Source organism: Alloyangia mangrovi, from assembly GCF_002300555.2.
GTDB lineage: Bacteria > Pseudomonadota > Alphaproteobacteria > Rhodobacterales > Rhodobacteraceae > Salipiger > Salipiger mangrovi.
The window spans coordinates 1-40,418 of record NZ_NTHN02000053.1 but is presented as its reverse complement, the minus strand read 5'-3'; the positions used below and the strand labels follow the sequence as shown (position 1 = coordinate 40,418).

General features: G+C 68.0%; 41 protein-coding genes and 4 pseudogenes. 16 read left to right on the top strand and 29 right to left on the bottom strand.

Features of this window, described 5'->3' with window-relative positions; genetic code table 11:
• Window positions 1–62: 62 nt before the first annotated feature.
• From CLG85_RS21785 to CLG85_RS21735, 11 genes and pseudogenes are all read right to left on the bottom strand, one after another.
• On the bottom strand, window positions 63–386 hold the full coding sequence (locus tag CLG85_RS21785) for a gene transfer agent family protein (RefSeq protein ID WP_260350001.1): 324 nt from the start codon (window positions 384–386) through the stop codon (window positions 63–65).
• On the bottom strand, window positions 387–809 hold the full coding sequence (locus CLG85_RS21780; protein ID WP_095884514.1) for a phage major tail protein, TP901-1 family: 423 nt from the start codon (window positions 807–809) through the stop codon (window positions 387–389).
• A gap of 25 nt (window positions 810–834) precedes the next feature.
• Entirely contained in the window at window positions 835–1,242 is a 408-nt protein-coding gene (locus tag CLG85_RS21775) for a DUF3168 domain-containing protein (protein WP_095884515.1), read from the bottom strand.
• The gene (locus CLG85_RS21770) at window positions 1,239–1,577 is read right to left on the bottom strand and encodes a head-tail adaptor protein (protein ID WP_095884516.1); all 339 of its coding nucleotides are present in this window, start codon (window positions 1,575–1,577) and stop codon (window positions 1,239–1,241) included. The genes CLG85_RS21775 and CLG85_RS21770 overlap by 4 nt, the downstream gene beginning before the upstream one ends.
• A complete protein-coding gene (locus CLG85_RS21765) occupies window positions 1,574–2,167 on the bottom strand; it encodes a head-tail connector protein (RefSeq protein WP_260350000.1) in 594 nt (197 codons plus the stop codon). Before CLG85_RS21765 ends, CLG85_RS21770 begins: the two co-directional genes overlap by 4 nt.
• Before the next feature lie 63 nt (window positions 2,168–2,230).
• Window positions 2,231–3,415, bottom strand: coding sequence for a phage major capsid protein (locus tag CLG85_RS21760; RefSeq protein WP_095883120.1), 1,185 nt, complete (start codon window positions 3,413–3,415; stop codon window positions 2,231–2,233).
• 27 nt (window positions 3,416–3,442) lie between these two features.
• Window positions 3,443–3,998, bottom strand: a pseudogene (locus CLG85_RS21755) (HK97 family phage prohead protease).
• A gap of 27 nt (window positions 3,999–4,025) precedes the next feature.
• Window positions 4,026–4,250: a GTA head formation protein, RCAP_rcc01685 family gene (locus tag CLG85_RS21750; protein WP_095883122.1), complete on the bottom strand. Its 225-nt coding sequence runs from the start codon at window positions 4,248–4,250 to the stop codon at window positions 4,026–4,028.
• Complete coding sequence (locus CLG85_RS21745; protein ID WP_095883123.1) at window positions 4,243–5,445, bottom strand: phage portal protein; 1,203 nt, start codon at window positions 5,443–5,445, stop codon at window positions 4,243–4,245. Before CLG85_RS21745 ends, CLG85_RS21750 begins: the two co-directional genes overlap by 8 nt.
• Before the next feature lie 252 nt (window positions 5,446–5,697).
• A complete protein-coding gene (locus CLG85_RS21740) occupies window positions 5,698–7,002 on the bottom strand; it encodes a DNA-packaging protein (protein WP_260349999.1) in 1,305 nt (434 codons plus the stop codon).
• On the bottom strand, window positions 6,980–7,321 hold the full coding sequence (locus CLG85_RS21735; RefSeq protein WP_260349998.1) for a hypothetical protein: 342 nt from the start codon (window positions 7,319–7,321) through the stop codon (window positions 6,980–6,982). The genes CLG85_RS21740 and CLG85_RS21735 overlap by 23 nt, the downstream gene beginning before the upstream one ends.
• 343 nt (window positions 7,322–7,664) lie before the next feature.
• On the opposite strand from CLG85_RS21735, the gene CLG85_RS21730 reads away from it, so the two are divergent.
• From CLG85_RS21730 to CLG85_RS21715, 4 genes are all read left to right on the top strand, one after another.
• Window positions 7,665–8,852, top strand: coding sequence for a pyridoxal phosphate-dependent aminotransferase (locus CLG85_RS21730; RefSeq protein ID WP_260349997.1), 1,188 nt, complete (start codon window positions 7,665–7,667; stop codon window positions 8,850–8,852).
• Window positions 8,853–8,856: 4 nt separating this feature from the next.
• A complete protein-coding gene (locus tag CLG85_RS21725) occupies window positions 8,857–9,204 on the top strand; it encodes a TfoX/Sxy family DNA transformation protein (RefSeq protein ID WP_095882506.1) in 348 nt (115 codons plus the stop codon).
• Between the two features lie 123 nt (window positions 9,205–9,327).
• The gene (locus tag CLG85_RS21720; protein ID WP_095882505.1) at window positions 9,328–9,507 is read left to right on the top strand and encodes a YqaE/Pmp3 family membrane protein; all 180 of its coding nucleotides are present in this window, start codon (window positions 9,328–9,330) and stop codon (window positions 9,505–9,507) included.
• A 5-nt stretch (window positions 9,508–9,512) separates the two neighbouring features.
• The gene (locus CLG85_RS21715) at window positions 9,513–9,923 is read left to right on the top strand and encodes a DUF4112 domain-containing protein (protein ID WP_260349996.1); all 411 of its coding nucleotides are present in this window, start codon (window positions 9,513–9,515) and stop codon (window positions 9,921–9,923) included.
• Window positions 9,924–9,995: 72 nt separating this feature from the next.
• Here CLG85_RS21715 and ndk read toward each other — a convergent pair whose 3' ends face one another.
• Complete coding sequence (gene ndk, locus CLG85_RS21710) at window positions 9,996–10,418, bottom strand: nucleoside-diphosphate kinase (RefSeq protein WP_224846456.1); 423 nt, start codon at window positions 10,416–10,418, stop codon at window positions 9,996–9,998.
• Window positions 10,419–10,752: 334 nt separating this feature from the next.
• On the opposite strand from ndk, the gene CLG85_RS21705 reads away from it, so the two are divergent.
• Genes CLG85_RS21705 through CLG85_RS21695 form a run of 3 tightly spaced genes read left to right on the top strand, consistent with a single transcriptional unit; the run spans window position 10,753 to window position 13,932 of the window.
• On the top strand, window positions 10,753–12,612 hold the full coding sequence (locus tag CLG85_RS21705; RefSeq protein ID WP_095882207.1) for an ABC-F family ATP-binding cassette domain-containing protein: 1,860 nt from the start codon (window positions 10,753–10,755) through the stop codon (window positions 12,610–12,612).
• Window positions 12,613–12,662: 50 nt separating this feature from the next.
• Window positions 12,663–13,289 (top strand): MarC family protein, encoded by a 627-nt coding sequence (locus tag CLG85_RS21700; RefSeq protein ID WP_095882208.1) that lies wholly within the window; start codon window positions 12,663–12,665, stop codon window positions 13,287–13,289.
• A 58-nt stretch (window positions 13,290–13,347) separates the two neighbouring features.
• Window positions 13,348–13,932: a retropepsin-like aspartic protease family protein gene (locus CLG85_RS21695; RefSeq protein ID WP_095882209.1), complete on the top strand. Its 585-nt coding sequence runs from the start codon at window positions 13,348–13,350 to the stop codon at window positions 13,930–13,932.
• A 3-nt stretch (window positions 13,933–13,935) separates the two neighbouring features.
• On the opposite strand, the gene CLG85_RS21690 is transcribed toward CLG85_RS21695, so the two are convergent.
• The 3 genes from CLG85_RS21690 to CLG85_RS21680 form a co-directional block, all read right to left on the bottom strand.
• Window positions 13,936–14,595 (bottom strand): Crp/Fnr family transcriptional regulator, encoded by a 660-nt coding sequence (locus CLG85_RS21690; RefSeq protein WP_095882210.1) that lies wholly within the window; start codon window positions 14,593–14,595, stop codon window positions 13,936–13,938.
• 549 nt (window positions 14,596–15,144) lie between these two features.
• Entirely contained in the window at window positions 15,145–15,603 is a 459-nt protein-coding gene (locus tag CLG85_RS21685) for a DNA polymerase III subunit chi (protein WP_095882211.1), read from the bottom strand.
• A 16-nt stretch (window positions 15,604–15,619) separates the two neighbouring features.
• On the bottom strand, window positions 15,620–17,152 hold the full coding sequence (locus tag CLG85_RS21680; protein ID WP_512699384.1) for a leucyl aminopeptidase: 1,533 nt from the start codon (window positions 17,150–17,152) through the stop codon (window positions 15,620–15,622).
• 164 nt (window positions 17,153–17,316) lie between these two features.
• Here CLG85_RS21680 and lptF point away from each other — a divergent pair, with 164 nt between their 5' ends.
• The 6 genes and pseudogenes from lptF (at window position 17,317) to rsmA (ending at window position 24,814) form a co-directional block, all read left to right on the top strand.
• Window positions 17,317–18,441: an LPS export ABC transporter permease LptF gene (gene lptF, locus CLG85_RS21675; RefSeq protein ID WP_095883911.1), complete on the top strand. Its 1,125-nt coding sequence runs from the start codon at window positions 17,317–17,319 to the stop codon at window positions 18,439–18,441.
• Window positions 18,438–19,532, top strand: coding sequence for an LPS export ABC transporter permease LptG (gene lptG, locus CLG85_RS21670; protein ID WP_095883910.1), 1,095 nt, complete (start codon window positions 18,438–18,440; stop codon window positions 19,530–19,532). The genes lptF and lptG overlap by 4 nt, the downstream gene beginning before the upstream one ends.
• Window positions 19,529–21,697, top strand: coding sequence for an LPS-assembly protein LptD (locus CLG85_RS21665; RefSeq protein WP_095883909.1), 2,169 nt, complete (start codon window positions 19,529–19,531; stop codon window positions 21,695–21,697). Before lptG ends, CLG85_RS21665 begins: the two co-directional genes overlap by 4 nt.
• Window positions 21,688–22,404: pseudogene (locus tag CLG85_RS27515) on the top strand (SurA N-terminal domain-containing protein); the annotation flags it as partial. The gene CLG85_RS21665 and the pseudogene CLG85_RS27515, both read left to right, overlap by 10 nt.
• Window positions 22,405–22,911: 507 nt before the next feature.
• A pseudogene (pdxA, locus tag CLG85_RS21655) lies at window positions 22,912–23,908 on the top strand (4-hydroxythreonine-4-phosphate dehydrogenase PdxA).
• A 66-nt stretch (window positions 23,909–23,974) separates the two neighbouring features.
• Window positions 23,975–24,814, top strand: coding sequence for a 16S rRNA (adenine(1518)-N(6)/adenine(1519)-N(6))-dimethyltransferase RsmA (rsmA, locus tag CLG85_RS21650; RefSeq protein ID WP_260349995.1), 840 nt, complete (start codon window positions 23,975–23,977; stop codon window positions 24,812–24,814).
• A 93-nt stretch (window positions 24,815–24,907) separates the two neighbouring features.
• Here rsmA and mltG read toward each other — a convergent pair whose 3' ends face one another.
• From mltG to CLG85_RS21625, 5 genes are all read right to left on the bottom strand, one after another.
• Complete coding sequence (gene mltG, locus CLG85_RS21645; RefSeq protein ID WP_095883926.1) at window positions 24,908–26,068, bottom strand: endolytic transglycosylase MltG; 1,161 nt, start codon at window positions 26,066–26,068, stop codon at window positions 24,908–24,910.
• 1 nt (window position 26,069) lies between these two features.
• Window positions 26,070–27,329 (bottom strand): beta-ketoacyl-ACP synthase II, encoded by a 1,260-nt coding sequence (gene fabF / locus CLG85_RS21640; protein ID WP_095883925.1) that lies wholly within the window; start codon window positions 27,327–27,329, stop codon window positions 26,070–26,072.
• Between the two features lie 111 nt (window positions 27,330–27,440).
• Window positions 27,441–28,235 (bottom strand): glycosyl transferase, encoded by a 795-nt coding sequence (locus tag CLG85_RS21635; protein WP_095883924.1) that lies wholly within the window; start codon window positions 28,233–28,235, stop codon window positions 27,441–27,443.
• 85 nt (window positions 28,236–28,320) lie between these two features.
• Window positions 28,321–29,604, bottom strand: coding sequence for a DUF3422 family protein (locus CLG85_RS21630; RefSeq protein WP_095883923.1), 1,284 nt, complete (start codon window positions 29,602–29,604; stop codon window positions 28,321–28,323).
• Between the two features lie 126 nt (window positions 29,605–29,730).
• On the bottom strand, window positions 29,731–30,429 hold the full coding sequence (locus CLG85_RS21625; RefSeq protein ID WP_095883922.1) for a YoaK family protein: 699 nt from the start codon (window positions 30,427–30,429) through the stop codon (window positions 29,731–29,733).
• A 411-nt stretch (window positions 30,430–30,840) separates the two neighbouring features.
• Between CLG85_RS21625 and CLG85_RS21620 the strand changes: the two genes are divergently transcribed.
• Window positions 30,841–31,269 carry a hypothetical protein gene (locus tag CLG85_RS21620; RefSeq protein WP_141244702.1) on the top strand — a complete coding sequence of 143 codons (429 nt, stop codon included), beginning with the start codon at window positions 30,841–30,843 and terminating at the stop codon, window positions 31,267–31,269.
• A gap of 177 nt (window positions 31,270–31,446) precedes the next feature.
• Here the strand turns inward: CLG85_RS21620 and lipA are convergent, their stop codons facing one another.
• Window positions 31,447–32,397 carry a lipoyl synthase gene (gene lipA / locus CLG85_RS21615; protein WP_095883920.1) on the bottom strand — a complete coding sequence of 317 codons (951 nt, stop codon included), beginning with the start codon at window positions 32,395–32,397 and terminating at the stop codon, window positions 31,447–31,449.
• Between the two features lie 281 nt (window positions 32,398–32,678).
• On the opposite strand from lipA, the gene CLG85_RS21610 reads away from it, so the two are divergent.
• Window positions 32,679–33,227: a peroxiredoxin gene (locus CLG85_RS21610; protein WP_095883919.1), complete on the top strand. Its 549-nt coding sequence runs from the start codon at window positions 32,679–32,681 to the stop codon at window positions 33,225–33,227.
• A 104-nt stretch (window positions 33,228–33,331) separates the two neighbouring features.
• On the opposite strand, the gene CLG85_RS21605 is transcribed toward CLG85_RS21610, so the two are convergent.
• From CLG85_RS21605 to CLG85_RS21570, 8 genes and pseudogenes are all read right to left on the bottom strand, one after another.
• Entirely contained in the window at window positions 33,332–34,408 is a 1,077-nt protein-coding gene (locus CLG85_RS21605) for a DUF1513 domain-containing protein (RefSeq protein WP_095883918.1), read from the bottom strand.
• A gap of 13 nt (window positions 34,409–34,421) precedes the next feature.
• Window positions 34,422–35,429, bottom strand: a complete 1,008-nt coding sequence (locus CLG85_RS21600; RefSeq protein ID WP_095883917.1) for an imelysin family protein — start codon at window positions 35,427–35,429, stop codon at window positions 34,422–34,424.
• A pseudogene (locus CLG85_RS21595) lies at window positions 35,430–36,993 on the bottom strand (di-heme oxidoreductase family protein).
• Complete coding sequence (gene bfr, locus CLG85_RS21590; protein WP_095883915.1) at window positions 36,965–37,450, bottom strand: bacterioferritin; 486 nt, start codon at window positions 37,448–37,450, stop codon at window positions 36,965–36,967. The pseudogene CLG85_RS21595 and the gene bfr overlap by 29 nt, the downstream one beginning before the upstream one ends.
• On the bottom strand, window positions 37,413–37,694 hold the full coding sequence (locus CLG85_RS21585; RefSeq protein ID WP_095883914.1) for a (2Fe-2S)-binding protein: 282 nt from the start codon (window positions 37,692–37,694) through the stop codon (window positions 37,413–37,415). The genes bfr and CLG85_RS21585 overlap by 38 nt, the downstream gene beginning before the upstream one ends.
• Before the next feature lie 14 nt (window positions 37,695–37,708).
• Window positions 37,709–38,971, bottom strand: a complete 1,263-nt coding sequence (locus tag CLG85_RS21580; RefSeq protein ID WP_095883913.1) for an imelysin family protein — start codon at window positions 38,969–38,971, stop codon at window positions 37,709–37,711.
• A 54-nt stretch (window positions 38,972–39,025) separates the two neighbouring features.
• Complete coding sequence (hemP, locus tag CLG85_RS21575; RefSeq protein WP_095883912.1) at window positions 39,026–39,187, bottom strand: hemin uptake protein HemP; 162 nt, start codon at window positions 39,185–39,187, stop codon at window positions 39,026–39,028.
• Window positions 39,187–39,363 (bottom strand): hypothetical protein, encoded by a 177-nt coding sequence (locus CLG85_RS21570; RefSeq protein ID WP_176476701.1) that lies wholly within the window; start codon window positions 39,361–39,363, stop codon window positions 39,187–39,189. Before CLG85_RS21570 ends, hemP begins: the two co-directional genes overlap by 1 nt.
• A 228-nt stretch (window positions 39,364–39,591) precedes the next feature.
• Between CLG85_RS21570 and CLG85_RS21565 the strand changes: the two genes are divergently transcribed.
• The coding region (locus CLG85_RS21565; protein ID WP_260349994.1) for a metallophosphoesterase family protein at window positions 39,592–40,418 on the top strand (827 nt) is incomplete at its 3' end.

Here is a 40,418-nt window from a genome sequence, read left to right as displayed (position 1 = left end):
CGCCGGGCGCAGCCCGAGGCCGCTCAGCCCGGCGCGCAGCAGCGCAGGCCAGTCGAAGCCGCTCACCCCGTCGTCTCCGGCGGCGTGAAAGCCCGCGCCAGCAGCTCTGCCGCCGCCCGCGCCGCCGCCATCGGCCCACCGGTGATCTCGGCACTCACGAGGTCTGCAGCCGTGCCCTGCCAGCCGCCGCCGCGCAGCCCCGCCACAATCAGCGCCAGCACGTCGCGGCTCGAGCAGGCGCCGCCCTCGAAGCGGCGCACCAGATCGATAAGCGCGCCCTCGTCCAGCGCCGCCTCCAGCTCGGCCAGCGCGCCCAGCGTGAGGCGCATCACCCGCCGCTCGCCGTCCAGCACCAGCTCCACCTCGCCGCGCCACGGGTTGGCCATTTACGCCCCCGCCGCCGGCACGAAGCTCAATGCCCCGGCCGAGGCGAGCGCGATCTCATAGGTCGCCTCGCCGTCATGACTGCCCGCGTAGTCGATCGAGGTCAGCTGGAACGGCCCCTCGACCGTGCCGAAATCGGGGATGATCACCTGGAAATCCGGCGTCTCGCCGTCGAAGAAGATCTGCCGCGCCCGCTCGTCCGTGCCCGCGTCGCGGAACACCCCCGAGCCCGAGAGGTTGGCCGATTTCACGCCGGCCCCCGCCAGCAGCTCACGCCAACCCCCGGCGCTTTCCAGCGAGGTGACGTCAACGCTCTCGGCGTTGAAACTGAGGCGCGTTGCCCGCAGCCCCGCGAGTGTCTCGAACTGCCCGTCGCCGGTGAGGTCGAGCTTGATCAGAAGATCCTTGCCGTTCTGCGCAGCCATGTTCCCAACTCCTTGCTGTGGCGCCTCATGCGTCCTCGACGCGGGCGCGGAATGTCATGTCGATACGGCGCAGCCCGCCGCGCTCGCGCTTCGCCTCGGCGCGGCGGAAGCGCAGGCTCACCAGCCGGCCGCGCGCCAGCGACAGGTCGGCCTCGTGCAAGAGGTCCGAGACCGCGCCCGCCACCGCCTTCGCCGCCGAGAAGCCCGCCGCCCCGGTCACCACGGCAACGGTGAGGTCATGCCAGGCTCCAGCGTTCGATCCGTCCGAGGCATCACGCACCCGCTCGGCCCCGAGTGTGACGTAAAGCCCCGGCAGCGTTCCCGAGGGCGGCGCGTCGTAGATCGCGCTGCCCACCAGCCCCGTGAGCGTGGCATCGCCTTGCAGCGCGCCGTAGATGGCGGCCTGAAGCGCACCCGACACCGCGTAGCTCATGACGCCACCTCCTCCTGCGCCTCGCAGGCGAGATAGCGTGCCGCCAGATCGCGTTCGTTCACCGAGAGGATGTCGAACACCCGCCCGCCGAGCCGGAATCGCTGCCCAGGGACCGGCCGGCTCGACGCCCCCACCGGCGCGCCGCGCACGGTAATGCGGTAGCGCCCGCGGGCCACCGGACCCGCCTCGCCCATCACCTCGCGCCCCGAGCGCGGCGTCAGCTCGGCCCAGAGCGTGCCCAGGACCTGCCAGCCCGCGGTGAAGCCTCCGGTGCCGTCCGGCACCTGCAGCGGCGCCTCGAGCACGAGGTTCTGTGTCAGCCGCACGCCCCTCATGCCGAGAACCCCAACCGCAACGGGCGATATCGCGCGATCAGTGCGGTCACGCCGAAGGGCATGCATCCCTGGCCCAGTACGGTCTCGTCGCGGTACTCGTAGTAATGCGCCGCGAGCAGCAGCACCGCCTGCCCGAGGTCGGGCGGCAGGTCGTCGAACCCCGCGCCGTAGCCGGCGGTGAAACGGACCTCGGCAGTGCCCCCGGAGGGCAAGTCGGGCAGCGTGCCGCGCTGCGGGCGCAGCATGGGGGTAAAGGCGTCGACCTCCAGACGGTAGCGCTCGGATGCCACATCCTGCGCCACGCCGTAGCGGTCGACCAGCGTCAGCCGCGAGACCGCGGTCACAGGCGCCAGTGGTAGTGCAGCGCCCTCGACGTCGCGCCAGCCATGGAGCGTCCAGAGAAAGCTGCGGAGCAGCAGCGCCTTGCCGGTACGCGCCTCGATGGCCGCCAGCGCCGCGCGCAAGAACGAATAAAGAACATCGTCCTGCAATCCTTCCTCGGCGAAGCCGCTGCCCATGCGCAACTGCCGCTTCAGCGCCGCGAGGGGCAGCACCGTGTCCGGCACCTGGGTTTCTTCGATCACCATCATCAGGTCTCTCCGCTTGTCCCCGCGGGAATGGAGGCGGCGGGATCTCCGCCGCCCTCACCCCGTTCAGCTCGTGGCGCAGCGCAGCAGCTTGATCGCCGCGAAGTCGCTGACGTCGCCGCCGACGCGCTTGGTGGCGTAGAACAGCACATGCGGCTTGGCGCTGTAGGGATCGCGCAGCACCCGCAGGTCCGGGCGCTCGGCGATGGTGTAGCCCGCGCCGAAGTCGCCGAAAGCGATGGGCGTGCTGTCCGCCGCGATGTCCGGCATGTCCTCGGCGATCAGCACCGGGTAGCCCATCAGCCGCGCCGGCTGGCCCGCCGCCAGCCCGTCCGACCACAGGTGCCGCCCGTCGGCATCCTTGAGCTTGCGCAGCGCCCCGGCGGTCTTGGAGTTCATCACGAAAGCGCCCTTGGCCCGATACTCGGCGCCCAGCGCGTAGACGAGGTCGATGATCGCATCGCCGTCGCCAATCGCGCCCGCAATACCGGAGGGCACATAGCCGAGGTTGCCCCATTCCCAGATCTCGTTGTCGACCATGTCGTGGGAAAGGATACCCATCGGCTTGTCGATCCCATCGCCGGTGATGAAGGCCGCCGCCTCGGCCCGGGCGAAGCGGTCGGCGATGCGTCCCGCCAGCCAGGCCTCGAGATCGAAGGCCACGTCATCGAGCAGCCGCTGCGAGGCCTTGGGCATGGCCGAGAGCTCGTGCAGCTTGATCTGGATGCGATCGATGGTCGGCGTCTCGCTCTCGCCGGGGTCGTTGACCTCGTCGGACCAGCCCGCCCCCGTGTCGCCCTGATCGACCAGCACGTCGAAGGACGAGGCCTCGACCGTCACCACGGCGGCAATCGCACGGATCGAGGCGGCGCTCTCGAGCACCGATTTCACCGTCTCCGAGGTCACCGGATCGACGAGGTAGCCGCCATCGGCGGCAACAGCGGTCGAGAGCGCCTTGCCCTCCAGCACCAGCCCGCGGAGCCCGTCGTCATCGCCAGAGCGCAGGTAGGCGCCAAAAGCCTTGCGGTGCGGCAGCCCGGTGTCCGCCATGGTGCCCAGCGCCGGGCGCGCCGCGGCAAGCGAAGTCTTTGTGTCCAGCATGGTCAGTCGCTCTTCATGGTTGTCGAGTTTCGCGTGAAGGTCGGCCCGCATGGCCTTGATGTCCGCGGTCAGCCCCGCCATGGCGGCGCTCACCTGGGCGACCGGGGACAGATCTTCCCCGGTCCGAGAAAAGTTCTCGGGTCTGCTCATCAGCTCGGTCCCCTGTTGTGGCGCGCGTCAGTCGCCCGCCAGGTCACGGCGCGCGGCGTCAAGCGCCAGCGCCAGTTCGCGCAGCGCATCGGGATCCGGGCTCTCGCCCTTGGCCGCCACCCGCGCATTGGGCAGCATCGGGAAGGTGACAAGCGACACCTCCCAGAGCTCCACTTCCTTGAGGAGCCTGCGCCCCTCGCGGTCCTTCACCGCCGTGACGGTGCGATAGCCGATGGACAGCCCGTCGATGGCCCCGGCGGCAAGAAGCGCCGCCGCCTCGCGGCCTTTCTCGACCGCTTCCAGCAGCCGTCCCCTCACATAGAGTCCCTTGCCATCCTCGCGCAGTTCCTCCCAGACGCCGATCGGCTGGGCCGGGTCGTGCTGCCAGAGCAACCGCACCGCGCGCCCCTCTGAAGCCAGCCGCTGCAGCGAGGCGGCATAGGCGCCGGGTTCAACGATATCGCCCCCCCTGGTCGGCCTTGCCGAAGAGCGAGGCATAACCCTCGATCCGCAACCCCTCCGAGAGGGTGATCCCCAAGGCGCTCTCCCCACCGGGCTGGCAGAACTTGTGCTCCAGTTCCATGCGACGCTCCCTCTCAAGCTCCACCCCTCAGGGTGCCATGATGCTCAGCCCCTGCAGCGCCTGCGCCAGCAGCCCCGCCGCCACGCCATAGACCGCCAGCCAGAGCCGTTTCTCCAGCCGCTCCAGCACCAGCTCGAGCCGCGCCAACCGGTCCTCGAGCGCGGCGATCTGCAGTGCACTCAGCCGCTCATGCGCCTCAAGTCGCAGCGCCGGGGCGCAGGCGAAGGGCTCGTAGGACGGGCGCTCAGTCACCCGCCTCCTCCTCGGCCAGCGGTGGCAACCCCAGCATGCGCCGCTTTTCCGGCACGGTCAGAAAGGCCGCCTCCGAAACGCGACGCCAATGGGTCTCGCGCTCGGCCGAAAGCGCCGGCACCTGGTCGAGGTCGGGCTTCAGCTCCACCTCCTCGCCGGTGAAGCCGGCCAGCCACCTGCCCAGCGCCGCGCTCACCCGCTGCGCCAGCGGCAGCACGGTCAGCCGGTAGAAGGCGCGGTTGGCCTCCTGGTAGTTGGCATAGGTGGCATCCCCGGGGATCCCCAGCAGCATCGGCGGCACACCAAATGCGATGGCGATCTCGCGCGCCGCGGCCTCCTTGGTCTGCTGGAACTCCATGTCCGAGGGCGAAAACCCCATCGGCTTCCAGTCGAGCCCGCCCTCCAGCAGCATTGGACGCCCGGCATTGCGCGCCCCCTGGTGCTGGCTCTCCATCTCCGAGACCAGACGCTCGTACTGGTCCTGCGCCATCGAGCCCTGCCCGTCGCCGCCGGTCCAGACGATCGCCCCCGAGGGTCGCGCGGCATTGTCCAAGAGCCCCTTGGACCAGCGCGAGGCGCTGTTGTGCACATCCACAGCCTGCGCGGCGGGCTGCAGCGGCGAGAGCCCGTAGTGGTCGTCCTGCGGATGGAAACACTTGATATGGCAGATCGGCGCCGGTCCCTCGTCGACATCGAAACGATGCGCCCGCCCGTCCACCTGATACTCATAGGCGATGGGCCAGCCATCTCCCCCCGGCACCAACCGCATCCGCTCCGAGCGCAGCACATGGAGCTCGGCGGGCAGCGCGGCGCCGCTTCCCACGGCCTCGATATAGCCATCCCCCGTCAGCAGCAGCTGGCCGTAGAGCGCCTCAAGCAGTTCCGCCTTGCCCTGCACCGGGTTCGGCGCAGCGATACGGCGCAGGATGGGGTGGGCGCTGTAGCGCATCTCCGCATCCTGCAGCACCAGCGGCAGGGCGGCGGCGGCCTCGGAGATCAGCTTCACCGCACGGAAGCCCACCGGGTTGCCGGTGAACCCCTGCCGCGTCAGGGACCCGGTGTCCCGCGCGGTGTCCCGCGGCGACCAGGCCACGCGCCCCGTGGCCTGCACCGCGATCAGCCGGCCCGCCGCAGAAGCCTTGATCTCCGGCTGCGCTGCCGCCCCGCGTCCCCGCCGCAGAAAGTCGAACCCCATGTCCCGCTCCTTGCTGGTCTCCGGCCCGAGGCCCTCACGGCCCCGATGCCCGTTGAAGACCAAGCTACGGCGCATCCGTTAACCATCCCCTCCCGCGCCGTGCGCCGGCGCTGCAACAGCCAGCCGAGGCTCCGTCCGCTGCGCTCCGCCATGCGTATTTGGAAAGAGAAGAAGCGCGCCGCTCCGGCTTTCTTCTAGGTCCAAATATCCCGGGGGAGACGCGCGCAGCGCGGCGGGGGCAGCGCCCCCTCGTCACAGGCCCCGCACCCGGGGCCGCCGCCAGCCCTCGGCAGGCGCGGTAATCAGCTCGGTGAGCGCCCAGACCAGCGCATCCACCCGGTCCGGAGAGCCCTGTCCCTGGAACCCCGAAGCGGTCAACAGCCCCATCTGCTCCTCCAGCAGCTCGAAACGCCGCGCATGGGCGATGCGCCCCTGCTCGTAGAGCGCCGCCACCGGCTCGGCGCGCAGCACCTTGCCGCGCGTGGCGCTGACCTTGCGCAGCGGCACCGACGGCGCGACTTGCCGCAGCACCGCCTCGACCATTGCGCCGCCCTGGTTGATCTCGGCGACGATGCGGTCGGCCTGCCAGCGCTCGAAGGCCGCAACGGCGGCGCGCGCCCAGCCGCTCGGCCCGAGCCCCTGAACCGAGGCATCCTCGAGCACCACCCCCTGCCAGCCCTGGGGCGGCCCCTCGCAGCTCACGCCGCAGACGACGATGCCACAGGCGTCGGACGCGACACCGTCCCCGGCGGGCGGGTCCACCGCCACCACGATGCGGTCCAGCCGTTCCGGGACCTCCTGCAGCCGCGCGCGCTCCAGCACCTCCTGCGTCCAGAGCGTTCCGTCGACGTCGCAGACCATCTCGCCGTCAAGCTCCTGCCGCGCCAGCCGCGTCGCCCCGTAGCGTGCCCGCACCTCGTCGAGGAAACTGGCCGCGAGGTTGGCCCGGTTGGCCTCGGTAGGGGCACGGGTCACCACGGTGCTCGGCAGCTCCAGCAGCTCCTTCAACACGCCGATGTTGCGCGGTGTGGTGGTGACGCAGGCCTGCGGGTGATCCCCCAGCCGCAGCGCGAACTGCAGCATGTCCCAGGTCTCCCGCGCCTTGCGCCACTTGCCGAGTTCATCCGCCCAGGCCCCATCGAACTGCGGCCCGCGCAGCGCCTCCGGGTCATGCGCCGAGAAGACCATCGCCTCGGCACCATTGGGCCAGGTGAGGCAGCGCCGGGTGGCACTCCAGTCCGGTCGCCGGTCGGGCGGCGAGCACGCAAGGATCCCCGAGTCGCCGAACACCATCACCTCGCGCGCCTGGTCCAGCGTCTCTCCGACCAGCGCCACCCGCCTGCAGCGCCCCGGCGAGAGCGGCAGCGCGCCCTCCACCGAGGCCCGCACCCATTCCGCCCCGGCCCGGGTCTTGCCCGCGCCGCGCCCGCCGAGGATCGCCCAGCTGCGCCAGTGCCCGGCGGGCGGCAGCTGATGCTCCAGCGCCCAGAACTCGAAGAGAAAGGGGAGCGCCAGGCGCTCCCCCTCCGACAGCTCATTCAGAAAGCTCTCCTGCACCGCAGCACCGGCGGAGGCGAGCCATGCGGCAGCCGATCTCAACCCTTGCGCGCTCGAGGTCGAGCGCCCAGTCCCCGGCAATTCCCTTCTGCTTGCGTCTGACATTCCTGATCTGTGCCTCCGTTTCATGAGCGACCTTCAGCCAGTAGCGCAGGTCCGCTGCGGCCTTGCTGGTCTCCGGTTTGTCCAAGGTGCAGTCTTCGTCGAAGCGGTCGCGCAGGCGCCGCATGTCGCTGCCGAGATGCCGCAGCATGTCGGCCAGCTGCTCCCGTTCCTCTTCGAGACGGGACAGCTCTTCTTCGAGATGGATGAGGATCATCGCTCGATACCTTTCTTGCCTGTAGGGGTCGTGCCTGTGGAAAGTGCCTCGCAGGGGCCCGCGCCGGTCTTTGCCGGGGTCGTCGCGCCCTGCCGCCAAACGAAAAAGCGGCCACCGGGGTCACCCCGGGGCCGCCTGCCCATTTCGTCCAGCATGCATGAACCCTACAGACGAGCGTCCGCAAAGTCAAGATTACCGGCCCGCACGCACGTCACCAAGTAACTGTTAATAATATATAATACTCCATGAACCCTGCGTTCTCCCCGCGTCGCACACGGCCTCTCTTGCCGCCCCTTCCGCGCTCTGGCACAACGTTCGGACACTCGAAATCGCGGAGTCCGCCATGCCTTCTCTCTCCCGTCGCATCACCTCTCTCAACGCCGGTGGCGGCGACGGCTGGGAGATTTTCTACAAGGCCCGCGCCCTGCGCGCCGCCGGTGTTCCGGTCACCGAGCTGACCATCGGCGAGCCCGACGAGCGCACCGACCCGTCGATCCTTGCCGAGATGCACCGCGCCGCCACCGCCGGGCACACCGGCTACGCCGCGGTGCCCGGTATCCCCGCGCTGCGCGACGCCATCGCGGCCCGCGTCACCGCGCGCACCGGCGTGCCCACCACGCGCGACAACGTGCTGGTCACCCCCGGTGGGCAGTCGGCGCTCTTTGCCGCGCATATGGCGGCCTGCAACCCCGGCGATGCCGCGCTGATGATCGAGCCGCATTACGTCACCTACCCCGGCACCCTCCGCGCTGCCGGCGCCGTGCCGCACAGCATCGCCACCCGCCCCGAGCACAGCTTCTTTCCGGAGGCCGCCGAAGTCCGCCGCAAGGCGCGCGAGACCGGCGCCTCGGCACTGCTGGTCAACTCGCCAAGCAACCCCACCGGCGCCGTCTACCCCCGCGCCGTGCTCGAGGGGCTCGCCGGGGTGGCCCGCGACGAAGACCTCTGGCTGATCTCCGACGAAGTCTACGACACGCAGATATGGGAGGGCGACCACCTCAGCCCCCGCGCGCTGCCCGGCATGGAGGGGCGCACCATGGTCATCGGCTCGCTGTCGAAGAGCCACGCGATGACCGGCAGCCGCATAGGCTGGCTGATCGCCCCCGAGCCCGCCATCGCCGCGCTGATTGATCTGGCGACCAACACCACCTACGGCGTGCCCGGCTACATCCAGGACGCCGCGCTCTACGCGCTGACCGCGGATGAGACGCTTGAGCCCCGCGTCGCCGAGCCCTTCCGCCGCCGCCGCGCGCTGGCGCAGAAGGTCCTTGCCCGGCAGACCGATGTCGGCCTCGTGCCCTCGAGCGGGGCGATGTATCTCTTCCTCGACATCCGCGCGACCGGCCTCTCGGGCATAGCCTTCGCCGACGCGCTGCTCGACACCCACCGCATCGCGGTCATGCCGGGCGAGAGCTTCGGCCCCTCGGCCGCGGGCTTCCTGCGCGTCGCGCTGACCATCCCCGACGATCAGTTCGCCGAGGCGCTGACCACCCTCACCGGCTTTGCCGCCACGCTCTCCAAGGCCGCCTGAGCCGATGTCCGGCACCCCGATCTCCAGCATCCGCAACCTCGGGCCGGCGGTGGAATCGGCCTGCCGCCGCGCCGGGATCGAGGATGCCGAGACGCTGCGGGCTCTCGGCGCCGACGAGACCTACCGCCGCCTGCTCGCCCACGGCACGAGGCCGCATTTCATCGGCTTCTACGTGCTGCACATGGCGCTGCAGGGGCGCCCGTGGAACGATGCGCGGGGCAAGGAAAAGGAAGCCCTGCGGGCCCGCTTCGACGCGCTGGTCGCCGAGCGCAGGAGCAACGAACCCCTCGACGGGATCGAGAAGATCCTCGACGAGATCGGCGTCATCGATCCCTCCCGCCGCCCCCATTAGGCGCGCGACCAGGCCCGCCAAGCCAATCGCTTGCGCCTCAGGTCCGAGGCCTCGCGGGAACCGCCCCCCCCGGTCTCCGTGTTGGTACGCCAACACATCTTTCACCCTCGAAGGGAGACCGACATGGACCTGATCCGCATCATTTTCGCCATCCTGCTGCCGCCGCTCGGCGTGTTCCTGCAGGTCGGCCTCGGCAAGCATTTCTGGATCAACATCCTTCTGACCATCTTCGGCTACATCCCCGGCATCGTGCACGCGATCTGGATCATCGCCCGCACCGGGCCGAAGCAGCAGCACGCCTGAGCGCCATGGCACCTCAGGCACAGAGCCTCCACCCCCATTTCCAGCGGCTCGAGAGGATCGACCGCTGGGCGCGGCGGATGGACCGGGCCTACCGCATCCCCTTCACCCCGATCCGTTTCGGCTGGGATGCGGTCTTCGGCCTAGTTCCCGGGATCGGCGACACGCTGGCGCTGGCCCCGGCGGTGTGGATCGTCAAGGAGGCGCATGACATGGGTGCGCCCAGGGCGCTGCTTGGCCAGATGGGCGTCAACCTCGCGATCGACTGGGGGATCGGCCTCATCCCGCTGGTCGGCGACATCTTCGACATCGGCTACCGCGCCAACACGCGCAACGCCGGGCTGCTGCGGCGCTGGCTCGAGAGCCGGCCCGCCGGCCCGCGCGAAGGCGCCACGGGCCCCTTCGACATGGCGGCGTAACACGTCGCATGATCGCCAAAGAAAAGGGCGCCCCGCGGGGCGCCCTTCGATCTGTCCGGGTGAGCGAATGGCTCAGCCGACGAGCTCAAGGCCCGAGAAGAAGTAGGCGATTTCTTCAGCCGCGGTTTCCGGCGCGTCCGAGCCGTGCACCGAGTTCTCGCCGACCGACTCGGCGAACTCTGCGCGAATGGTGCCTGCAGCGGCGTCGGCCGGGTTGGTGGCGCCCATCACTTCGCGGTTCTTGGCGATCGCGCCTTCACCTTCCAGCACCTGCACGACAACCGGCTCGGAGGCCATGAACTCGCACAGCTCGCCATAGAAGGGACGCTCTGCGTGCACCTTGTAGAACTCGCCGGCCTGCGCCGGGGTCAGCTGGATGCGCTTCTGCGCGACGATGCGCAGGCCCGCTTCCTCGAACTTGGCGTTGATCTTGCCGGTCAGGTTGCGGCGGGTTGCATCGGGCTTGATGATCGACAGGGTGCGTTCGACGGCCATTTGGTCTCTCCAATGTCAGAAAGCCGGGCGACGGCCCGGCCAGTATTCTCCGGGAGGGGCGTTAGCATGCGCCTCGCCGATTGGAAAGACCTTGCGGCGCCCGCGTGCCCCGGGTGCAGGCAGGATGGGGGCTCCGCCCCCTCGGCGCTGCGCGCCTCACCCCCGGGATATTTGGACCTAGAAGAACCTCCCATCTTCTTCTCTTTCCAAATACGCACGGCGCGACGCCTCCGCCGGGCGCAGCGCCGGGGAAATGCGCGTGCGCCACACAAAGACCGGTCGCGGCGCGCGATGGGGGATTTTGCCCGCCCGAAGGCTCTGCTATGGCGGCGCCATGCTGAGTATTCGAGACATCTCCTATTCCGTCGAAGGCCGCCCTCTGCTCGAGGAGGCCTCCGCCGTGATTCCCGCGGGCCACAAGGTTGGCCTCGTCGGTCCCAACGGCGCGGGCAAGACCACGCTCTTCCGGCTCATCCGCGGCGAGCTGACGCTCGACGGCGGCGAGATCGAGCTGCCCGCCCGCGCCAAGATCGGCGGCGTGGCGCAGGAGGCTCCGGCCTCGGATGTCTCGCTGATCGAGACCGTGCTGGCCTGCGATCTCGAGCGCGCCGCGCTCATGGCCGAGGCCGAGACCGCCACCGACCCGCACCGTATCGCCGACATCCAGACAAGGCTCGCCGACATCGACGCCTGGTCCGCCGAGGCGCGCGCCGCGACCATCCTCAAGGGCCTCGGCTTCGACGAGGCGGCGCAGCAGCGCCCCTGCTCGGACTTCTCGGGCGGCTGGCGGATGCGCGTGGCGCTGGCGGGCGTGCTCTTTGCCGAGCCCGACCTGCTGTTGCTCGACGAGCCGACCAACTACCTCGACCTCGAGGGCGCGCTCTGGCTGGAAAGCTACCTGCAGAGCTACCCGCACACGGTGATCGTGATCAGCCACGACCGCGGGCTGCTGAACCGCGCGGTGGGGGCGATCCTGCACCTCGAGGAGCGCAAGCTGGTGCTCTACCAGGGCAATTACGACACCTTCGCGCGCACCCGCGCCGAGCGCCGCGCCGTGCTGGCGGCGGCGGCGAAAAAGCAGGATGAGCGCCGCGCCCACCTGCAGAGCTTCGTCGACCGTTTCCGCGCCAAGGCCTCCAAGGCCCGGCAGGCGCAGGCCCGCGTCAAGATGCTGGAGAAGATGGAGCGGATCACCGCGCCCGAGGAAGCCGCCAAGCGCGTCTTCACCTTCCCGCAGCCCGACGAGCTCTCGCCGCCGATCCTCGCGCTGGAGAACGCCTCGACCGGCTATGGCGACAAGGTGGTTCTGCGCAAGCTCTCGCTGCGCATCGACCAGGACGACCGCATCGCGCTCCTTGGCCGCAACGGCCAGGGCAAGTCGACGCTGTCGAAGCTCTTTGCCGGGCGGCTGGCGCTGATGGACGGCAAGATGACCTCGAGCTCGAAGCTGCGCATCGGCTATTTCGCCCAGCACCAGGTCGACGAGCTGCATCTCGACGAGACCCCGCTGCAGCACCTGCAGCGCGAGCGCCCCGACAGCGCCCCCTCGAAGCTGCGCGCGCAGCTGGCGGGCTTCGGGCTCGGCGCCAACCAGGCCGAGACCGAGGTGGGCCGCCTCTCGGGCGGGCAGAAGGCGCGGCTGTCGCTGCTGCTGGCGACGCTCGATGCGCCGCATATGCTGATCCTCGACGAGCCGACCAACCACCTCGACATCGAGAGCCGCGAGGCGCTGGTCGAGGCGCTGACCGCCTATTCCGGCGCGGTCATCCTGGTCTCGCACGACATGCACCTGCTGGGTCTGGTCGCCGACCGGCTCTGGCTGGTCAAGGACGGCACGGTGACCCCCTACGAGGAGGACCTCGAGGCCTACCGCAAGATGCTGCTGACGCAGGACCGGCCGGAAAAGCCCGCCAAGGCCGAGAAGGCCGCGCCGAAGCCCAAGCGCGCCAGCCGCGACGAGATCCTCGCGCTGCGCTCGGAGGCGCGCAAATGCGAGGAGCGCGTCGCCAAGATCGAGGACATGCGCGAGAAGCTCGCCAGCAAGCTTGCCAACCCGGACCTCTACGAGGCGACCCGGGCGGGCGAGCTCGAGACCTGGAACCGCAAGTACGCCGAGGTCATGGACGGGCTGCGCCGCGCGGAAACGCTGTGGGAAGCGGCGATGGAGAAGCTGGAGGCGGCGGAAGCCGGCTGAGCCGAAAGGCTTTTCTGGACAGAATCCGCGCAAGGCCCTAGCCATTTGTCATGGACATGGCCTTGCTCATCAGCGCCTTCGCCACGCTCTTCGTGGTGATCGATCCGATCGGTCTGACGCCGATCTTCATCGCGCTGACCCAGGGCGCCGATGCCGCGCATCGGCGCGCCGTCGGCATCCGGGCCTGTCTGACCGCGCTGGTCATCCTGATGCTTTTCGCCTTCTTCGGCGAGGCTGTGCTCGGTTTCATCGGGATCTCGATCTCGGCCTTCCGCATCTCCGGCGGGCTGCTGCTCTTCCTGACCGCCCTCGACATGCTCTTCGAGCGGCGCACCAAGCGGCGCGAGGACAAGATCGAGGACGACGTCATGCCCGATCCCTCGATCTTTCCCATCGCCATCCCGCTGATCGCCGGGCCCGGTGCCATCGCCACGATCATCCTGCTGGTCGGCCATTCCAGCGGTCCGCTGGAAACCGCGATGATCCTCGGGGTGCTGATGGTCGTGCTGCTGATGACGCTGGGCTGCTTCTTCCTCGCGGGTCCGATCGAACACGCGCTGGGGCATGTCGGCATCGTCGTCATCACCCGGATCTTCGGCATGCTGCTTGCGGCGCTGGCGGTGCAATTCGTGATCGACGGCATCCGCGGGCTCGACTGGTCCGGCGTCTTCGGCTGAGACTCGCAGAACGCGGGTGCAGCGCCTACATTGCTTTCCGAGCAAGGGGGGCACGCATTTGTCTGAAATCGATATTGGCCGGTTGGGGTATCTCGGCCTGCTGCTGGCGGCGCTGGTGATCTGGATGTTCATGCAACAGCGGGGCCGGATGGCGCAGAAACTGCAGCAGCTTGCCGCCTGGGGGCTGATCTTCCTCGCGGTGATCGCCGCCGTCGGCCTCTGGGACGACATCCGCCACACGGTGAGCCCGCAGCAGTCGGTCTTTGCCGAAGCCGGCCGGATCGAGCTGCCGCGCGCGCCGGACGGGCATTACTACATGACGCTGCAGATCAACGACACGCCGGTGCGCTTCGTGGTCGACACCGGCGCCAGCGGCGTGGTGCTGACCCGGCAGGACGCCGAGCGCATCGGCATCGCCGCCGAAGACCTTGCCTTCCACTCCAGCGCCCGCACCGCAAATGGCGCGGTCGAGACCGCGCCGGTGCGGCTCGGGACGGTCACGCTGGGGCGATTCGAGGACCGCAACCTGCCCGCCTTCGTCAACGGTGGCGAGATGGACAACTCGCTGCTCGGCATGAGTTACCTGCAGCGCTTCGACCGGCTCGAGATCTCGGGTGGCACGATGGTGCTGGAGCGGCGCTGAGCCTCAGACCTCGATCTTCAGCCGGCCCCGGTCGAGCACCGCGATGGCGCCGCGGCGGATCTCGATCACCCCGTCGCGCCGCAGGTCGCCCAACAGCTTGTTGATCGTCTGCCGCGAGCAGCCGACCATCGAGGCGAGGTACGACTGGCTCAGCCGGGCCTCGCGGTTGGCCTCGGTGGTGAACTGGTGAAGGTACATGCGCAGCCGCTCCTCGACCGAGAAGAACTGGGCGATGGCCCGAAGCTCGTTGTCGCGGGTCAGCCGGGTCTGCATGATCGCGGCGGAGTTGCGCAGCAGCAGCGCCGGCGGAATGTGCTTGAGCAGCAGCTCGAACGAGCAGGCCAGCACGATCGCATCCGGCAGGGTCCGGCAGCTTGACGAGCAGGTGGTGCCCGACAGCCCTTCGACCTCGCCCAGCACCTCGCCGGGGCCGGCGACGTGCAACACCGCGGCATTGCCCTGCTTGTCGAGGTAGATCACCTCCACCCGGCCCTTCAGGATCAGGTACATGACCGGCGTCGTCTCGCCCTGCCGCAGAATATCTGTCGGCGCATCGTAGCGCTGCAGCGTGCACTCGGAAAGCAGGGCATCCTTCTGCTCCCGGCTCAGGCCGTCGAGCAGCGGACAGTCGAGCAAGGGCCCGTATTCGATAGGAGTTGTCATGAAGTCAGTCCGATAGCCACTTGCTCAGATGACGCAAGGGCAAAACGCGTAAATCTGTCGCGAGCACCGGCCAAGGCGGGCTCACTGGCGGAAATCCGTCGGGTCATCGGCGAAAACATCCGCCGCGCGGGTCGAAATCGAGAAATGACCATCCCAGAGCCGCGTCCGGCGCGATTTGGATCGGACTGCTCCGGTCCATTGGCCGCGGCGGAGAAGGACGCTGGAATGGCCGTTACTCGGTTACCCTCACCCCTACACGGGAACTCCCGTGTAAGGCACGACCGGCCCCCGGGAAACAACTCGAAGCGGTCGGGCGTGCAGGCACCGTGTAGGAGGTTTTTTGCCGATCTGTGTAAGCGGGACGACAGTGTTCTCATATTTTTCAAGAAATTTTCTATTTTTTTGCCATTTTTCCGAGGGCTGAAAATTTATCCCTCAAATACGAGAATGGGCGGAAATTAGCGCATATGTCAAATGGGATCACCCTAAAGGCGAGTCACCCATTTGCGACTGCGCCATATACGTGACGAATTCGTGACAGCCCTGCTTTCAGGACTCGGCTTTCTTTTCCCAGCGCCCGCTTTCCTCGGACCAATATTGCGCGGTCACCCCGGCGCCGGTGAGCGCCCGCCACTGCCCCCGCGCCACGTCGAGCGCCTGCGGATCCATGCCGTCGAAAAGGATGCAGACCCGCTCCATCGCGCTCACCTCCTCGGGCGAGACCTCTGCGCCATCCACCGCCATCAGGCAGGAGGCGCCGTTGGGCATCTCGGCGCGGTCGGTCAGCAGCACGGGTTGCAGCGCGTCATGCGGCCCTCCGGCGCGGCCATGCGGCAGGAAGCCATCGTCCCGGCCCAGCCAGAGACGCTCGTCGAGCCAGTCGAGCCGTCGCGGATCGCCGCCGCGCACCGCCACGCGCCACCCCGCGGCCAGAGATTTTTCCAGCAGCATCGACAGGGTCTCTTCGACCGGCCGCTGGGTCAGGTGGTAGAACATCGCGACACCCATGCGCGTCAGCCTCCTGTCATCTGATCAAGGTTTCGCGCCCGGGCGCAGGGCGCCCGGGGCAACGGCAGTCGTGGCTCAGTCGTCCTTGCGCTCGAAGCGCTCGCGGATCATTCGGTCGAGCGACAGCACCCCCCCAGCCGGTCGCCCCGGCGGGCGCCAGCAGCGATGCGGACTTCAGTTTCGCCACCCCGGCGATATCCAGGTGGATCCACGGCATGTCATCCTTGACGAACCGCTTGAGGAACTGCGCCGCGGTGATCGAGCCGGCGGGCCTCCCGCCGATGTTCTTCATGTCCGCCAGCGGCGATTTGAGCATGTCGTCATAGGCCTGCGCCAGCGGCATGCGCCAGGCTCCCTCGCCCTCGGTCCTGGCGGCCTTGAGGAAGTCCTCGGCAAAGCCGTCCTCGTTGGAGAAGACCGCAGCGTTCTCATGGCCGAGCGCAACGATGCAGGCACCGGTGAGCGTGGCCAGATCGACCATGGCGACCGGCTTCACGTGCTCCTGCGCGTACCAGAGCACGTCGCAGAGCACGAGCCGGCCCTCGGCGTCGGTATTGAGGATCTCGATCGTGTCGCCCTTCATCGACTTCACGATGTCGCCGGGGCGCATCGCGGTGCCCGAGGGCATGTTCTCGACGAGGCCGACAAGGCCTACCACATGCGCAGGCGCCTTGCGCAGCGCCAGCGCCTTCATCACGCCCGCCACGGTGCCCGCACCGCCCATGTCCATGGTCATGTCTTCCATGCCCGGCCCCGGCTTCAGCGAGATGCCGCCGGTGTCGAAGACCACGCCCTTGCCGACCAGCGCCAGGGGATCGCCCGTCGCGCCCTTCCAGCGCATGATCACCATCTTCGACGGCGCGGCAGAGCCCTGCCCCACGGCCAGCAGCGCGTTCATGCCAAGCTCCGCCATGCGGTCCTCTTCGAGAACCTCGACCTCGACCCCGAGCTCGGTCAGCGCTTCGAGCCGCGCGGCAAATTCCTCGGTGGTCAGCACGTTGGCCGGCTCGCTCACCAGGTCCCGGGTGAAGGCGACACCCTCGGCCACCGCCAGCAGCGAGGCCGCGGCCGTGCCGGTCTCCTCGGGCTTGGCACAGAGGATGGTCGCCGGCTCGGGCGTCTCGGCGCTCTCGGACTTGTGATTGATCACCGCATGGCCGCGGAGCGCCAGCGCGAGCGCCAGCTGCGGCAGCCGCGCGGTACCCTCACCGACCAGCGTCAGCGCCTTGCCGCCAGCGGCAGAGGCCAGCGCCGCGCCCGCCTTGCGCGCCTCGGCGACCGAGGGACGCCGTTCGAGTTTCACCACGTCCAGCGCCTCGGCGGCGAGCCCGGCCGGATAGGCCAGCGAAATCACCTCGCCCGCCTTGGCCTTTTCCCAACGCTCCGCTTCGAGCAGCCGCGCCAGCGCGCCCTTGGTCAGGCGGTTCAGCCGGCGCGCACCGGGGCTCATCCGGCCTTCGGCGTTGACCAGCAGCACAATCCTGCCCTGCCGCTCCGCCAGCCCGTCGAGGTCCACCGCCGAAAATTCGAATGTGCGCAACTGGGTCATTCGCCCGCCTTCCCTGCTTGTCTGTCGTCATTGTGTCCGGTCCAAGACTCCTAGAGCGCCGCAATCGGCTTGACCAGAGGCACCTTTTCCCGCGAAGAGCGATCGTCTAGGGTCGTCGCCAACGGAAAACCGGGGGAAGTGAAGTGCAGAGATTCGACAGATACATGCTGTCGCAGCTCATGGTCCTGTTCGGGTTTTTCTCGCTGGTGCTGGTGATGGTCTACTGGGTGAACCGCGCGGTGAACCTGTTCGGCGACCTGATCGCCGACGGCCATTCCGGCCGCATCTTCATCGAATTCACCCTGCTGAGCCTGCCCGCGGTGATCGCCATCGTGCTGCCCATCGCGGCCTTTGCCGCCTCGGTCTACGTGATCAACCGCTCGAGCAACGATTCGGAGCTGACCGTGGTGCAGGCCACCGGCTATTCGCCATGGCGTCTGGCCCGGCCTGTGCTGGTCTTCGGGCTGATCATCGGCGCGATGATGGCGGTGCTGGCGCATGTTCTGGTGCCTCTCTCCTATGGCCAGCTGCGCGAGCGCGAGGCGGAGATCTCGGGCTCGGTCTCGGCCCGGCTGCTGCACGAGGGCACCTTCCTGCACCCGGCCAAGGGCGTGACCTTCTACATCCGCGAGATCTCGCCCGAGGGCGAACTGCGCGACGTCTTCCTGTCGGACCGCCGCCTGAAGGACCGCGAGGTGATCTACACCGCCCGCACCGCCTATATCGTGCGCAGCGAGTCCGACACGACGATGCTGACGATGGTCGAGGGCACCGCCCAGACCCTGCGCCGCTCGGACAAGGCGCTGTCGACCACGACCTTTGAGGATCTGACCTACGATATCTCGAGCCTGATCACCCCCGACCGCCGCCCCGGCCGTCGCGCCCGGCAGATCGATACGCTCGAGCTGCTGACCGACACCGAGGCCGTGGCCATCGAGGTCAACGACTCGGTCGGCGAGGTGCTCGAGGAGGCGCATATGCGCTTCGAGCAGCCGCTGCTCTGCGTCGTCGCCGCGCTGATCGGCTACGCCGCGCTGATGACCGGCAGCTTCTCGCGCTTCGGGGTCACCCGGCAGATCATCGGCGCGATCTTCCTGCTGGTGCTGATCAAGATCATCGAAAGCTCGGTCTCGACCCCGGTGCGGGCCAATGGCGCGCTCTGGCCGCTGATCTACCTGCCCAGCCTCACCGGCTTCGCGATCACCGGCGCCATGCTCTGGCAAGCCTCGCGCATGCGTCGCCCGGGCCGGGCCGCGCGCAAATCCCCCGCTCCCGGAGCCGCGGCATGATCCTGCATTTCTACTTCGCCCGGCGCTTCCTGCGGTTCTTCCTCGCCATCGCGCTGATCTTCGCGCTGTTCTTCTTCCTCGTCGATCTGGTCGAGCAGCTGCGCAAGTTCGGCGAGAAGGTGAGCTTCGGGCAGGTCGTCCACATGACCCTGCTGAACCTGCCTGGCGGCACCTATTCGATCCTGCCGCTGGTGACGATCCTTGCCGCCATCTCGATGTGCATTTCGCTGGCGCGCAGTTCCGAGCTGGTGGTCAGCCGCGCCGCGGGCCGCTCGGGTCTTGCCGCGCTGATGGGGCCGGTGGGCGTGGCTCTGGTGATCGCCGGGCTGGCGGTGGGCATGCTCAATCCGATCGTCGCCGCCACCTCGAAGCGCGCCGCGGACCTCGAGCAGGAATGGGACAGCGATGGCGGCTCGGTGCTGTCGATCGGTGCCGAGGGCCTCTGGCTGCGGCAGGGCACCGACGGCGCGCAGACCGTCATCCGCGCCAGCCGCACCAACCCCGATGCCACCACGCTCTTCGACGTGAGTTTCGTCAGCTACGCCCCCGGCGGCGGCCCCGAGCAGCGGATCATCGCCGAGCGCGCCGAGCTCGAGGCCGGTGACTGGGTGCTGAGCAAGGCCAAGGTCTGGCCTCTCGGCAATGACGGCAACCCCGAGCAATCCGCCCAGACCTTCGAAGAGATGCGTCTGCCCTCGAACCTGACGCAGGACGGCATCCGCGACCGCTTCGGCCAGCCCTCGGCGATCCCGATCTGGGAGCTTCCCGCCTTCATCCGTGGGCTCGAGGAGGCCGGCTTCTCGGCGCGCCGCCACATCGTCTGGCTGCAATCCGAGCTGGCCCAGCCGATCTTCCTCGTGGCCATGGTGCTCGTCGCCGCGGGCTTCACCATGCGGCCGGCGCGGCTGGCCAACACCGGCCTGTCGGTGCTGGCTGCGGTGATGCTCGGCTTCGGGCTTTACTACGTCCGGAACTTCGCGCAGATCCTCGGCGAGAATGGCCAGCTCAACCCGATGCTCGCCGCGTGGGTGCCGCCCGTCGCCGCGCTTCTGCTGGCCCTCGGGCTGGTGCTCCAGATGGAGGAAGGATGACCCCCCAGACCCGACTGCTCGCGGCTGCGCTGGCCCTGAGCTTGCCGCTCACCGCCGCGCTGCCCCTGCCGCTGCGCGCCCAGACGAGCACCACGACCACCCCGGCACAAGACCAGGGCCCGGCGATCCTCGTTGCCGACGAGGTCTTTGTCGAAGATGGCAACCGCCTGATCGCACAGGGCAATGTCGAGGCGCTGCAGGATGGCACGCGGCTCGCGGCGAGCCGGATCGTTTACGACCAGAAGGCAGGAACCCTGCAGATCGAGGGGCCGGTGCGGATCACCGACGCCTCCGGCAACCTGCTGCTGGCCGAGAGCGCCGAGCTGGAGGAGGGCCTGCGCAACGGCATCCTCACCGGCGCGCGCATGGTCATGGAAGAACAGCTCCAGCTCGCCGCCGTCGAGGCGCGCCGGGCCGAGGGCCGCTTCACCCAGCTCAGCCGCGTCGCGGTCAGTTCCTGCCAGGTCTGCGGCGAGAACGAGGTGCCGCTCTGGTCGATCCGCGCCGACCGTGTGGTGCATGACCAGGAGGCGCAGCAGATCTACTTCGAGGGCGCGCAGCTGCGGGTGCTCGACGTGCCGATCCTCTGGGTGCCGAGCCTGCGCCTGCCCGACCCCTCGCTCGAGCGGACCCGCGGCTTCCTGATCCCGTCGTACCGCACGACAACCCTGCTCGGCTTCGGCGTGAAGATCCCCTACTTCATCCCGATCGGCGATCATCAGGACGTCACGCTCACGCCCTATATCTCCTCGGTCACCAAGACGCTCGAGGCGCGCTACCGCCGCGCCTTCGTCAATGGCGACGTCGAGCTCAACGGCGCGCTGACCCGTGACACGCTGACCACGGACGAGACCCGTGGCTACCTCTTCGCCGAGGGGAATTTCGGGCTGCGCAACGAGTTCCAGCTCGACTTCGACCTCAAGATGGTCAGCGACGAGGCCTATCTCAACGATTACGACTACGACGACCTCGACCGTCTCGACAGCACGATCGAACTGTCGCGGGCGCGCTCGGACGACCTGCTGCGGCTCGGGGTGGCCCATTACCAATCGCTGCGCGCCTCGGAAAAGGACGCGCTGCTGCCGTCGTGGATCCTCGACGGCACCTACGAGAAGCGCTTCTTCCCCGGTGGCCGGCTCGGCGGCGAGCTGCGGCTCGGCACCGAGGTGCACGGGCACTACCGCACCTCCTCGGACGACATCGACGGGCGCGACGTGGCCCGGGTCACCGCCGAGGCGAGCTGGCGCCGGCGCTGGACGCTGGACGGCGGGCTGCGCTTCGGGCTGACCTCCGAGCTCTGGTTCGATCGCTACGCCTACCGGCAGGACAGCAGTTCGGACAGCGACGTGTCGCGTGTCATGGGCGGCACCGCGCTCGAGCTGCGCTGGCCGCTGGTCCGGCACGACGCGGGCGGCGGGCACACGCTGCTCGAGCCGGTGATGCAATACGGGCTGGTGGGCGGCACGCGGGTCAATATCGTCGCCGACGAGAGCACCCGGGTCGAGTTCGACGAGGCGAACCTGCTGGCGCTCTCGCGCTTCCCCGCCGCCGACCGCCGCGAGCACGGGCAGACCCTTGCCGCCGGCCTGCGCTGGCTGCACGAGGCACCCGATGGCTGGCGCGCCGGGATGACCCTTGGCCGGGTCTGGCAGGACGAGGTGGACGAGGACTTCAGCCAGTCCTCCGGCCTCGACAGCCGGATGTCGGACTGGCTCGTCGCTGCCGGCTTCAGCAATGATTCCGGGCTCACCATCTCGGCGCGCGGGCTGCTCGCCGGGATCAGCGATCTGAACAAGGCCGAGGCGCGCGTCGACTGGTCCAACGACTGGATCGATCTCGGTGCCTCCTACCTCTTCCTGGTGCAGGACGCCGCCGAAGAACGCGACGAGACACAGTCCGAATGGTCGCTCGAAGGCAGCTACCGTTTCGCCACCAATTGGACCAGCTCGGCGGAATGGCGCTACGACCTTGCCGATCAACGGCTTGACCGCGCGGGCATGGGCCTGCAATACCGCAATGAATGCGTCCAGGTCGACTTCTCGGTGACGCGCAAATACGCGTCCTCGACCAACCTGGAACCGTCCACCGATTACGGCCTCTCCGTGGCGCTGACTGGCTTCGGCACCTCGGAAAGCGCCAAGGAGTATCGACGCACATGCAAGTGATCCCCTCCCGTTTCCTCCGCGCCGTCATCTGTGCCGCAGGCCTGGCGCTCGCCCCCGCGGCACTGCCCGCGCAGGGGCTCTTCTCGCCCGCGATCCTTGTCGACGAGATGGTGATCACCAACTACGAGATCCAGCAGCGCGCGCGGATGATCGAGGTGCTGAACTCCGGCTCCGATCCGGTCAAGCTCGCCCGCGAGCAGCTGGTGGACGACCGCCTGCGGCTGCAGGCCGCGAAGGACGCGGGCATCAATCCGTCGGACGCGGAAGTCACCGACGGCATGGCCGAGTTCGCGCAGCGCGGCAACCTGAGCCTCGAGCAATTCGTCGGCGTGCTGAGCCAGAACGGCGTCGACGAGCAGACCTTCCGCGATTTCGTGACGGCCGGCCTCGCCTGGCGCCAACTGGTTCAGGCGCGCTTCCAGGCCCGTGCCACCGTCAGCGACGAAGAGGTCGACCGCGCCCTCTCCGGCAGCGGTACCGGCTCCAACGTGCGCGTGCTGCTCTCGGAGATCATCATCCCGATCCGTCCGGGCACCGAGGCGCAGGTGCAGAACCTCGCCGAGCGCATCTCGCGTTACCGTTCGACCGCCGAGTTCTCCGCCGCCGCGCGCGAATATTCCGCCACCGCCACCCGCGGCGAGGGTGGCCGCCTGCCCTGGCAGGATCTTTCGGCGCTGCCGCCGGTATTGCGGCCGCTGGTGATCGGCCTCTCGCCGGGCGAAGTCACCGCGCCGATCCCGATCCAGGGCGCCGTGGCGCTCTTCCAGATGCGCCAGCTCGAGGAGTCGGGCTACGCCGCGCCCGAGATCGCCTCGGTCGATTATGCCACCTACTACATGGCCGGTGGCCGCACCCCCGAGACGCTGGCCAAGGCCCGCGTGCTGGCCAGCAAGGTCGACCGCTGCGACGATCTCTACGCCATTGCCAAGGGCCAGCCCGCCGAAGTGCTGCAGCGCCAGTCCCTGCCCCCCCTCCGAGCTGCCGACCGACGTGGCCTACGAGCTCTCGAAGCTCGATCCGGGCGAGATTTCGACCGCGCTCACCCGCTCGAACGGCCAGACGCTGATGGTGCTCATGCTGTGCAACCGCACCCCGGCGGTGACCGCCGATGCCGACCGCCAGCAGGTGACCATCGGGCTGCGCAACCAGCGCCTCAACCAGATGTCCGAGGCCTACCTGTCGCAGCTGCGCTCCAACGCGCATATCGTGGAGAAATGAGCGCGGCTCCAGCCCTGCCGATCGCCCAGCCCATCGCCCTGTCCTGTGGTGAGCCCTCCGGCATCGGGCCGGAGCTGGCCGAGGCCTGCTGGTCCGAGCTTGGCGCCACGCTGCCCTTCTTCTGGATCGGCGAGCCCCGGCACCTGCCGGGCACCGTCCCGCACGTGATGATCGAGCGCCCCGCCGAGGCGCTCGAGGCTGCGACCCGCGGCCTGCCGGTGCTGCGGCAGGAGATGCCCGGCCCCCCGCGTGCCCGGCGTACCGCAGGCGGCGCAGGCGACGGGCGTCGTCGCCGCCATCGAGCGCGGCGTGCATCTCTGCCTCTCCGGCGAGGCCGCGGCGCTCTGCACCCTGCCGATCTCCAAGCAGGCGCTGGCCGAGGGTTGCGGCTTTGCCTTCCCCGGTCACACCGAGTTCCTTGCCCATCTCGGCGGCGTGCCCGAGGTGGTGATGATGCTCGCCTGCCCCGAGCTGAAGGTCGTGCCCGCCACCATCCATATCGCCCTCGAGGATGTGCCGCAGGCACTGACCGAGGAGCTGCTCGAGGCACGCCTCAGGATCACCCATGACGCCATGTCGAGCTTCGGCATCGCCAGGCCGCGCATCGCCGTCGCAGGGCTCAATCCGCACGCCGGCGAAGGCGGACGCATGGGACGGCAGGAGATCGAGGTGATCGCGCCCCTGCTGGAACGTCTGCGCACCGAGGGCATGGACCTCATGGGACCGCTCCCGGCCGACACGATGTTCCACGCCGCCGCCCGCGCCCGCTACGACGTCGCGGTCTGCATGTATCACGACCAGGCGCTGATCCCGGTCAAGACGCTGGGCTTCGACGAGGGCGTCAACGTCACCCTCGGCCTGCCCTTCGTGCGGACCTCGCCCGACCATGGCACCGCCTTCGACATCGCGGGCAAGGGCCTCGCCAACCCCTCCTCGACGCTGGCGGCGCTGCGCTTGGCCGCCGAGCTTTCGGCTGGCGCGGCACGGGGGTAAGGGTATAGAGGGGCTCTGCCCCTCGCCCTGGGGCCTACCCCGAAGTATTCAAGGAAAGATGACAGCATGAGCGGGATCGACGGCCTTCCTCCGCTGCGCGAGGTGATCGCGACGCATCAGCTCAGCGCCAAGAAGTCGCTGGGCCAGAACTTCCTGCTCGACCTCAACCTGACCGCCAAGATCGCGCGGGCGGCGGGGGATCTTACGGGCATGGATGTGCTCGAGGTCGGCCCCGGCCCGGGCGGCCTGACCCGAGGGCTGCTCGCCGAGGGCGCGCGCCGGGTGCTGGCGGTCGAGAAGGACGCGCGCTGCCTGCCGGCGCTCGACGAGATCGCGCGGCATTACGAGGGCCGGCTCGAGGTGATCAACGGCGACGCGCTGCAGGTCGACCCGCTTGAGAAGCTGACCCCGCCGATCGCGATCTGCGCCAACCTGCCTTACAACGTCGGCACCGAGCTCCTGGTGCGCTGGCTGACCCCGACCGACTGGCCGCCCTTCTGGTCGACGCTGACACTGATGTTCCAGCGCGAGGTCGCCGAGCGCATCGTGGCGCAGCCGGGCTCCAAGGCCTACGGGCGGCTCGCCCTGCTGGCGCAATGGCGCTGCGAGGCGCGCATCGTGATCAGCCTGCCGCCCTCGGCCTTCACCCCGCCGCCCAAGGTCTCCTCGGCCGTGGTGCATCTCAAGGCCCTGCCCGAGCCCCGCTACCCCGCCGATGCCAAGACGCTGGAGCGCGTGGTCGCCACCGCCTTCAACCAGCGCCGCAAGATGCTGCGCGCCGCGCTCAAGGGGCTGGCGCCGGACATCGAGGAGAAGCTGCTGGCCGCAGGCATCGAGCCCACCGAGCGCGCCGAGCAGGTCTCGCTCGAGCAGTTCTGCGCGCTGGCGCGGATCTTGAAGGGCTGAAGGCACCTCGCCGCCCTGACTGCCGCGAGAATACTCCAAACTGAAAAAGGCCGGGCATCACGCCCGGCCTTTTCTGTCTCTGGCGAAGGACCGTCAGTTGCCCTGGGCCTTCTCCGCCTCGATCTTGCGCCAGTTGGCGACGTTGCGGTTGTGCTCGTCGAGCGTCGCCGCGAAGGCGTGGCCACCCGATCCATCCGCCACGAAGTAGAGATACTCCGACTGCGCCGGGTTCAGAGCCGCCTCGATGCTGGCGCGGCCCGGGTTGGCGATCGGGGTCGGCGGCAGCCCGTCGATGACGTAGGTGTTGTAGGGCGTCTCCTTGCGCAACTCGGACTGACGCAGTCCGCGGCCCAGCACGCCCTCGCCGTTGGTCAGCCCGTAGATCACCGTCGGGTCCGTCTGCAGGCGCATACCGCGCTCCAGACGGTTGACGAAGACCGAGGCCACCAGCGGACGCTCTTCGGCGACGCCGGTTTCCTTCTCGACGATGGAGGCCATGACCAGCGCCTCTTCGGGGCTGTCATAGGGCACGCCTTCGGCACGGTTGGCCCAGGCCTGCGCGAGGATCGCCTCCTGCGCCTGACTCATCCGGGCGATGAGATCGGCGCGGGTGTCGCCGGGGGTGATCTCGTAGCTGTCGGGTGCCAGCGAGCCCTCGGCGGGCCGGTCACCGGCCTCGCCCTCGAGGATGTCGATCTGGCCCAGCTCCTCGATCACCTTCCAGCTGGTCACACCCTCGGCCAGCGCCACGCGGAAGCGCGTGCCGACCTCGGACTTGATCGCGTCGTAGCCCTCGGGGCGCGGCTCCGCGCTGGCGGGATCGAACTCGATCCGCTCGACGTAGCGCCCGGTCTCGGGATCAAGCTCGCGCACCTGCACCTGCGCGGTGTTCACACCGATGCGGTAGACCACCTCGGTGCCGCAGGTCGAGGCCCCGCCCTTGGTGACGATCTCGGTGATGTCCGACATCGAGGCATGCTCGGGCACCAGGTAGGAGCCCGCCTTCAGCGCGCCGGTCTTGTCGGTGTAATCCGCGCCGAGCCGGAACAGCATGTCCGAGCTGACCGCCCCCTGCTCTGCAAGATCCCGCGAGACCCGGCCGAAGTTCGAGCCGCGCTGCACCTGCAGGCAGATGGGCTGCGTCAGGGGCCCTTCGGCGCTGTACTCGTTCTGCGCCCAGAGCAGGAAACCTCCGGCGAGGAAGACGAGCACGACGAGAAAGGTCATCGCGTTGGAGGCGATGTTGCGCCACATCTCAGCTGACCTTCCCGAAGATCACGCTCGCATTGGTGCCGCCGAAGCCGAAGCTGTTGGAGAGCGCGTAGTCGATCTTGCGCGCGCGCTTGGCATTGGGCGCGAGGTCGATCGGCGTTTCCACCGCCGGGTTGTCGAGGTTGATCGTCGGCGGCGCGACCTGGTCGCGAATCGCGAGGATCGAGAAGATCGCCTCGATGGCGCCGGCGGCGCCGAGCAGGTGGCCGGTCGCCGACTTGGTCGAGGACATGGTCACGTTGCCAGCGTGATCACCGAGCAGCTTCTCGACCGCGCCAAGCTCGATGGTGTCGGCCATGGTCGAGGTGCCATGCGCGTTGATGTAATCGATCTGGCTCGGCTCAAGGCCGGCCGACTTCAGCGCCGCGCCCATCGAACGCAGGGCGCCGTCGCCGTCTTCCGACGGCGCGGTGATGTGGTAGGCGTCGCCCGACAGGCCGTAGCCGATCACCTCGGCGTAGATCTTCGCGCCGCGCGCCTTGGCGTGCTCGTATTCTTCCAGAACCACGATGCCCGCGCCTTCACCCATGACGAAGCCGTCACGGTCGGCGTCATAGGGGCGGCTGGCCTTGGTCGGATCGTCGGCGCGCTTGGTCGACAGCGCCTTGCAGGCGTTGAAGCCGGCGATGCCGATCTTGCAGATCGCCGCCTCGGCGCCGCCCGCGACCATCACGTCCGCATCGCCGTACTTGATCAGGCGCATCGCGTCGCCGATGGCATGTGCGCCGGTCGAGCAGGCGGTGACCACCGAGTGGTTCGGGCCGCGGAAGCCGTATTTTATCGAGACCTGACCCGAGATCAGGTTGATCAGCGCGCCCGGCACGAAGAAGGGCGACACGCGGCGCGGGCCCTTTTCCTGCATCATGACGGCGGTGTTGGCGATGGAGTTGAGCCCGCCGATGCCCGAGCCGATCAGCACGCCGGTGCGTTCCTGATCTTCCTTCTCGGTCGGCAGCCAGCCGGAATCCTCGACGGCCTGCTGCGCGGCGGCCATGCCGAACAGGATGAAGGTATCGACCTTGCGCTGCTCTTTCGGCTCCATGTAGGTGTCGGGATTGAAGGTGCCGTCAGAGCCGTCGCCCAGCGGCACTTCGCAGGCGTAGGTGGTGGTAAGTCCCTCGGTGTCGAAGCCCTTGATCGGCCCGGCGCCCGACTGCCCGTCCAGAATACGTTCCCAGCTTTTCTCGACCCCGTCCGCCAGCGGCGTGACAAGCCCCAGCCCGGTAACCACAACGCGACGCATTGCTCTGCCTCTCTTTCAAGTTCCCAATGTTGACGCCGCTCATACCGCGCGGGCGGCTTGCTCGGCAAGCATAACGGTTAATTTCGCTGTTCGTTTAGACCCGGAACGCCCTCACGCCCAGTCTGCGCCGAGATCCGCTTGCGCCCGGTCGATCCAGTGCTCGCGCAGCCAATCGCAGGGCTTGGAGTGGCGGATGAAGCTGCCATTGTAGCCCTCCAGCGCCTCGGACATCTTCGGATGGCCGTGGAAGCAGACCACCCGCGCGTCCTCGGGGAGCCGCGGCGCATGCAGCCAATTGCCCGGGAACGGGTTGCAGTCATACTTGAAGGACACGACCCAAGGATCGGGAATATATGTGAAAACTCCTCGATCCATTGCCTTGTGAGAGGTGTAGCGCTGTTCCGACCCGCGGGCCTTCTCGACCTCGGCATAGGCATCGGCCGCAAGGTCCTCGTAGAGGAAACCATGCTGCGCGGGATCGAAGCGGAACACCGAGCCGTGGCCGGTGGGCCGCCCCTTGCGCTTCTCGGTCCAGTCGTGGCGCATGGCGATGGTGCCCGGCGCGAGGTCGTGGATTTCTTTCAGAGGCCCTGTGATCACGACATCGAGATCGAAGCCCAGCACCGGCCCCTCGAGGTCGGGAACCAGCCCGGGGCGGAACAGCGAGACCTTGCGCATGGCGCCCTGACGGTTGGCCACCGCAAGCGCTGCGGCCATGGGCTCGGCGAAGGGTTCGACCGGCAGGTCGATGATCTCGATGTCGGGGTGCAGCCCCTCGGCGTGCTCGGTCATGCAGAAGAAGCGCACCGGGCGGTCCATGTGGCGGCGCACGCCGGAATAGAGCCGGTTGACGTATTCCGGGCCAAAGGCGGTGCCCCATTTGATGCAGAAGATATTGGCGCGCATGATGCTCTCCGGGTCGCTCTTGCCTGCGCTTTAGACCAAAGCGCGGGCAAGTGCCAACCTCTCACGGGAAAAGCCGCTTTCGCCGCTAGTGCACCGAGTGGCGGATCCGCCGGATGCCGAACCACACCAGCAGCGCCACGGGCACCACGGCGAGCGCGGTGAGCGTGCCCTTCGACACCCCCACCGCCTCGGACACCGGGTAGAGCAGATAGCCCACCAGCGAGACCGCATAATAGGAGATCGCCACCACCGAGAGCCCCTCGACCGTGGTCTGCAACTGCAATTGCTGATCGGCGCGACGGTCGAGGCTCGCGAGGATCTCCTGGTTCTGCGCCGAGCGCTTGACCTCGACGCTGGTGCGCAGCAACTCGCCCGCCCGCATCGCCCGCGCCGACATCTCGGCCAGACGCTTCTCGCTGCTCTTGACTGTGCGCATGGCCGGATCGAAACGCCGTGCCATGAACTCGCGGAAGGTCTGCCGCCCCTCGAAGCGCTCTTCGCGGAGCACCGAGATGCGCTGGTTGACCAACGCCTCGTAAGCGGCGGTGGCCGAGAGGCGGAAAGCGCTCTGCGCCTGCACCGTCTCGAGCTCCGCCGAGACCCCGAGCAGCGCCTTCAGCACGTCTTCCTCGGGAGTGTCGCCCCTGGTCATCTCGGTCGAGAGCCGCGTCAGGTTCTCGTCGATGCGGGTCAGGTCGGTGCGGATCGCGCTGACCCGGGTGAAGCCGAGCATGGCCATGGTCTTGTAGACCTCGATCTCGCAGATGCGCTGCACCACGCGCCCCACCCGCTGCGCGCCGGTGCCCTCGCTGGCGAAGACGGCAAAGCGCTGGTGCCCCGCCGGGTCAATGTGGAAATCCCCCGCAGCCACCAGCGCATCGTCGAGCATCGAGCTCACCGCGACGCTGTCGGTGACGAACCAATTGGCGAGGTCGGACTTGATCCGGGCGGGATCGGCCGGGCGCTCGACAATGCGGATCATCGCCGAAGTCATCCGCACGCCGGGCATCGCTTGCAGCCAGTCCTCGGGGAAGACACCGAAGTCGCGCGGATCGAAGGGCACGTCGCCGAGCCCCGGCAGGAAGGCGGTATAGGTAACGAACTCGGTGTGCAGTTCCCACTTGATCTCCGCCTTGCCGATCCGCCCGGCGTAGTGCCGCGCGTCGGGCTTCGGGTGCTGCGCGCCGTGGCGGTCGAGCAGCTCGATCAGATGCGCCAGATCCTCGTCGCGGTCGCGCGAGGCGGCGTCATGGGGGCGCTTGACGGCGAGGTAGACAGCCCGGCAGGGCACCTCGAGCGAGGGGAACGGACGGGCGTGAAGCTCGTTGGCAAGCTCGTAGCGCAACGGGTGGTCTTTGATCGGCGGCATTGCTCTGGCTCCGGGGTGCTGCGGCGACCCTAGCGGCCACCCTAGCAAAGTAAAGAAATTAATCCTTCTATATCAGATAATTAACTGAATACATTCGTATACAACCTCAAGTCAGGCACCTGCGTTTCAACCCTGAGCACGGCGGGCGCGCAGCACCTCGGGCACCGAGATCAGCAGGAGCACCGCGGCGCAGATGGCGAAGAGCGAGGGACCGATGCTGCCGAAGAGCACCGCGCCCAGCACGCCGCCGCCGGCGAAGCAGGCCAGCGTCAGGCTGTGCAGCCGCAGTTTCGTGAGCGTATCGCGGCGCGCGCCGATATTGGTGAAGAGCACCGCCAGCCCGATGCCAATATCGGTCGCCATGCCCGAAACATGCGTCGTGCGCACCCTTGAGCGCGAGATCATCGTTGTCACCGCGTTCTGCAGCCCCATGACGAAGCTCAGCACGATGACCAAAAGCGCCTGCGGCGTGGCGGGCCACAGCAGCAGCACAGCGCCCAGGGCAAGGACAAGGAGCCCTTCGGCCGCGATGGCTTGCGCGTAGATTCCCCGCCGCCCCCGCGCCTCGCCCTTCTGGATGGCGAGCGCCGCCAGGGTCGCGCCGCTGATGAAGGCCGCCACCAGTCCGAGGAAGGACAGCGCCAGCAGGACCGCGCCGCTTGCGAGGTGATCGGCAAAGGCCGAGATATTGCCGGTCATGTTGGCGGTGAAAGACCCAGCAATCAGGAAGCCGACGGCATTCAACGCCCCCGAGACGGACGACAGCAGCCCGGCAAGAAAGAGATCGATGACCCCGCTGCGATCATCTCCGACCCGGATCAGCATTGCCCACCCCTTACCCGCGTGACCCCGAGATCCTAGGTCGCGCAGCGCCAAAGTGCAAAGCCCTTGCGCAGGGCGGCGGAGCGGGTGTCCGCCCCGCATCCGCGGCGTGGCCTATTTCGGCAGCACGCATTGGCGGAAAAAGATATGGCTGATATACATCAATTAACGAAACTCACGGCAAAGATTTTTTTTATAGCCTCGCCCAACCCAAAAAGTATCAGCGTCGATTATATTCAGAAGAGATCGCCACATATAAATCTGCCACATATAAACGAAGAAGGCGTCACATAATTGCGTCACCGCATATATGATCATGCGGCCATCCAAATTTATCATGGACAGCCCGGCAAGGCGCGCGCAATTCTCCGCTCGTAAGTATGTTTGTGTTTTCTATGTTTCGGGTTTTGTTGCATGGCTATATTAAAGATTTTGCCGCTCCTGTTCATGATTGCGGCCTCCTTCGTAGAGGCGAAGGGCATCGACCTCCTGCTTTTCGACGCGGGCACGCAAACCAGTTTCGCAGGCTGCCTGACCTGCGCTCCGCAGGAGCCGGACTCCATCTGCAACGAGAGTGGCAGTTATGGCTCGCGGCACCTGTCGAAAAGCCTCTGGAACATCCATGGCCCGTTCGGCTCGAAATACAGCCCGGACAGCCCGTGGAACAAGGATGGCGCGGGACTGGTCGTGGTGGATGCCTCCGGGACCGTATACGGGAATTTCTCGCGCAATCCGCTGTCGCATGCAGAGCAGCCGCCAATTTCCAGCGTGCGCTATATGATCGAGCTTTACGAAAGATATACCGACCTCTCCATCGTGAGAGATCTCATCTGCGAAAGGTAGCCGTCATCCGCTTGCAAATGACCATGCCTTGGCGGCCCGCGGCGGAGCGGCCAAACCGAGACATCGCGGCGTGAAATCCGGCAAGCCCCAAGGCGCGGCAAAAGATGCGGCAATAGGAAAAGGGGCGCGGCCTTTCGGCCCCGCCCCTCCCGTCTTTCGAAACCGCAGCGCGACGGCTCAGCCGTTGGCCAGCTTCGCCTCGCGGGCAGCGCGCAGCCGGGCGAAATCGTCCCCGGCGTGGTAGCTCGAGCGGGTCAGCGGCGTGGCCGAGACCATCAGGAAGCCCTTGCCGAAGGCCGCCTTCTCATAGGACGCAAATTCGTCGGGGGTGACGAAACGATCGACCCGGTGGTGTTTCGGCGTCGGCTGCAGGTACTGGCCGATGGTCAGGAAGTCGATGTCGGCGGCGCGCATGTCGTCCATCACCTGCACGACCTGCTGACGCTCCTCGCCGAGGCCAACCATGATGCCGGACTTGGTGAAGATATGCGGGTCCATTTCCTTGACCCGCTGCAGCAGCCGCAGCGAGTGGAAGTAGCGCGCGCCGGGGCGGACGGTGGGATAGAGTCCGGGCACCGTTTCGAGGTTGTGATTGAACACGTCGGGGCGCGCGGCGACCACGGTCTCGAGCGCGCCGGGCTTGGACTTGAGGAAGTCCGGCGTCAGGATCTCGATGGTGGTCCCGGGCGAGCGGTGACGGATCGCGCGGATGGTCTGGGCGAAATGCTCGGCGCCGCCGTCGTCGAGGTCGTCGCGGTCCACCGAGGTGATCACGACGTGCTTGAGGCCCAGCTTGGCAACCGAGTCGGCAACCCGGCCGGGCTCGAAAACGTCGAGCGTGTCGGGACGGCCGGTGGCGATGTTGCAGAAGGTGCAGCCGCGGGTGCAGATGTCGCCCATGATCATCATGGTGGCGTGCCCCTGGCTCCAGCACTCGCCCACGTTGGGACAGCCGGCCTCTTCGCAGACGGTCACGAGCTTGTTCTCGCGCATGATGCGGCGGGTTTCGTTGTAGCCCGCGCCGCCGGGCGCCTTGACGCGAATCCAGTCCGGTTTCTTGGGCTGGGCATTGTCGGGACGATGCGCCTTCTCCGGATGGCGCTGCGCCGGGATCTTCAGGTCTCGCAAAGCGTTTCCCCCGCGATGTGGGTCAGGTTGCCCCGAAGGATAGACCGCTTCCGCGAGAGGTTCCAGCCCCGCCCCCGGTTCGGTCCCGCCAGCGGGACAGCACGTATCGGCGCTTCCCCTACGCCGATCCTTCGCAAAGCGCAATCGGCGGGCAGTCCGATGCACAATCGGGCCCGGACCGACCGCCGCGTGAGCCTTCTGCTTGCGCCCGCCGCGCCGGCCTCCTATCCCCACGTCAAGGGAGGAGACCCGACTTTGCACGTTCCCGAAAGGACACCAGAATGAGAACCGGCGTCGCGCTTCCCAATGTCACCTTCCGTACCCGCGTCCGCGACGAGTCGATTGAGGGACCCAACCCCTTCCGCTGGCAGGACATGACCACGGCGGATTACTTCAAGGGCAAGCGGGTGATCCTCTTCTCGCTGCCGGGCGCCTTCACCCCGACCTGCTCGACCTACCAGCTGCCGGGCTTCGAGAAGAACGCCGAGACCTTCCGCGCGCAGGGTATCGACGAGATCTACTGCATGTCGGTGAACGACAGCTTCGTGATGAACCAATGGGCGAAGTCGCAGAACCTCGAGGCTGTCAAGGTGATCCCCGACGGCTCGGGCGAGTTCACCCGCCGCATCGGCATGCTGGTGAACAAGGATAACCTCGGCTTCGGCATGCGCTCGTGGCGCTACGCGGCGATCATCACCGACGGCGTGGTCGAAGCTTGGTTCGAGGAGCCCGGCCTGTGCGACAACCACGGCGAGGATCCCTACGGCGTGTCGAGCCCGGAAAACCTTCTGGAGTACCTGGCGAACGCAAAGGCCGAAGCGGCGGCCTGAGGCACGTGCCGATCCGATGAGAAAAGCGGGCCCATCTGGCCCGCTTTTTTTTGCATCCGGTGCGCAGGATCGCCCGGACGCAAGGCGAAACGCCGGGCGCGGGCTTACCCGGCGATGCGCACCAGGTGATTGTCCCAGGCCACATCCGCCCGCCGCAGCGGCTTCGGCGTCGCGCCCTTGACGAGGATCAGCCCGCCGAGCCCGTCGCTGGCCATGTAGCCGCCCTCGTGGGTCGCCAGACCACAGACATCCGTGCGCGACACCGCCCCGAGAAACGCGCCCGTCTCCGAAAAGCGGTGCATCCGCCCACCCCGCGGCGAGGTGATGGCGATCTCGCGCCCCTCGCCGGCAAAGGCGACACTGCCCGCGTAGCCCTTCATCACCAGCTCGTCCTCAAGCGGCGCCTCGCAGAGTACCGGCGCCTCGCCGCGGCGGTGCAGCCCAAGCAGCGGCGTCGCCGCCCCCGCCTCGCCCTGCCACTGCATGCAGAAACCGACCAGCCCGTCGGGCCGCAGCGCGAGGTGGCGGATCGAATTCTGGTGCAGCTCGGGCTCCAGTTCGACCTTCTCCAGCAAGGTGCCGTCAAAGCCCACGTAGGCGAGGTTCGGCTGCATCGTGTCGAGGTTCAGCTCGTTGCGGTCGAAGGCGTCGGTCTGGATGCCGCCATTGGCGATGACGAGGCTCTGCCCGTCGGGCATCAGCCGCAGCTCGTGCGGGCCCAGCCCATGGGTCGGGAAATCCGAGACACGCTGGTAGCCCGCCTCGACGTCCCAGATACCGACGCGCCCGGCGCTGCCCTCGGCCACCTGCTCGGAAGTGAAGAGCACCGTGCCGTCGGCGGAAAAGGCACCGTGGCCGTTGAAGCTGTGCCCCTCGGGCGCGCTCAGCTCGTGCAGCACCTCGCCGGAGATGCAGTCGATGACCAGCGCATAGGTGCCCGGGCGGCGGGCAAAACCCACGGCCTCGGCGCGGGTGGGATGGGCGCAGGCGGCGTGACCGCGCGCCGGAAGCGGCACGCGGAAGGCCTCCTCGCCACCCTCGCGCAGTCCGACCAGCACGAAGCTGCCGTCGGCCTGTTTCGCCGCGGCAAGATAGGTGGGATCGCCCACCGCCGCCCAGCCGGTGGCGGGAGCGGCAGAAACGGCCAGAAGGCTGGCGATGAAATTGCGTCGGGTGGTCATGGCCTCGTCCTTCTCAGTCGCCGTCGCCGGAATTGAAGCCGGGCTGGATGCCGAGCCGCAGGCCGATCTCTGTCTCGAGTGCATCGCTCAGGGCGCGCACCTGCTGCTGGAGGATCTCGACGTGCAGCCGCTCGGAGGGATCGTCAACCGTCTGGAAACTCGGATCCTCGACCCGTTCGGCCAGCTCGTAGAGCCGGTCCAGTGCCGCCTTGCTCTGCGGCAGGTCCCAGTCGGCCAGCGCGGCGGCCATGTCGTAGGCGCCCTTGCTGTCCTGCAGCACGTTGCGCAGGCTGCGGCCCGATCGCCAGGCCTCGGCGCGGGTCGGACGCGGACGCTCGAAGGTGCCGAGGGGGCGGCCAAGCCGGGTGTCGGCGGTGAATTCGAGCCCGGTGAGGATCTGCGTATAGAGCGCCCGGATCGCCTCGTCCTCGCCCATGTAAGTGGCGTTGCCCTCCTGCCCCGCGGTGCGCAGCACGTCGGCGAACTGGCCCTCCCAACCGGCATCAAGCTTGGCCGCCTGCCGGGCGAGATCGCGGGTCATGGTCTGCACCAGCGTGCAGGAATAGCTGCCTTTCTCGTAGTCCGAGAACGCCGGGTCGTAGAGCATGTATTCCAACGGGTAGAGCCCGCGCGCGGCGATCGAGACATCGCCATAGGCGATCGGGTCGCGGCCGATCTCCTCCTCGCCCGCGATGAGTTTGGTCAGCGTCTTGGGCGTGAAGCCGCGGCTGTCGGGCCAGAAGGCCACCGGCAGCGCGCCGGTCTCCGAAGGGCCGATGTGGATGTCGGCCACCGCGTTCCACAGATCGAAGGCATGCATCCAGGCATCCTGCAAAGAACCGGCGGTGCACTCGGCCTGGGCCGCGCCGGCCAGCGTCTCGGTGGCCTGCGCGAAGGCGGCGAAGGCGGGCAGGATGTGCTCGTCGAGGGCCTCGGGCACGCCGGCCTGGGCTGGCGCAGACAGGGGCGCGGCAAGGGGCGACGCCAGAAGCATGGCGCAAAGGGTCAGGCTGGTCTTCATTCACAAACTCTCCAGATACCGGATCAGCGCCGCGCGGTCCGCCGGCACCATGGAAACCACCTTGCCGCGCTGCGTTTCGGCCTCGCCGCCATGCCAGAGGATCGCCTCCAGCAGGCTTCGGGCCCGTCCGTCGTGCAAAAAGGTGGTGTGGCCACTCACCCGCCGGGTGAGGCCGATGCCCCAGAGCGGCGCGGTGCGCCATTCGCGCCCTGTGGCGCGGCCCTCTGGGCGGTGGTCCGCCAGCCCCTCGCCCATGTCATGCAGCAGCATGTCGGAATAGGGCCAGATCAGCTGGAAGCTCTGCTCGGGCTGAGCGTCGAGCCGATGGGTGACGAATTTCGGGGTGTGGCAGGCCGGGCAGCCGGTCTCGTAGAAGACGCGCTTGCCCTCCAGCACCTGGGGATCGTCCGCGCCGCGCCGCGCCGGAACGCCGAGGTTGCGGCTGTAGAAGGTGACGAGATCGAGCGCTGCCATGTCCGCCTCGAAGCCGCCGCGCTCGGGATCATCGCCTCCGGGCGCCTCGCGGCAGGCGGTCTGGGCGGCGGTGCAGTCGCCCCATTTGTCGGGATGCAGCGGCGTCGAGATTCCGATGTCGCTGGCAAAGGCCGCCGAGGATTGCTCACGGATCGTCGCCATGCCCGCCTTGTGGCCGAAGCGGCCCAGCATGGGCGCATCGTGCTCCAGCGACCAGACGATCGCGGCGCGGCCCGAGATGCCGTCGCCATCCGCGTCATCCGGGTCGGCCAGCGCGAGGATGTCCTGCGCCGGGATCGCCTCGAGCAGGCCAAGGCCGATCATCTGCGGCGCGACGCGCGGGCTGAGCATGGCGCCCTCGCCGAGCGGGCCATAGGCGAGATCGGCAGCGGCATAGCGCGGCACCCGCAGCGAGGCGCGCTCGCCCCCCCGAGAGCGGCACCGGGCGCTCTGCGTAGGTCACCTCGAAGCGGGCCTCGCCGCCCTGCCCGACGGTGGCGAAATCCTGGATTTGCTGGCCGTAGACCGGATCGGGTTCGGTGGCGATCCACTCGGCGATCCGCGGCATCTCGGCCCCGGGATCGGCGGGCACCGAGACCCGCAGGAAGATCGACACGGCGCCGTCGTCCGGCCCGTCGGGCGGATGGCCGCGCCCGTCCTTGAGGTGGCAGTTCTGGCAGCCGCGGGCGTTGTAGAGCGGCCCCAGCCCGTCAGAGGCGCGGGTCGACGAGGGCGAGGACACCCAGAGCTTGCGGAAGAGCCCGTTGCCCACCTTGAACTCGAGCTCGCGGTCGAACTCCATGTTGCCCGAGGGCTGTGAGAAGGCCTCGGCGCTGCGGCGCGGGCGCACAGTGGCGGCCCCGGCGGGCAGATCCTCGAACTGCTCGGGGGCCGAGAAATCCTGCGTCCAGGCGGTCACCGCGGCGACGCGCTTGGCCTCGTCCTCGGTGCGGGGAAGGATGTGAAGATGCTGATCGTGCAGCCCGGGCGCGGTCCCGTCAGAGGGGGTGCCCTCGGCAGCAAGGGAAGCGCCGCCCCAGAGGGCGGCGCAAAGCGCGATGCTACTCGGCTTCGTCCATCGGGGACGCATTGAGAAGCGCATAGCGTTCTTCTCCGAGCTTTTCGTAGAGGTCCAACTGTGTCTCGAGGAAGTCGATATGCCCTTCCTCGTCCATCAGCAACTCCTCGAAGAGTTTCATCGTGACGTAGTCGCCGGCGGAGTTGCAGTACTCGCGGGCTTCCTTGTAGAGCGCGCGGGCCTCTTCCTCGGCAGCGAGATCGGCCTCGAGCGTCTCCTTGGCTGTCTGGCCGATGCGTAGCGGGTCGAGCTTCTGCAGGTTCGGGTGACCGCCGAGGAAGATGATCCGGGTGATCAGCTTGTCCGCGTGGTGCATCTCCTCGATGCTCTCCTCGCGGCTCTTCTTGGCCATGTGGCCGAGGCCCCAGTCTTCCTGCAGACGGTAGTGCAGCCAGTACTGGCTGACCGCGGTGAGTTCGGAACGGAGTGCCTTATTGAGGTACTCGATGACTTTCTCGTCGCCCTTCATATCCGCCTTCCTGTGATTTTCCGCGACCGCGCAGGTCACGGAGGTGCATGGGAACCTCCAGATTGTCGTTACGTCGCATGGTTTGCAAGAAGAGCGGCATGCAACCCCCGCAATCGGCGGCTTTACCCAAGGCGTGATATATTTTTCCGGGCGTGATGATCGTCTGCGGGTCGGATTGCCGCATCCAGTCGATCGCGGCATGTATGTCGCGATCCGAGATGCCCATGCAGTGGCAGACGATCATCTGTCCGGTCCTTCTTACTGGAAGACGGAGGTGGGGTTGTCGAGGCTATCGGAACCTTCGAACTCGATGCCCTCGAGAGCCAGCGTGGTGACGATCCGCTCGATGGTACGGGTCTGGTCGATGAGACCGTTGACGCCGCCCATGATCAGCTCTTCGCCACGCTCGTTGCCCGCCTCGAGCATCTGGTCGTAGGCAAAATCCTCTTCCTCGGCGGCAGTCTTGATCGCGCCGAGCGCGCTCATCGTGGCGTCGAGCTTGGTCTTCATCTCCTCGTCGAGTTCCGGCGAGGTCTCGGCCACCAGGTCGCTCAGCGACGGGCCCTCGACGGTGCTGCCGTCGACGCGGGTGTAGCTGCCGAGATAGACGTTCTGGACGCCCTTGCCGTCGTAGAAGTGCGAGTTGTGGGTGTTGTCCGAGAAGCAGTCATGCTCTTCCTCGGGGTCGTTCAGCATCAGCCCGAGGCGCATGCGCTCGCCCGCCTGCTCGCCATAGGACAGCGAGCCCATGCCGGTCAGCATGGCCACAATGCCCGCGTCGGCATCGGCGCTGACCTCAGCGCGCGCCGCGCCATCCTCGGCCCAGTTCGCCGCCATTTCCTCGAGGTCCGAGACCAGCAGCTGGGTGACCGAGGTCAGGTAGGCCGCGCGGCGGTCGCAGTTGCCGCCCGTGCAGTCATCTCCGACCACGTAATCGGTATAGGGACGCTCGCCCGCGCCCGGCTCGGTGCCGTTGAGGTCCTGCCCCCAGAGCAGGAACTCGATGGCATGGTAGCCGCGCGCCACGTTGGTCTCGATGCCGTCGGCCTCGTTCAGCGTGTCGGCGATCAGTTCGGGGGTGATCAGCGAGGCGTCGACTTCCTGACCTGCCAGTTCCAACGTCGGGTTGGCAATCACGTTGGAGGCCGCGAAGGGGTTCTCGTCCGAGGCGCCACCATAGCTTTCATCCACGTAGTCGATCAGACCCTCGTCCAGCGGCCAGGCGTTCACCTTGCCTTCCCACTCGTCGACGATTGGGTTGCCGAAGCGGAAAACCTCGGTCTGCTGGTAGGGGTTGCGCGCGGCGAGCCAGGCCTCGCGGGCCGCGGCGAGCGTGTCCTCGGAGGGGGCGGCGATCAGCGCGGCCACCGCGTCCTGCAGCGCCTTGGCGGTGCTCAGGCTGTCTTCGTATCCGGCCTGCGCGATGTTCGCATAGGTCTCGATCACGGCGGCCTTGTCGGTGGCGGCCAGCGCCGGTGCGGCGATGGTCAGCGCGAGCGCGGATGTGGTCAGGAATTTCATCTAGGTGTGTCCCCTCGTTGGCTTTTTGTTTTTGGTGCGGCTAGCGAAGACGTCTTACTTGGTCAGGATCAGCTTGCCCGCCTTGGTGATGCGGAGCGTATAGACCTGCCCGTCCAGTTCGATTTCGGCGAGATTGCCGCTGTCGGTCAGCAGGCGCGCGTCATGGCGCGGGATTGCGGGTTGCGCTGCGTCGGCTTTGAACCGGTCGATCATCATCATCTCACTCCTCGTGCGGAACGCGCCTGCGGCACGTCGCGCGACATTTCCACGCGGTCGAGCAGCGCTTCGAGCGCCCCTTCCGCGGGCCAGAACGCCCCGAAGACCATGGTCAGAAGGTCAGCCCGCGTGGCGCGCGCCGATGCCGCGGTCGAATACCCGATCTCGTGCTTCACAACGGCTCCCTCTCTCCAAGTGCCCTCGTCTGTCGGCTCCCCCGGGGCTGCCGATCGAAACCGGCACGAGGTGGCTTGCTTGCCGCCAAAACTGAGCAAATAGATCGGGTTTGTCAATCCGACAAATTCGGTCGGACTTCACAACCTCAACAGGAAGCCGCGAAATTCCACCCTCTACGCGTTGCGGTCGCCTCGCAGATGCGCAATCACTTGCGCAAAGGGGACATCATGGCAGACTTCCGCTTCATCCACGCCTCCGACCTTCACCTGGGCCGGCGCTTCGCCGCCATGCCCGAGGAGATCCGTCCGCATCTCGCCGAGGCGCGCCACGGCGCGATCCCCCGTCTTGCCGGCGCCGCCCGTGCGGCGGGCGCGGCGCATGTGCTGATTGCCGGAGATCTCTTCGACACGCCCACCCCGAGTCCGCGGGTGCTGGTGCAGGCGCTCAATGCCTTCGGCGCCGAGGACGACCTCACCTGGTGGGTGCTGCCCGGCAACCACGACAGCCTCGGGGCCGAGGCGCTCTGGGCCGAGGTCACCACCCGCGCGCCCGCCAACCTGCGCCTGCTGGACACACCCGAACCGGTCGAGATGGCCCCCGGCGCCTGGCTGCTGCCCGCGCCGCTGCCGCGCAAGTTCCCCGGCTACGACCTGACCGACTGGATGCCCGCCGCCGAGACACCCGACGGGGCGCTGCGCATCGGCCTCGCCCATGGCGCCGTGCGCAGCTTCGACGAAGAGGATGCGCGGGCCTCCGAGGTGATTCCGCCCGACCGCGCCGAAAGCGCCCGGCTCGACTACCTCGCGCTCGGTGACTGGCACGGGCAGATGGCGCTCGGCCCCCGTACCCGCTATTCCGGCACGCCCGAGCGCGACGGCTTCCGCCACGAGGGGCGCGGCGCCTGCCTTGCGGTGACGCTGAGCGGCCCCGGCGAAATGCCCCGCATCGAGACCATCGAGACCGGCCTCTACCATTGGCAGGACGCGGCCCTGCCGCTGCTGCCCGGGCAGGACGCCGCGCAGGCGCTGCACGACGCCTTGCCCGAGGGCCGTGC

What these genes read in the sequence shown, in the direction of transcription:
- hemP (WP_095883912.1), bottom strand. Translation starts at nt 39,187, where the DNA reads ATGATGATCGACCGGTTCAAAGCCGACGCAGCGCAACCCGCAATCCCG.
- rsmA (WP_260349995.1), top strand. Translation starts at nt 23,975, where the DNA reads ATGAGCGGGATCGACGGCCTTCCTCCGCTGCGCGAGGTGATCGCGACG.
- CLG85_RS21720 (WP_095882505.1), top strand. Translation starts at nt 9,328, where the DNA reads ATGGACCTGATCCGCATCATTTTCGCCATCCTGCTGCCGCCGCTCGGC.
- CLG85_RS21605 (WP_095883918.1), bottom strand. Translation starts at nt 34,408, where the DNA reads ATGACCACCCGACGCAATTTCATCGCCAGCCTTCTGGCCGTTTCTGCC.
- CLG85_RS21690 (WP_095882210.1), bottom strand. Translation starts at nt 14,595, where the DNA reads ATGACAACTCCTATCGAATACGGGCCCTTGCTCGACTGTCCGCTGCTC.
- CLG85_RS21770 (WP_095884516.1), bottom strand. Translation starts at nt 1,577, where the DNA reads ATGAGGGGCGTGCGGCTGACACAGAACCTCGTGCTCGAGGCGCCGCTG.
- CLG85_RS21630 (WP_095883923.1), bottom strand. Translation starts at nt 29,604, where the DNA reads ATGCCGCCGATCAAAGACCACCCGTTGCGCTACGAGCTTGCCAACGAG.
- CLG85_RS21765 (WP_260350000.1), bottom strand. Translation starts at nt 2,167, where the DNA reads ATGATGGTGATCGAAGAAACCCAGGTGCCGGACACGGTGCTGCCCCTC.
- CLG85_RS21665 (WP_095883909.1), top strand. Translation starts at nt 19,529, where the DNA reads ATGACCCCCCAGACCCGACTGCTCGCGGCTGCGCTGGCCCTGAGCTTG.
- mltG (WP_095883926.1), bottom strand. Translation starts at nt 26,068, where the DNA reads ATGTGGCGCAACATCGCCTCCAACGCGATGACCTTTCTCGTCGTGCTC.
- CLG85_RS21635 (WP_095883924.1), bottom strand. Translation starts at nt 28,235, where the DNA reads ATGCGCGCCAATATCTTCTGCATCAAATGGGGCACCGCCTTTGGCCCG.
- CLG85_RS21600 (WP_095883917.1), bottom strand. Translation starts at nt 35,429, where the DNA reads ATGAAGACCAGCCTGACCCTTTGCGCCATGCTTCTGGCGTCGCCCCTT.
- fabF (WP_095883925.1), bottom strand. Translation starts at nt 27,329, where the DNA reads ATGCGTCGCGTTGTGGTTACCGGGCTGGGGCTTGTCACGCCGCTGGCG.
- CLG85_RS21775 (WP_095884515.1), bottom strand. Translation starts at nt 1,242, where the DNA reads ATGAGCTACGCGGTGTCGGGTGCGCTTCAGGCCGCCATCTACGGCGCG.
- CLG85_RS21625 (WP_095883922.1), bottom strand. Translation starts at nt 30,429, where the DNA reads ATGCTGATCCGGGTCGGAGATGATCGCAGCGGGGTCATCGATCTCTTT.
- CLG85_RS21745 (WP_095883123.1), bottom strand. Translation starts at nt 5,445, where the DNA reads ATGGGGTTCGACTTTCTGCGGCGGGGACGCGGGGCGGCAGCGCAGCCG.
- CLG85_RS21725 (WP_095882506.1), top strand. Translation starts at nt 8,857, where the DNA reads ATGTCCGGCACCCCGATCTCCAGCATCCGCAACCTCGGGCCGGCGGTG.
- CLG85_RS21780 (WP_095884514.1), bottom strand. Translation starts at nt 809, where the DNA reads ATGGCTGCGCAGAACGGCAAGGATCTTCTGATCAAGCTCGACCTCACC.
- CLG85_RS21760 (WP_095883120.1), bottom strand. Translation starts at nt 3,415, where the DNA reads ATGAGCAGACCCGAGAACTTTTCTCGGACCGGGGAAGATCTGTCCCCG.
- lptG (WP_095883910.1), top strand. Translation starts at nt 18,438, where the DNA reads ATGATCCTGCATTTCTACTTCGCCCGGCGCTTCCTGCGGTTCTTCCTC.
- CLG85_RS21580 (WP_095883913.1), bottom strand. Translation starts at nt 38,971, where the DNA reads ATGAAATTCCTGACCACATCCGCGCTCGCGCTGACCATCGCCGCACCG.
- CLG85_RS21785 (WP_260350001.1), bottom strand. Translation starts at nt 386, where the DNA reads ATGGCCAACCCGTGGCGCGGCGAGGTGGAGCTGGTGCTGGACGGCGAG.
- CLG85_RS21705 (WP_095882207.1), top strand. Translation starts at nt 10,753, where the DNA reads ATGCTGAGTATTCGAGACATCTCCTATTCCGTCGAAGGCCGCCCTCTG.
- CLG85_RS21610 (WP_095883919.1), top strand. Translation starts at nt 32,679, where the DNA reads ATGAGAACCGGCGTCGCGCTTCCCAATGTCACCTTCCGTACCCGCGTC.
- CLG85_RS21585 (WP_095883914.1), bottom strand. Translation starts at nt 37,694, where the DNA reads ATGATCGTCTGCCACTGCATGGGCATCTCGGATCGCGACATACATGCC.
- CLG85_RS21680 (WP_512699384.1), bottom strand. Translation starts at nt 17,152, where the DNA reads ATGACCCAGTTGCGCACATTCGAATTTTCGGCGGTGGACCTCGACGGG.
- CLG85_RS21620 (WP_141244702.1), top strand. Translation starts at nt 30,841, where the DNA reads ATGGCTATATTAAAGATTTTGCCGCTCCTGTTCATGATTGCGGCCTCC.
- CLG85_RS21685 (WP_095882211.1), bottom strand. Translation starts at nt 15,603, where the DNA reads ATGGGTGTCGCGATGTTCTACCACCTGACCCAGCGGCCGGTCGAAGAG.
- bfr (WP_095883915.1), bottom strand. Translation starts at nt 37,450, where the DNA reads ATGAAGGGCGACGAGAAAGTCATCGAGTACCTCAATAAGGCACTCCGT.
- ndk (WP_224846456.1), bottom strand. Translation starts at nt 10,418, where the DNA reads ATGGCCGTCGAACGCACCCTGTCGATCATCAAGCCCGATGCAACCCGC.
- CLG85_RS21735 (WP_260349998.1), bottom strand. Translation starts at nt 7,321, where the DNA reads ATGATCCTCATCCATCTCGAAGAAGAGCTGTCCCGTCTCGAAGAGGAA.
- CLG85_RS21715 (WP_260349996.1), top strand. Translation starts at nt 9,513, where the DNA reads ATGGCACCTCAGGCACAGAGCCTCCACCCCCATTTCCAGCGGCTCGAG.
- lptF (WP_095883911.1), top strand. Translation starts at nt 17,317, where the DNA reads ATGCTGTCGCAGCTCATGGTCCTGTTCGGGTTTTTCTCGCTGGTGCTG.
- CLG85_RS21730 (WP_260349997.1), top strand. Translation starts at nt 7,665, where the DNA reads ATGCCTTCTCTCTCCCGTCGCATCACCTCTCTCAACGCCGGTGGCGGC.
- CLG85_RS21700 (WP_095882208.1), top strand. Translation starts at nt 12,663, where the DNA reads ATGGACATGGCCTTGCTCATCAGCGCCTTCGCCACGCTCTTCGTGGTG.